We start from the raw sequence: 56704 nt of genomic DNA, 5'->3' as shown, positions 1-56704 counted from the left end.
TCCGGCTGCGGCAAGTCCACCGTGCTGCGCGCGGTCGCCGGACTGCTGCGGCCCGACGCGGGCCGGGTGCTCGCGGACGGCGCAGAGGTGACCGGCACCGACCGTGACCGCGCCGTCGTCTTCCAGGACAACGCGCTGCTGCCGTGGAAGACCGTGCGCGCCAATATCGAACTGGCGCTGCGGCTTCGGGGCAAACCCCGGGCCGGGCGACGCGCCCTGGCGGAGAAGTGGATCGAGGAGATCGGTCTCACCGGTTTCGCCGACTACCTGCCCAAGAGCCTGTCCGGCGGGATGCGCCAGCGCGTGCAGCTGGCGCGCGGTCTGGCCGGCGCGCCGCGCGCCGTCATGATGGACGAGCCGTTCGGCGCGCTGGACACCCAGACCCGGAACACCATGCAGCGCTTGCTCATCGACACCTGGCAGACCCATCCCACCACCGTCGTCTTCGTCACCCACGATGTGGACGAGGCCCTGCTGCTCGGCGACCGGGTCGCCGTGCTCGGCCGGGCCGGTGCACCCCTGCGCGCCCTGCTGGAGGTCCCCCGGCCGCGCGCCCTCGGCGTGGACCGCACCGCGGCGCGCGCCGAGATCATCACCGCCCTGGATCACTCGGGCGATCTCGCCGCGCTCTGACGGCATCCCCTGTCCCCCTGTCCTTCTCGATCGAATGTTGGTGTGCTGATGGAGATTCCGGATCTATCCGAAACCGCCCGGCTGGACTGCGACGTCCTGGTGATCGGCGGCGGCACCGCCGGCACCATGGCCGCGCTGTCCGCCGCAGAGCAGGGCGCGACCGTGATCCTCATGGAGAAGGCGCACGTGCGGCACTCCGGGGCGCTGGCCATGGGTATGGACGGCGTGAACAACGCCGTCATCCCCGGTAAGGCCGAACCGGAGGACTACGTCGCCGAGATCACCCGCGCCAATGACGGAATCGTCAACCAGCGCACCATCTATCAGACCGCGACGCGCGGCTTCGCCATGGTGCAGCGGCTGGAGCGGTACGGGGTGAAGTTCGAGAAGGACGCGTACGGCGAGTACGCGGTGCGCCGGGTGCACCGGTCGGGGTCGTACGTACTGCCCATGCCCGAGGGCAAGGATGTGAAGAAGGCGCTGTATCGCGTGCTGCGGCAGCGCACCATGCGGGAGAAGATCCGCATCGAGAACCGGTTGATGCCGGTGCGGGTGCTCACCGCCGGCGGGCGCGCGGTCGGCGCCGCCGCATTCAACACGCGCACCGGCGAATTCGTGGCCGTGGGCGCGAAGGCGGTGATCCTGGCGACCGGTCCGGCCGGACGCCTGGGCCTGCCCGCCTCCGGCTACCTGTACGGCACCTACGAGAACCCGACGAACGCCGGTGACGGGTACGCGATGGCGTATCACGCGGGCGCGGAGCTCTCGGGCATCGAATGCTTCCAGATCAACCCGCTCATCAAGGATTACAACGGCCCGGCCTGCGCCTACGTGGCGAATCCGTTCGGCGGCTACCAGGTGAACGCGTTCGGTGAACGCTTCGTGGACTCCGACTACTGGTCCGGCCAGATGATGTCGGAGGTGAAGCGCGAGATCGAATCCGCGCGCGGCCCCATCTATCTGAAGGTGTCGCACCTGCCGACGGAGACCGTCGACGCCCTCGAAGGCATCCTGCACACCACCGAGCGCCCGACCCGTGGCACCTTCCACGCGAATCGCGGCCACGACTACCGCACCCACGACATCGAGATGCACATCTCCGAAATCGGTTTGTGCGGTGGGCATTCCGCGTCGGGCGTGTGGGTGGACGAGAACGCCCGCACCACCGTCCCCGGCCTGTACGCCGCCGGTGACCTGGCCTGCGTGCCGCACAACTACATGATCGGCGCGTTCGTCTACGGCGACCTCGCGGGATCGCATGCCGCCGCCACCCTGGACGAGGTGGCGGCTCCCGCCGAACTGCCCGCCGACCAGTTGGCGTCCGCGCACGAACTCGTCTACCGCCCCCTGCGCAATCCGGACGGCCCGCCGCAGCAGCAGGTCGAATACAAGCTGCGCCGCTTCGTGAACGACTATGTGGCCCCGCCGAAGACGGCCACCAAGCTCTCCCTGGCCATCGAGACCTTCGACCGTATGGCCGAGGAGATCACCGGCATGGGCGCGGTCACCCCGCACGAACTCATGCGCTGCGCCGAGGTCTCCTTCATCCGCGACTGCGCCGAGATGGCCGCGCGTTCCTCTTTGACCCGCACCGAATCCCGCTGGGGCCTCTACCACGAGCGCGCCGACCTCCCCCGGCGCGACGACGTGGAATGGCGCTACCACCTCAACCTCCGCAAGAACGCGGACGGCGAGATGGAGTTCCTGAAGCGCCCGGTGGCACCGTATTTCGTGCCGGTCCCGGGCCTGGACGAGCTCCCGTCCGAGGATGCCGCGGTTATCCCGGTGACGCAGCCCCCGCTGATCGGCAGCCCGCCGAACCTGGGTTCCGAGGTGCACTCGCACACGGCTCCGGTGGCAGCGCCGCCGAAAGAGGTGGTGGCGCCGCGCATCGCACTGCTGCTGTCGCTCGACTCCCCCGCCCTCGACGAGTTGGATTCCTTCCTGACCGACCCCGATCCGCGCGTGCGCGCCACGGCGATCTCGGTCCTGACGGAAGGAACCCCGGACGGTTTCGGCGACCGGCTGATCGACGCCCTCGGCGACGCCGACGCCGATGTCCGCGCCAACGCCATCTCCGGTCTGCGGGAACTGGTCGAAATCCTGCCTGCCGCAGCTGGTCTCGCCGTCCACGCGGACTCTCCCGACCCCTCGGTGCGCGCCGTCGTGATCGACCTCCTGCGCGCCCTGCGCGCCGGTTCCGCCGAACTGTTCGCCAAGGCGGCCCTGGACTCCGACCACCGCGTCCGCATCGAGGCCGTGAACGCCCTTGTCTCCCTCGATGATTGGACGGCCATCACCACGGCCGCCCACGACGAGAACCGCGAGGTCCGCATCGTCGCCGCCAAGGGCCTGGCCACCGTGGGCCAGGGCGGCATCGAATCCGTGCGCGCCCTTCTCGACGACCGCGACCCCCTGGTCCGTGCCGCCGCCCTGACGGCGCTGGCCCGCCTCGGCGACTCCACCGACGCCGTACGCCTGACCGCCGCCCTGCGGGATTCGGCCTGGCAGGTCCGCGAAGGCGCGGCCCGCGGCCTCCCCGCCGTCGGCGTGGAACTGGCGACCGAGCCCCTGCGCACGGCCCTGTCCGACATCCACCCGGATATCCGCAAGGCAGCCGTCCTCACCCTGAGCTCCTGGCCCGAATCCGAAGCAGCCCGAGAGGCGCTGGATGTTGCGCTGGCCGACACGGATGCGGACGTCCGGGCCTATGCGAGAAGGGCACTCGCCGTCCACTCCGGCACCTAGCCGCCATCTCCTGAGGGCAGGGAAGGGGTGGGCCGGGGCTGAACGGTCCACAGGTTCAGCCCCGGCTCACGTCCCCGTCACCCGCGTGGAGTCCCCGTCCCTGCCGGGTGACGGGGAGTCTCAGGCGGCGCGGACGTGGGTGAGACCCCACTCCCGGGCGAGCAGCCGATGGGAATCCAGACGGTCCCGGTGGTCGTGGGTGACGCTGGTGATGACGAGTTCGTCCGCACCCGTGAGCTGTTGGAGGGCGGCCAGCCGCTCGGCCACCGAGCCCGGCGAGCCGACGAACTGGGTGGTGACGCGGTCGTCGACCAGGCGGCGCTGCTGATCCGTCAGCGGCGGCGCGGTGTCGGGGTCGAGGTATTCGGCCGCGCCCGCACCGCTGCGAATGCTGTACACCCAGTGGCCGTAGCTGGAGGCCAGATGCTGGGCGCGGGCGTCGTCCTCGGCGACCACGACATCGGCGGAGACCACCAGGTACGGCCGGGGGAGGCGCTGCGAGGGCCGGAAGGCCGCCTTGTACGCCTCGACGGTTTCCAGGATCGTGCCGGGCGACACGTGATAGTTCGCCGCGAACGGCAGCCCCAATTCTCCTGCGAGCTGGGCGCTTTCACCGCCGCTGCTGCCGAACAGCCACAGCTGCACATCCGCGCCCTCGCCCGGGACGGCGTGCAGTTCCACGCCATCACCCGCGGTGTAGGTGCCGTCGAGCAGTGCCTGAATCTCGCGCACCTGCTCGCCGTAGGGCAGCGACTGCGCACCCGGCAGCGTCAGGGTCGCCAATCCCGCTGCGAGACGGGAGGTGTCGAGCAGCCGGCCGGGTGTGAACACCGGCGGGATCACCACCCCGTCGCGCACCTCGGTACCGCGGTCGGGCGCGGGCGGCACCGGCGGCACACCGGCGGTCCGGAACTGGTCGCCGCGATGACCGGAGCGGCCCAGACCCAGATCCAGGCGACCCGGGTACAGCGCGTCGATGGTGCCGAAGGCTTCCACGACCGAGGCCGAGGTGTGGTGGCCGAGCTGCACGGCCGCCGTGCCGAGTCGGATGGATTCCGTTGCGGCGGCGAGCAATCCGAGCAGTGTGGTCGGGGCCGAGCTCGCGACCCGGACGAAGTGGTGTTCGGCCAGCCAGTAGCGCCGGTAGCCCCAGCGTTCGGCCTGCTGTGCGAGGTCCACCGTATTGCGCAGCGCGTCACGGGCGGTGGACCCCGCGCTGATCGGCGAGAGGTCGAGGATGGACAGCGGGATGGTCATGCCGAGTGCTCCTTACGTGGATCCTTTTCTCCTGCTACGACTGCGACGGGCAGCCGGTTCTCCGGCGGCGCCACCGGGCAGGTGGCGTAGTCGGTGAAGGCACACGGCAGGTTGAGGGCGCGGTTGAAGTCGAGGACGACGGTGCCGTCCGCGGCCGGGCGGGGCAGGTCGAGGCGGCGCGCGCCGCCGTAGGTGGTGTCGCCGCTGGTTCCGTCGGTGAACAGCACGTGCTGACCGAGCAGGTGGGAGCCGAAGACCAGCAGGGTGTACTCGGTGCCGTCGAAGGTGAAGGTGACGGTGCCCGCCGCGGAGTGGTGATGCTGCAGGCCGTCCACCACCGCGCCGGTGGTGACGACGCGAGCCACCTCGAAGGGGGTGTAGACCCCGGTCACGTTCCAGGCCGGATTCGGTTCGTAGGCGGGGATTTCCGTGAAGGCCGCCAGGGTCGGTGCGGCGGGATCGTGGATGCGCAGGGCGGCCTGTCCGCTGCGGCGGATCACCTCGATGAGCCGGTCGCCCACGCGCAGTTCGAGACCGGGCGCGCCCTCGACGGGGGCGAGCGTCACCGCGCCGGACAGTGCCGCACCCTCCTGGGTCACGACCTCGCCCGCGCCGGATTCGACAGCGGCCGAGCCGTTCCGGGCCGGGGAGCCGGAATCGATGGTGGCGTAGACGTTCTCGGCGTCGGCCCGCCACCGTCCGGGCAGCCCGTCGAACGATTCCGCCTCCTCGCCCAGCCAGTGCAGGCCGGTGAGGCTGAGCCAGCCCAGCGGCTGTCGCGCCCACCGGTCGCGTTCGGTGCGCCAGGTCCGCCACTGCTGCTCGAATTCGGTGATGGTTGCGGTCATGATGCGCGAACTCCTTCGGTGCGATGGTGGGGATGACGCAGGCCCAGGTGGTGACGCAGGGTCGGGCCGGGGTACTCGGTGCGGAAGCTGCCCAGCTCCTGCAGTTCGGGGATGACCTTGTCGACGAATTCGTCGAGGCCGGTCGGGGTGAGGTGCGGGACCAGGACGAAACCGTCGGCGGCGTCGCTCTGCACGTAGCGGTCGAGGTCGGCGGCCACCTGGCGGGGTGTGCCGACGAACTGCTGGCGGGCGGTGGTTTCGATGATCAGGTCGCGGATGGAGAGGCGTTCGGCCGCGGCGCGCGCCCGCCAGGCGTCGGCGACCGCACGCGGGTCCTTGGCGTGCCGGACGCGGCCGCGGGTGATGTTCACATCGTCGACGGGGTCGATATCGGGCAGCGGGCCGTCCGGGTCGTAGGCGGAAAGGTCTGTGCCCCAGACCTGTTCGAGGAAGGCGATGGCGGTCTGCGGCGTCACCTGCTGCCGGCGGATGTGCCGCGCGTTCTCCTGCGCCTGCTCCGGGGTGTCACCGAGGACGAATCCGGCGGCGGGCAGGATCTTCAGATCGTCGCGGGCGCGCCCGTACTTGGCGAGGCGGTCCTTCACGTCGAGGTAGAACCGCTGCCCATCCGCCAGTTCGCCGTGTGCGCTGAAGATGACATCGGCTGTGGCGGCGGCGAATTCGCGGCCTTCGTCGGAGTCGCCCGCCTGGATCTGCACGGGATGTCCCTGCGGGCTGCGCGGCAGCACGAACTGTCCGTCGATGTCGAACTGATCGGATGCGATGCGCACCGAGGGCGCGGGCCGCGCGAAGACGCCGCGTGCACGGTCCACGACCAGCGCGTCCTCGGGCCAGCTGTCCCACAGTGCGCGGGTGGCGTCCACGACCTCGCGGGCGCGGGTGTACCGCTCGGCGTGCTCCAGATAGCCGCCGCGCCGGAAGTTCTCGCCGGTGAACGCGTCCGAGGAGGTGACCGCGTTCCAGGCGGCCCGCCCGCCCGACAGGTGATCCAGCGTCGCGAATTGCTTTGCCAGCTCGAAGGGTTCGTTGTAGGTCGTGTTGATGGTGCCCGCCAGCCCCAGATGCGTGGTGACGGCGGCGAGTGCGTTCAGCACCGTGAAGGTGTCGGGCCGCCCCACCACGTCCAGGTCGTGGATGTGTCCGCGATGTTCGCGCAGCCGCAGGCCCTCGGCGAGGAAGAAGAAGTCGAACAGGCCGCGTTCGGCGGTGCGCGCCAGGTGGACGAAGGAGGCGAAGTCGATCTGACTGCCCGAGTTCGGGTCGGTCCACACGGTGTGGTGGTTGACGCCCGGGAAGTGGGCGGCGAGGTGAATCTGCTTGCGAATCCGGCGTTCCGGCATGGTTCTCCTCAGGTGGCGGCACAGGCGGGTGGCGGCGTGGTCATGCGGTGGCGTATCGGCTGGTGGGGCGCGGCAGGCCGAGCCGGGCGCGCAGAGTGGGGGTGAGCGCGGGCAGTTGGGGCAGCGCGGCGGCGAGGGCGAGGGGGCGCAGCACCACACCGTCTGCGGCGCAGTCGGTTTCGACCTGCCGCAGCAGGGTGCGCAGTTCGGCGGCGGTGCCGATGTGGAAGACCGTGTTCGGGGCGGTGGTGGGGGTCCACTCCTCCAGCTGTGCGACCTCGGCGGCGGCGTGGTCCGGGTCGGCGGCCAGGTGGATGTCCACATCCAGCAGTACCCGCACGCGGTTGGGGTCTCGTCCGGCGGCGGCTACCGCCGAACGAAGTTCGCTGCGGGTGGCGGCGGCCGCCGCCGAATCCGGTGCGGCGATGCGGATGAGGTCGGCGCGGTGCACGGCCACGCGGGCGCTGTGCGGTTCGGCGGCGCGCACCGCGACCAGCGGCTGTCCCTGCGGTGGGCGCGGGGTGATGGACGGCCCCTTCACCGAGAAGTTGTCGCCCGAGTAGTCGATGTAGTGCAGTTTGTCGCGGTCTATGAAGCGGCCGGTGGGCTGATCGCGGATCTCGGCGTCGTCCTCCCAGCTGTCCCACAGCCGTGACACCACGTCGATGGCCTCGTCCGCCTCGTGCCAGCGGGAACGCGCGTCCTGTTCCGGCTTGCGGCTGAACAGTTTCGCCTCGCCCTCGGACACGACGGGCTCCCAGCCGGCACGACCGGAACTGGCGAAATCCAGCGACGCGATGGCCTTGGAGACATGGAACGGTTCGGTGTGCGTGACCGGAGCCTGCGGAATCAGCCCGATACGCAGGGTGGCCGCCGCCGCGCGAGCCGCCACGGCCACCGCCTCCAGCCGCCCCACCGCACCCCGCTGCTGGAGCGCGAAGGAATCCGGCAGAAAAGCGAAGTCGAAGCCCGCGGTATCGGCGGCCTGCAGGGCGTCCACCCAATAGCGAGCGGTGAACAGCTCCTCGGCGCGCGAATCGGGCCGACGCCAGGAGGCGGGGTGTGTGCCGGTGCCCGACAGTTCCAGGCCCAGCAGTAACGGGGTGGGGTACGGCATCAGGCGGTCCTTTCCAGAGGAGCGGGTGTGGGAGCGTCCGATCCGGCGGGCACCACGACAGCGGCACCGCTGCGCGCCGCGGCGAACGCTCCGGGTACCGCCGCGAGAAGTTCACGGGTGTAGTCGGTGGCCGGACGCTCGAAAAGGTCTGCGGTCGGCGCTGTTTCGACGACCATGCCCTGCCGCATCACCGCGACGCGGTCGGCCAGCCTGCGCACCACGGCCAGGTCGTGTGAGATGAACAGGTAGGCGAGGTGCAGTTCGGACTGGAGGCGCTCCAGCAGATCCAGGATCTGCGCCTGCACCGAGACGTCCAGTGCGGAAACGGGTTCGTCGAGTATCAGCAGGTCCGGTTTCAGCGCCAGCGCGCGGGCGATCGCCACGCGCTGACGCTGACCGCCGGAGAGTTCGGCGGGGCGGCGGGCGGCGTAGGCGGCGGGGAGCGCCACCTGTTCGAGCAGCTCCGCCACGGCGTCGCGACGGCTCGACCGATCCCCGATCCCGAACGCCTGCAAGGGTTCCGAGACGATCTGCCCGATGGTGAGCTTCGGGTTCAGCGATACGTAGGGGTTCTGGTAGACGACCTGGATCCGCCGCCGCAGCTCCCGCAGCCCGCGGCCGCGCAGGGTTGTGATGTCGCGCCCGTCGAAGGTGACCGTGCCCGAATCGGCGTCGGTGAGGCGGGCCAGCATGCGGGCCGTGGTCGACTTGCCGGAACCGGATTCGCCTACGACAGCGAGGGTTTCGCCGCGCTCGACCTCCAGTGAGACATCGTTCACCGCGGTGAGGGTGACGCCGCGCGCGATGCGGAAGGTTTTGGACAGCCCGGCAGCGGACAACAGCACTTCGCCCGATGCGGCCCGTGCAGGGTGGGCGAGTGTCGGGTGGGGGTAGCCGAGTGTGGGAGCGGCGGCGAGCAGCTGCCGGGTGTATTCATGCTGCGGGTTGCCGAAAACCTCGGCGGCCGTGCCTGTTTCGACTACACGGCCATGCCGCATGACAACAATGCGGTCTGCGCGCTCGGCGGCGACTGCCAGATCGTGCGTGATGAGCAGGACGGCGGTGCCGGATTCCCTTGTGCGGGTTGCCAGATGGTCGAGGATGCGGCGCTGCACGGTGACATCGAGGGCGCTGGTCGGCTCGTCGGCGATGATCAGTTCCGGCCCGCAGGCCATGGCGATGCCGATCAGCACGCGCTGGCGCTGGCCGCCGGAGAGGTCCTGGGGATACTGCCGGGCACGCACTTCCGGACGATCCAGCCCCGCTGCCCCGAGAATCCGGACCGCCTCGGCGCGAGCGGTGCGGCGGTCGGCGCGGCCGTGGATGCGCAGCACCTCCGCCACCTGATCGCCGATGCGCAGCACCGGGTTCAGCGAGGTGCCCGGGTCCTGCGGCACCAGTCCGATGCGGGCCCCGCGAATCCCCTGCAGGGTCTTGTGCGAGGCGCGGTCGAGGCGATCGCCCGCGAAGACGATCTCACCGCCGGTGATCACGCCACCGTTGAGCAGCCCGATCACCGCATGCGCGAAAGTGGATTTGCCGGAACCGGATTCGCCGACCAGGGCCACGGTCTCGCCCCGCTGGACCGTGAGCGAGACGCCCGCGACGGCGGTCGTCGTGCCGGTGCTCCCCCGGTATTCGACCCGGAGCCCTTCGATACTCAGCAGCGCGTCACTCATCGGGCATTGTCCTTGTGGATGGCGCGGGCGATGCGCTGCGTGGCCAGCACCAGCGCGATGATCACCAGACCCGGCAGGGTGGTCAGCCACCAGGCGGTGGCGAGGAAGTTCCGGCCCTCGGAGATGAGCGATCCCCATTCGGGCGTGGGCGGCACCGCGCCGTACCCGAGGAAGCTCAGCGAGGCGACGGCCAGCACCGCGACCCCGAATTCGACGACGGCCAGGGCGGCGACCGGCGCGTAGGCATTGCGTAGCACATGCCGCAGCAACACGACGGGCCGGCGCACCCCGGAGGCGAAGGCCGCCTCCACGAACGGGGCCTGCCGCACCCGCAGCACCTCGGCCCGCATGACGCGGGTGAACCGCGCGATGAACGCGATCCCGACCGCGATGGCCACATTGCGCGTGCCCATCCCCAGGACGGCCACCAGCGCCAGTGACATCAGCAGCTCCGGAATCGACAGCAGCACATCCACGGTCCGGCTGATGGCGGTGTCGACAATCCCGCCCACCGCCCCCGCGAGCAGCCCGAGCACCGCCCCGGCCACCAATCCGAGCAGTACCGCGAGCACCGTAGCGCTCAGCGACAACCCCGCCGCGTGCACAACCCGCGTATAGAGATCGCGCCCCAGATGATCTGTCCCGAACCAATGTTCGGCGCTCGGCCCGCGCAACTTCTGTGCGGGTACGCCCGTCAGTGGATCGCCACTCGCGAAAACCGATGGCGCGGTGCCCCATCCGAGCACCAGCAGCACGATCAGCACCGCGACCGCGACACCGGCATTCGCGCGGAGGGTGTCGGCGTTCGCGCGCAGAGTTTTCCGGCTCGGCACCCCGCTCGTCCCGACGCCGTCCGCCGGCTGGGTTTCGCTCGGACGTCGCGGTAGCAGGTCCGGGCGGACACGGAGGTCAGACATCGGCGCCGTCGTCTTCCGGAATCCAGTACGCCACACCGGGATCCAGTAGCGGGTGGGTCAGCAACAGCAGGCGCTGCCGGGAGCGCGGGCCGGAGGTCGTCGCGCGCAGGCCGGTGCGCAGGGCGGCGAAGACGCGGTGGGGTAGGTCGCGGGCGTCAGGCATGGGCGCGCTCCTTCGAGCTGCTGTGGGCGACACGGGGATCGAGGAGGGGGTGGATCAGGTCGATGAGCAGGTTCACGGTCACGAAGACCAGGGCCGCGAAGACGACGATGCCCTGGACGATCGGAATGTCCTGGCGCAGTACCGCTTCGTGGGTGAGGCGGCCGATTCCGGCTCGCGCGTAGACGGTTTCGACCACCACGGAACCGGCCAGCACCGTGCCGACCCACAGGCCGGTGATCGTCATGGCGGGCGCGGCCGCCGGGCGGAGAACGTGGTGCAGCTGCACCCACCAGCGCGACGCGCCCTTGGCGAAGGCGACCTCCACGAACGGCTGCCGCCACGTGGTGACGAGACTGGAGTAGAGCACCTGCGCGATGACCGCGCCGACCGGGATGGCGAGGGTGATCGCGGGCAGGATGGTGCCGTTGAACCCGGTGCCGCCGAACGCGGGCACCAGCCGCAGCTGGAACGAGAACACCTGCAGCAGTAGCAGTCCCACCCAGAAGGTGGGCATGGACGCGCCCAGCGAGGGCAGCGAGGTGAGGAGTCCGCGCAGCCGGGGCCGCTGCGTATAGGCGGCCGCCAGCGCCAGCGCGGCGCCGCCGAGCACCGCGAACAGCAGCGCTGTCGCCGCCAGCGCCAGTGTCGAGGGCAGTGCCTCGCCGAGCGCGGCGGTCACGGTCTGGCCGGTACCGATGGAGCGTCCGAGGTCACCGCGCACCGCGTGGCTGAGCGCGGTCCAGTACTGTTCCCAAACCGGTTGGTCCAGGCCGTATCTGGCGCGCATCTCGGCGATGGCCGCGGCGTCCACGGGCGTGCCCCCGCCGGGGTCCGCGGCGATCTCCACCGGATCGGACGGCAGCAGGTACAGCACGACGAAGGACAGCGTGAACGCCGCCCACAGCACCAGCGCCGCCTGCAGGATCCGCCCGATCACGTACCGGCCCATGGGATTACCTCCGCACCCAGGTGTCGTGGAAGGACAGTCGCGCCGAGGCGTCGAAGGTCACCGCCTGTACGTTCGAGCCCGCGCCGATGGCCTGTGAGAGTTCGATGGTCGGCAGCCACAGTCCCTCGTCGAGGATGGCGTTCTGGGCGTCGGCCAGCAGTTCGGTGCGCGCGGTGGCGTCGGTGGCGGCCAGTTGCCGGGCCAGCAGGTCGTCCAGCCTGGTGGGGGCGTTGCGCACGTTGAGGTTTCGCCCGTTCAAGGCGAAGGCGCTGCGCAGGATGTCGCCGTCGGCGCGGCTGGAGTTGTAGTAGTAGGTGTCGAAGTCCTTGTTGTTCTGCCGGGCGGTGGCCTCGGCGACCGGCACCGGCTCCAGCTTCAGCTCGACGCCGACGGCGCGCAGCTGCTGCTGGGTGAGTTCCAGCACGGCCTGATTGCCCGCGAACACCGCGGAGTACACCACGTTGAAGGCCAGGCGCTCACCGTTCTTGGCGCGGATGCCGTCGCCACCGGCCACCCATCCCGCCTCGTCGAGGGCCTGCTTCGCCGCGGCCTGATCGAACCTCACCCGCGACGACAGGTCCGCGTAGCCGGGCGTGCGGGAGGCGAGCACGCTGGTGGCGGGCTTGAACTGCGGACCGAGCACGGTGTCCACCAGCTCCTGCCGGTTCAGCGCCGGGGTGAGCGCCGCGCGCACGGCGGCGTCGCGCAGCGGGCCGCGAGTCACGTTGAGCTGCAGGCCGAACGGGATGCCCGGGTTGGTGGTGAACTCCACGCGGCCGCCCGCGCCTTCGATCTGCGCGACATCCTGCGGGAGCGCGTCGCTGATGGCGTCCAGCTGCCCCGAGGAGAGGCTGCCGGTGCGCACCCCGGTCTCGGGGACGACCGTGAATACGATGCGGTCCAGGTAGGCGTCGCCCTTGTTGGCGAAAATCGCTGAGCCCCAGGTGTATCCGGTGCGCTTGAGCAGGGTGGCCGAGGCGTTCTGCTTCCATTCGCCGTAGCTGAACGGCCCGCTGCCGACATTGCCGCCCAGGCAGCGCTCGTCCGCCGACTTCGCGACGGTGGCATCGGATTGTATGCCCAGCTGCGCGGTCGAACTCGCCTGCAGGAACTGTGCGTTCGGGGAATCGAACTCCACCCGCACGGTGCGCGGGTCGACCACCGTGCTGCCGGTGTACCCGGCCAGGTAGGTCGCGCCGAGCGGAGCCTTCACCGCGCCCAGCGCCACGATCGAATCGAAGTTCTTGCGCACCGAGTCCGCGGTGAGTGGGGTGCCGTCGCTGAAGGTGATGCCGTCCTTCAGGTGGAAGGTGAAGGATTTGGCGTCCTGGCTGATGAACCAGCTGTCGGCCAGCCACGGGCGCAGCTCTCCGGTCGCCGGATCCTGATCGGTGAGCGAGTCCACGATCTGCCGGGTCACGTACAGCGTCTGATTGGTGGCCGACTGCGCCGGATCGGAGCAGGTCGGCGCGCCCGACAGGCCGTAGCGCAGGGTTCCGCCGGGCTGTGGCGGACCGGCATCGGCGGTACCGGTGGTGTCGCCGCCACCGCAGGCGGCGAGGGTGAGGGTCGCGGCGAGCACACCCATCAGGACGATGGGTCGCTTGGCGGCCGGCACGGCAGGGTTCTTCACTGGGGAACTCCGGAGGGGTAACGATCTGCGCCCAGGGGGCGGCTGGGGATGCGGGCGCGCAGTTCGGGCGCGACTTCGGCCTGGAACAGTTCGAGGCTTTCGCGATGCGTCTTCTCGGTGAGCCCGTCACCGTCGGCCCCGAGGTGGATGACCTCGTGACCGAACTGCTCGTGATAGCGGTGCACCTTGTCGAGCACCTGCTCGGGCGAGCCGATCAGCGCCGAGGAACGCGCGGCGAAATCCTCGACGGTGTCGAAGACGAGGGGGACGTGGAACTTCCGCGCCACCGCCTGCCGGGCCTCGAAGATGGGCCGGTAGGCGTCGAGCGCTTCCTGCGAGGTGCGGGTCACCAGGAATCCGGCGGTGCCCGCGCCGACCAGCGCGTCGGCGGGATCGCGGCCGTAGGTCTCCCAGCGTTCGCGGTAGTGGCGGATCAATTCCGCGTACGGCTCGATCGGATTGGTGACATTGGCGGAGAACAGCGGATCACCGTGCTGGGCAGCGTAATCCGCGGATTCGTAGCTGGTGGCGCTGCCGTGCCAGATGCGCAGGCGCGGCTGCAGCGGACGCGGCAGCGCCTTGGCGTCGGTGAGCGAGGGCCGGAAGCGGCCCTCCCACGTCACGCTCTCGCTCTCCCACAGCTGCCGGAAGAGTTCGTAGCCTTCGCGATTGCGGTCCCACTGGTCGTCGGTGGTGACGTGGAACAGCTGGGCCTGCGCCGCGCCGTTGCCCTTGCCGATGATGATCTCCAGGCGGCCGTCCGAGAGATTGTCGAGGGTCGAGTAGTCCTCGAAGGCGCGCACCGGATCCAGCAGGCTCAGGGTGGTCACACCCGTGAACAGGGCGATGCGCTCGGTGACGGCCGCGATATGGCTGAGCACCACCGGCGGCGCGGCCGAGATGAACGGATCCTCGTGCCGCTCCCCCACCGCGAAGCCGTCGTAGCCGAGATCCTCGGCCAGCGTCGCGCTGTGCACGACGCGGCGCAGGCGCTGCCGCGCGGTCTCGGTGTCCCCGGTGCTGGGGTCGGGGGTGTGCGTGATCAGGGTCAGCAGCAGGAATTTCACCGGGCTACCCCTTCTTCTTCGGCAGGCCCGGCGGGTTGACGCGGGACTCGGAGACGGCTTCGGTCTTCAGCCCCCAGCGGTCGATGACCTGCTGGTAGGTGCCGTCGGAAATGAGCTGCTGCAGCGCCTTGTGGATGGCGGTGACGAGCCCGTTGTCCTTCTTGGTGAGCACGGCGATCTCGGCCTGCAGGACGTCGCCCGCCCCGGAGAAGGTCTGGATGACCTTGGTCTGCTTCGCGGTGGCGGCGTGGTACTGCGCGGTGGGGTTGGGGCCGATATAGCCGTCCAGGCGGCCGGAGGACAGGCCGAGGTAGTAGTCGGTGACCTGCTGGAAGTACTGGATCTCGATCCTGGGCAGGCCCTCGGCGACGTTCTCCTCGTTCCACTTCACCAGCAGCTGCTCCTGATTGGTGCCGGAGCCGACGCCGATCTTCTTGCCCGCCAGCGACTTCCGGTCGGTGTAGGTCCAGGTGGCGGCCTCGGGGATCTCCAGGGCGATCCGGTCCTGCCGGTAGGTGGCGAAGTCGTACTTCTCCTTGCGCTCCTCGGTCACGGTGACGTTGGAGACGAACAGGTCCACCTCGCCGGAGTCGACCTTCACGAAGTTCTGCGCCCAATCGGCAACGCGCGCATCGAGTTTCAAGCCGAGCACGTCGGCGATCACGGCGGCGAAGTCGATCTCGGAGCCGACCACGGTCTTGTCGTCGGTGGCGTAGAAGCGCAGCGGCGGGGCCGCGCCGGCGGACCCGGTGACCACGAGCGTGCCGCGATCGCGGATGGCCTGCGGCACCAGGGCGGCGATCTCGTCCACCCGCTGCGCGTGCACCCGGCCCGGCTGTTCGGGCGACAGGTCGTAGCTGACGCCGTTGGCGGTGGCGACATCGCTGCCGCCCTCGGCGTTCCCGCACGCGCCCGCGAACAGGCTCAGCACGGCGAGTGCGGCGACAGCGGTGATCCGTCTGCGACGGCTGGACAGAGACATGGGTGCGGATTTCCTTACGTGATGGGGAGGCACATCAGAGCACGTGCGCGAGAAAGGCTTTGGTGCGCGGGTGCGCCGGAGCGTCCAGCACCTGGGCGGGCGGGCCCTGTTCGACGATCCGCCCGGCGTCCATGAGCACGACCGTGTCCGCCACCTCGCGGGCGAAACCGATCTCGTGCGTGACGATCACCAGGGTGGAGCCGTCGCGGGCCAGGTCACGGATGACATCGAGAACCTCGGCCACCAGTTCCGGATCGAGGGCGGAGGTGGGCTCGTCGAACAGCACCACCTCGGGCCGCAGCGCCAGCGCACGGGCGATGGCCACCCGCTGCTGCTGACCGCCGGACAGGCGACGCGGGTACTCGTTCGCCTTGTCCGCCAACCCGACTCGCTTCAGCAGGTCCAGCGCCTCCTCGTGCGCAACCGATTTGGGGCGGCGCTGCGAGGCGATGGGCGCGAGCGCCACATTCTCCCGCACGGTCAGATGCGGGAAGAGATGGAAGTTCTGGAATACGAAGCCGATTCGCGAACGCTGCCGCAGGATTTCGCGTTCCGGCAGTTCGTGCAGCCGGTTGCCCTTGCGCACGTAGCCGACCAGTTCACCGCCCACCCGCACGATGCCGGCGTCCACCTTCTCCAGGTGGTTGATGGTGCGCAGCAGGGTCGACTTGCCCGAGCCCGACGGGCCGAGGATCACCGTCACCTCGCCGGGGCGCACGGCCAGGTTCACTCCGGCCAGTACCTCGTTGTCGCCGAACGACTTTCGTACGCCGCGCAGTTCGATCGCGTACTTGCTCATCGCACGGCCCCCTTCGCGAAGTGCCGCTCGATGTAGTACTGCACGATGCTGAGCACCGTGGTCAGGATGATGTACCAGACCGTGGCCACCATGAGCAGCGGCACCACCCGGCCGTTGCGGCCGAAGATCACCTGCACCTGGTAGAAGAGTTCGGCGATGGCCATGGTGGACACGATCGAGGTGCCCTTGAACAGGCTGATCACCTCGTTCGCGGCATTCGGCAGGATGCCGCGCATGGCCTGCGGCGCGATGATGGTGAAGAACTGGCGACGCCACGGCAGGCCCAGCGCCTTCGCGGCCTCCCACTGCCCCTGATCCACCGAAATGATCCCGGCGCGAATGATTTCCGCCGAGTACGCGGCCTGATGCAGTGCCAGGCCGATGACCGCGGCGGTGAAACCGCTGATCACATTGTTGGTGTCGAAGTCCAGGAAGGACGGACCGAACGGGATGCCCAGCGACACCGTCTTGTACAGGTACGCCAGGTTGAACCAGAACAGCAGCTGCACGATCAGCGGAATCGAGCGGAACGCCCAGATGTAGGTCCACGAGATCGCCTGCAGCACAGGGTTCTTGGACAGCCGGCCGATGGCCAGCCAGATACCGATGAAGAAGCCGAGCAGAGTGCCCCAGAGCGTGAGCTCCAGGGTCACCTTCAGGGCCGACAGCACCGAGGCCGCGGTGAAGTAGTCGGCGAAAGTGGCCCAGTCCCAGCCCGGATTGGTGACCAGCCCGTGCGCGAACTGCGCCACCAGCACCAGCGCGATCCCGCCCGTCACCCAGCGCCACGGATGGCGCTTACGCGCGACGGGCAGGGCCTCGTCGTCGTCGGCATGCTCCGAGGATTCCGGAGGGGCCGCGAGGATACTCATGGTTCCGTACGGTAGAAATTCCCGCCGCCGGTGTCGCCGGTCACGATCAACGTGAATTCAATTGCGCGTCGACGGGGTGCGGATCAGGGCTGGAAACCGCGGAACAGCAGCACCGACAAACCCAGGCCGACCAGCAGATTCACCACCGTCGCCGCACCGAACACCACGATCGGGCGCGGGCCCGCGTCACGAATGCCCTTGGCGGAGAAGCCCAGACCGATGGAGACGAACGCGAAGATCAGGAACCAGGTGCGCAGATCGTTCACCGTCGCGATGGCGGGCTTCGGTTTGTCCGCGTACTGCACGTACAGGGTGCCGATCACCGAGGCGGCGATGAAACCCAGCACGAATTTCGGGAAGCGGGCCCAGAATTCGCCGATGGTCGGGCGCCGCGCGGTGCCGGTGCGATCCACCTTCAGGGCGAAGTACGCGGTCAGCGCGATGGCGACAATACCGATCAGAGCGTTCTGGGTGGTCTTCACGATGGTGGCGATCTGCAGGGCGTTCTCACCGGCCAGCGAACCGGAGGCGGCCACCGCCGCCGTGGTGTCGATATTGCCGCCGATCCACGCCCCGGCCACGGCGTCGGACAATCCGAGAACATCCACCAGCCAGGGCAGCACGAAAATCGACGGCAGCGCGAAAACGATCACCATGGAGGCCGCGTAGGCCAGCTGCTCCCGCTTGGCCTGCACCGCGCCCGCGGCGGCGATGGCGGCGCTCACGCCGCAGATGGAGACGGCCGACGCCAGCAGCGCGCGCAGCCGGTCGTCGATGCCGAGCACACCGCCGAACCACCAGGTGAAACCGAAGACGGCGGTGATCAGCAGCAGCGCCTGGATGATCGCCGGGCCAGCGGCCGTGGCGAGAATCTTCAGATTGATCGACGCGCCCAGCAGCACGACACCGGTCTTGATGAAGAACTCGGTGCGGAAACCGGCCGAAAGCCGTTCGCGCAGACCGAGTTTCCACAGCACGATATTGCCGATCAAACCGAGCGCGATGGCGTAGATGGGGAACTCGATGCTCTTGGCGATCTTGGCGAAATCGGTGCCCGCCGCCCACTCGGGGACGTTCACCTCCAGGTAGCGGGTGAGCGCGCCGAGCACGATCACCACGGCGATACCGGCGACGCCGAGAGCGATCGCGTTGTCGCGCTGGGATTCCCGCTTGGTGAGGCTCGTACTCATCACGGCACCAACCCATCCGGCAGGATGCCGGTCAGCACCAACGCGATCAGAGCCAGACCGGCGACGACCGCCAGCCAGTCCTCGGTCACCCACGACCACTTCCCGGGCGCGACCGCGCCCCGCCCCTCGGCCGATTCGTCCTGCGACATGACTGGTACTCCATTTTCTTGCCGGCAAACAGTGATGCCGGGTGATGCGACCCCGATCACCCGGCATTTCCACTTCAGCAGCAGGGAAATACCCCGCACAGGTTTGCACTCAGTGCGATCCCAACGCGGGCTGCGCCGCCGACCGGCGCGGCAGCAGCAGGGCCGGGAGCACGGCGAGCACCATCACCAGCACCGCCCAGCCGTAGGTGCCGCGGAAGGCGTCGGCCAGCCCGTCGGCCAGCGCTGCCCGCTGCTCGGCGGCGGCGCGCACCGAATCCAGGGTGGAGCCGTCCGCCTCGCGCACCATGGCCGTGCTCAACAGCACCGAGATGGCGGCCGCACCGGTCGCCGACGCCACCTGCTGCACGATGCTCAAGGCCGTGGAAGCGGCCGGGACCGACTCCGGCGGCAGGCCGCGGTTGGCGGTCGTGATGGTCGGCATGATGGTCGACCCGACGCCGATACCCATGACCACACCGGCCAGCGCGATCCGCCAGTACGCGGTGTCGGCCTGGATCTGGGTGGTCAGCAACAGGAATCCGGCTGCGGCGGTGACGATTCCGGCCAGCACGATCCGACGCGGCGGGAAACGGTCGACCAGCCGGCCCGCGATCTGCATGGTGATGCCGGTGGCCAGCACCTGCGGGATACCGTAGACGCCCGCCTCGGTGGCGGTCGCGCCACGCACCACCTGCCAGTACAGCGGAGCCAGCAGCATGGAGCCGAAGTAGGCGGAGTTGAACAGCGCCAGGGTGGCAACACCGGTGCGGAACTGACTGTGCGCGAACAGATTCAGATCCAGCAGTGGATTCCGGACGCGCAGGGCGCGGAGCACGAAGCCGATCACCAGGGCCGCACCCAGGACGGTCGGCACCAGCACGGACGGCGTCGAGAAGTCGGCACGCTCACCGCCGGTGGCGACGCCGTAGATCAGCGCGGCCAGGCCGGGCGACAGCATCAGCAGGCCCGGGACATCCAGAGTGCGTCCCGGCTGCGGGGTTTCGGCGGGCAGCACCCGGGCGATGCCGATCAGGGCGAACACCGCGATGGGCAGGTTGATCAGGAAGATCCACCGCCACGACGCCTGATCCACCAGCCAGCCGCCCAGCACCGGGCCCGCCAATGGACCGATCAGCACCGGAATTCCCATGAGCGCCATGGTGCGGCCCATCCGTTCCGGGGTGGAGGCGCGCATCATGACCGTCATGCCGATCGGCACGATCATGCCGCCGCCGAAACCCTGCAGCACCCGGAAAGCGATGAGCGACTGCGCGTTCCAGGCCAGACCGGCGAGCAGCGAGCCGACCGCGAACAGCACGATCGCCGTCAGGTACAGGTTCTTCGCGCCGAATCTGCCCATGGCCCAGGCGGTCACCGGGATCACGGCGGCCAGGGCGAGGGTGTAGCCGGTGGCGACCCAGGCGATGGTGGAGAGCGGGGCGTCGAAGGCGCCGGCCAGACTGTCCAGCGCCACATTGACGATGGTCAGATCCAGGACGGTCATGATCGACGCCAGCGTCACCACCGTGGCGATGGCGGCCAGCGGCGGAGCATCAGCGGCCCGAGCGGGGCGGGCCGGGGCGAGTGTCGCGTTCATGGTCATGACGCTAGAAATCCGGGCGCCCCGGTCGCCTCTGTCGGATTACCTGGTTTCCGACCGGCCCCGGGGTGAGACGGCAAACCAGGTCATTCGACAGAGGCGACCGGGCGGGGACGGGCCATACCGTCGAGGCATCAGGTCGAAACCTCCGGCCGCAGATCCCCCGAATCCCCTGGAGCGCAGACATGTCCACCGCCGCACTGCACATCGCCGTTCTCACCGGAAGCATCCGCGAAGGCCGCTTCGGCCCGACCGTGGCGAACTGGATCGCCGCCCGCGCCGCCGACCACGGTGAACTGACCGTCGACCTGATCGACCTGGCCGACCACCCCGTGCCCGCCGTCCTCGGCGATGCCGACAACCCCGGGATGGCCGGCCTCACAGCCCGGCTCACCGCCGCCGACGCCTTCGTGGTCGTCACCCCCGAGTACAACCACAGCTACCCGGCATCCCTGAAATCCGTGATCGACTGGCACTACACCCAGTGGCAGGCCAAACCGATCGGCTTCGTCTCCTACGGCGGCCTGGCCGGCGGCCTGCGCGCCGTCGAACACCTGCGGCCCGTCTTCTCCGAACTACACGCCACCACCATCCGCGACACCGTCAGCTTCCACAACTGCTGGGACAAGTTCGACGCCACCGGCAACGCCGTCGACCCCGCCGCCGACGTCGCCGCCAAGACCATGCTCGACCAGCTGACCTGGTGGGGCCACGCCCTCCGCGACGCCCGCAGCGTGCGGCCCTACGCGAGCTGACCACTCGCCCAGACGCCCGTCCAGTAGTGTGGAAAGTCGTGTTCTACGGGCGTGCGGCGGAGATCTCGGCTCTCGACGAGCTGCTGAACCGGGCGGCGGCGGGGCGCTCCGGGGCGCTCGTGCTGCGCGGCGAAGCGGGCATCGGAAAGACGGCGCTGCTGTCGCGAACCGCCGAAGCCGCGGCAGCCGCCGGGTTCCGGGTGCTGCGTGGCACCGGCACCGAAGCCGAGAGCACACTCCCCTACGCGGGTCTGCATCTGCTGCTCGGCCGGGAACGCGCCCGGCTCACCGCACTGCCCCCGGCGCAGGCCGACGCCCTGCACGCGGCCTTCTCCTCCGGTGCGGGCCAAGGTAATTCGTTCCTGGTGGGCGCGGCCACCCTCACCCTGCTCGCCGATCTGGCGGAGGAACAGCCGCTGCTGTGCCTGATCGATGACGCGCAATGGATCGACCCGGCCACCCTCGACGCGATTCTCTTCGCCGCCCGCCGACTGGACGCGGAACGCATCGCCCTCGTCTTCGCGGCCCGCGACGACGCGACCCCCGAACTGCGGCACCTCGACGCGCCCGAACTGCATCTCGCCGGCCTCTCCGAGCACGATGCGCGAACCCTGATGACGGCCGCCCACTCCGAACTCCCGCCCGCCGCGCAGAGCTGGGTGCTGCGCGAATCGCACGGCAACCCGCTCGCCCTGCAGGTGCTGCCGACCCTGGATCGACCGGAGCACACCTACTCCTCGCCCTATCGCCAGCCCGCCGCCGCCGTGCGAATCCAGCAGGCGTTCACCGCGCAGATCGCGCGACTCCCCCACACCGTCCGCAACGCACTGCTCATCGCCGCCACCGACGCCAGTGGCGAGACAACCGTAATCCGCACCGCCACAGCCAATCTCGAATCCGGGACCGTCGAGCACCCCAGCGTCACCGCCGCCGATCAGGCCGCGATCCGCGCGACCCCGGGCCCACCGGGGCGCGCCATCGACTCCACGACGACGGACGGCACTGCCGACTCCGCGGTGCGCGCTCGATGCGAAACGACCGGTGAGAACGACCGCGCCGATGCGTTACCGGACGGCGAATCACCCTGCGCCCGAATGGTTGTCGTGGTGCCGAGTGCCGACGCGCTGGCCCGGGCGGACGAGGCGGTGCTGGCGGCGGAGCAGGCGGGGCTGCTGGTGCTCGAAGGGGACCGGATCAGGTTCCGGCATCCGCTGATGCGCGCGGCGGCGCACGAGGCGGCCACTCCGGCGCAACGGCGGGCGGCGCACGCGGCGCTGGCCATGACGCTGGTGGAGTCGTTCGACGACCGGCGCGCATGGCATTTGGCGGCGGCGGCCACCGGACCCGACGAACGCGCCGCCGCCGCGCTGGAAGCGGCGGCGTTGTGCGCGCGGGCGCGCGGCGGGCTCGCGGAAACCACGGCGGCCTACCAGCGTGCCGCGGCCTTGAGCCCGGTCGCCTGGGACCGGCAGCGCCGGTACGCCGGAGCGGCCTACGCGGCCTCCGATGCCGGAGACTTCGATGCCGCACTGGAATTCGTGCAGCAGGCCATGGCACCCACCGCACCGGATGTCGCGATGGTGCTGCCGCCGATGCCGCAGCTCGGACAGCTCACCTCGCTGCAGGCACTGATCGAACGTGAGCTCGACCGGCCCCGCGACGCCTACCGCACACTCACCTACATCGGGCACCTCCTCGCGAAGACCGAACCGGACATGGCGGGACGGCTGCTGTTCCAGGCCGCCGAATCCGCGTGGAGTGCGGGCGATCTGGACTCGGTCCGGCAAACCGCCACGCAGACCGAACAACTCGGCCTCGCCGCCGCCCCACGGGTACGAGCCCTGGCCGAGATGATCGACGCCCTGAATCTGGAACCCGGCACCCAGCAACGCGGCGCCGCCGCCCTGCGCGAACTGACCGCGTGGATGGAATCGGAGCGCCTGCACAAGGCGCGACTCCCCGCCGCCACCGACACCGCCATGCGATCCGGTGCGGACTCCCAGCCGGGCGGGGCCGCCGCCGTACGATCCGGTGCGGACTCCCAGCCGAGCGGGGCCGCCGCCGTGCGACCCGATGCGGACTCCCAGCCGGGCGGGGCCGCCGCCGTACGACCCGATGCGGACTCCCAGCCGAGCGGGGCCGCCGCCGTGCGATCCGGTGCGGATCCCCAGCCGGGCGGGGCCGCCGCATCCCACGCCGGTTCGGCGCTGTCGCCCGACAATCGGTGGCGGGTGCCGGGTCACGCCAATGGCGTTGCACCGCACAACGACCCGATGATCGGGCGCGATGTGGATTGTCTGCGGGAGCGGGTGCAGCTGGTGCACTGGCATCTGCTCATGGGCGAGATGCCCGCCGCACGGGGGCTGGCGGCGACCTTGGAGGAGGACTGCCGCAGCATCGGGGCGCTCGGGGTGCTCGCGCCGGTCCTGTGGCTGCGATCGCGGGTGGAGATCATTCTCGGGCAGCTCGGGCGCGCGGACGTGGCGGCATCCGAAGCCATGCGGCTGGCCGCCGATACCGGGCAGCGGGTCGCGCACAGCAATGCGGCGGCGGCGCTGGCATTGCTCGCCGCCCTGCGCGGCGACGAAGACGCTTGCCGGGCACTGGTTTCCGAGCCCCTGGCGCGCGGAATCGCGCCGGCGAGCATTCACGCCGAGGCCGCACTGGGATTGCTCGAGCTCGCGACGGGGCGGCCCGAGGCGGCGTACGACCGGTTCACCACCATGCTCGCCGGACCGAACCGGCACGGGGGAACGGCCAGCGTGCCGGACCTCATCGAGGCCGCGCATCGGATCGGACGCACCGAAGCAGTCCGCGACCGGCTCGAGGTGTACGTCAACTGGACCCATCACAGCGGGCACAGCTGGGCTTTGGCCATCGGGCAGCGCTGCCGGGCGCTGCTCGCGGACGACGACGCGGCGGGGAAACACTTCGAAGCCGCGCTCGAATTCCATTACGCCAGTTCGGAATATCTTTTCGAGCGGGCACGAACCGAGGTGCTGTACGGCGAATGGCTGCGGCGACGACAGCAGCGTGCCGACGCCCGGCGCCATCTGCGCTCGGCGAGTGAGATCTTCGAACGGCTCGGCGCGCGACCGTGGGCGAAGCGGGCCGCCAACGAATTACGCGCGACCGGCGAAACCCGGACCACGGCGGCGGATACCGATCTGCTGACGCGGTTGACACCGCAGGAGCGCCAGACCGTGCAGCTGGCGGCGGAAGGGCTGTCCAACAAGGACATCGCGGCGAAACTGTTCCTCAGCCCGCGCACCGTCGGATACCACCTGTCGAACGCCTATCCCAAGCTGGGGATAACCTCGCGACGCGAATTGGCCGCGTTCCGAGGCTGATTCACCAACCTGCCGCCGGGCGCGAACCCACCGCGCCCGATTCAGCCTGCGGCAGCGCGCAGGTTCTCCCCCGCCGGGCGCTGCAGCGCGCGGAACCCGCTGCGGTGGAACACCAGAGGCTCGGAATCCGGCTGGGCCGACAGGCGGTGCACGCGCAGCAGCACCACCGCGTGATCCCCCGCCGGAACCTGTTCGTGCACCGAAACCTCCAGCCAGGCCGCCGCGCCCGCGACGAACGCCGCGTTCCCGTTGCCGGGACGCAGATCGATATCGCGGAAGCGGTCACCGTTCTTCGAAGCCAGGCCGCGGGCCGCCGCCTGCTGATCGGCGCCGAGCAGGCTCAGCCCGAGGCGGCTCGCCTTCTCCAGCCGGGGCCAGGTCTCCGACGAGTACTGAACGCACAGCGACACCAGCGGCGGATCCAGCGACACCGGCACGAAGGTGCTCACCACCAGCCCGTGCGGTGTGCCGCCGATGCGGGCGCACACCGCCACCACCCCGCTGGGGAAGTGCGCGAAGGTGCGGCGCAGATCGGCTCCGTCCAGCGCGGACAGTGCCGCCGGAGAGACCGCCGCGGTGCCGTGAATCGAAGTCAGCTCGCCCATACCTCCACTTCAGCATTGGTCGTTGCCCCGCAACAGGTTTCGGATCAAGAGGAACACAACGCTCGCGATCGACCGCGACGAGTACAGCTCCCGCCCGGTGTGTCCGGGCGGGAGCCGCTGTCCCTCAGCTGATTCCGGAGCTCTCCGGACGGATCTACTTCTTGCCCGGCGTCTGACCGGAGTTGACGGTGGTGAAGTACTGCACCGCGGCCAGGATGGCGACCGGAGCGGTCACGAAGATCTGACCGATCAGGGTGCCCAGGAAGCCGACCGCACCCGCACCGATCAAGCAGCCGACGGCCGCGGCGGGCAGAAAGCCGCCGAACAGGCCGACCAGGATGCCGGTAATGGCGGCGGCGGCCAAGCCGCCACCCAGGACGCAGCCGATGGCACCGCCGGCGAGACCGCCGACGAGGGTGCCGATGGTGGCGCCCATGGAGATGGTGGAGGTCAGACGCGACCAGGCGGCCTGCTCACGCTCGTAGTCGTTCTTCCACGGAGCCTGATCCTCGTAGGGCAGGGCGACCGGCTTGTAGACGGCGTGATCGAGGTTGAACTCGGGCGTCAGCGTCGCGGTGTTGCCGGCGATGTCGGCGGCGATGGGGAACTCGAAATCGTCCACCCGGAACTTCAGTTCAGTGCCACCGACGGTGGTGCCGTTGGCGGCCTTCACCTTGAAAACGCCGTCCTCGACCACGAGCGAACCGGCATCGGTCTTGATGGTGGCCGTGGTCTCGGTATTGGTCACGGCATAGTTGATGACACCCTCATCGACCGTCGCCGGGGACGCGCCCGCGGTACCGGCGGTACCCGCCGTCACGCCCATCGCCGTGATCAACAGTGCCGCGACCCCGGCGAATTTCCTCATCTTCATTGGTCTTGCTTTCCTCACCGCAGAACGAACTTGTGCGGCAAGCATCAAGCAAACCCTCGGCCGAAAGGAGGTTAAAAACCAGCTTGATTCGATCCGGGATCTACTTCGCCTTGGCGGCGGCTTTGGCCTGCTTCTTGAATTCTCGTACCTGCGTGAGGGATTCGGCATCGGTCACATCGGCGACCGACCTGCGGGAACCGTCCTCGCCGTACGCACCGGCCGCCTCTCGCCAGCCCTTCGCCGCGAGTCCGCGCTGTTTCCCCAACAGCGCCAAGAAAATTCGAGCCTTCTGATCGCCGAATCCCGGAAGCGCCTTCAACCGTTTCAGGACTTCTTTTCCGTCGAGATCGCCCTCCGTCCAGAGGTGGGATGTCTTCCCGTCGTAGTTGTCGACGATGTAGCGCGCCAGCTCCTGCACCCGGCGGCCCATGGAACGGCCGTACCGGTGAATGGCGGGCGGCGTGGCGGCGAGTTCCTCGAAAGCCTCCGGATCCGCGTCAGCGATTTTCCGGATATCGAAGCCGCCCATCCGATCGGCGATCTTCCACGGACCGCGGAACGCGTGCTCCATGGGGAACTGCTGATCCAGCGCCATTCCGACCAGAAGCGCGAAATCATCGGTCGAGAGCAGCTCGTCGGCGTCGGGCTCTTGCGCGATACACAGCATGCGGGTCGCCATGGCATCGATCATCCCATTCAACCTGGCTTGCGGTGACGCGGGTCACGACTAGGCTCGGCGCCATGCCGAACACCATGGCAACACGAGAAGTGGGAACTATGCCGCAACCTGGCATTGAATCCGGCTCACGACCGGACCGTTTCGACCGCGACGGCCAGGACCAACTGGTCGACGTCCACGACCTGCAGGCCGCACTCCCGGGCATCCGCAGGCTCCGGACCTGGGCGCACGACGCGCTCGCCACCCAGCCGGGCGAATACGCCGTCGACATCGGGTCGGGCACCGGCTCCGAGGTGCTGACCTTCGCCGGCCTGGTCGGCCCCACCGGCGACGCCGTCGGCGTGGAACCCGACCCGCATCTGCTCGCCTCGGCGCAACGCCGCGCCGAGCAGGCCGGATCCACCGCCCGATTCGTCTCCGGCGACGCCTACGGCCTGCCCTTCGGCACCGACACCTTCGATGTCGCGCTCTGTGAACGCGTCTTCCAGCACCTCACCGCGCCCGCGCGAGCGGCCGGGGAGATCGCGCGGGTCCTCAAGCCGGGCGGACGCGTGGTCGTCATGGACAGCGACTGGGGCACGGCCATCGTGCACCCGGGCGACCGGCACGTGGTGCACGAGGTCATCGACACCATGATCGCCGGAACCACCAACCCGTTCGCCGGACGGCGGCTGGCCGGGCAGCTCACCAAGGCCGGGCTCGTCGTGGACGACATCGGCTCGCACGCGCTGATCCAGGACGGCAGCGTCGGCGCGGGCGCGCTGGTGGCGCGGATCGCCGATATGGCGGTGGCGCGCGGATCCATCACCGAGCGGCAGCGTGAACAACTGCTCATCGACCTGGAAGACGGCGCGCGCAGCGGCGACATCCACCTGTCGGTGACCATCTTCGCGGTGCTCGCGCACAAGCCGAACTGACCTCCGAGAACAGAAGAGGCGCGCACCCCGCGGTGCGCGCCTCTGCCGGTGTGCTGCGGGCTACTGGTGCAGCAGCTTCTCGGTGGCCGCGAGCAGTACGCAGGTCGCCAGGCCGTCCATGGCCTTCTCCAGCTCACCCGTGGACGGGAAGCTGGGGGCGATGCGAATGTTCTTGTCCTCCGGGTCTTTTCCGTACGGGAAGGACGCACCGGCCGGAGTTAGGGCGATGCCGGCGTCCTTGGCCAGCGCCACCACCCGGCTCGCGGTGCCCTCCAGCACGTCGAGGCTGATGAAGTAGCCGCCCTTCGGCTCGGTCCAGGACGCCACCTTCGACGCACCCAGGCGATCCTCCAGAATGCGCAGCACCAGTTTGAACTTCGGCTCCAGGATGGCGCGATGCTTCTGCATGTGCGCGCGCACGCCCTCGGCGTCGGTGAAGAAGCGCAGGTGCCGCAGCTGGTTCACCTTGTCGGGGCCGATGCTCTTCTTGCCCGCGTGCTTCAGGTACCACTCCAGGTTCTCGGTGGAGGAGCCGAAGAAGCTGACGCCCGCGCCCGCGAAGGTGATCTTCGAGGTGGAGGCGAAAACGTAAGGGCGATTGGGGTTTCCGGCCTCGGCGGCCAGGGTCAGCACGTCGATCACCGGTTCGGCGGTGTCGGTGAGCGGATGCACCGCGTACGCGTTGTCCCAGAACAGGCGGAAGTCGGGAGCCGCCGTGGGCATCGAAACCAGTTCGCGCACAACCGCTTCGGAGAAGGTGATGCCGGTGGGGTTGGAGTAGTTCGGCACCGCCCACAGACCCTTGATGGTCGGATCAGCGGCCACCAGTTCGGCGATGGCGTGCACGTCCGGGCCGTCCTGGCCCATCGGGATCGGGATCATCTCGAAACCGAGCGACTGGGTGATGGCGAAATGCCGGTCGTAACCCGGTGCGGGGCACAGGAACTTGCGCACCGGCTCGGCCACCCACGACCGCTCCGAATCCGCGTTGCCGTGCAGCATGGAGAACACGATCACGTCGTGCATGATCTCCAGGCTGGCATTGTTGCCGGCCAGCAGATTCGACACCGGAATGTGCAGCAGCTCGCCGAAGATGGCGCGCAATTCCAGAAGACCGTGCAGGCCACCGTAATTGCGCACATCCGTGCCGTTGCCGTCGCGGTAGTCGTCGGCGCCCGGCAGGGACAGCAGCTCCGCGGAGAGGTCCAACTGCTCGGGCGCGGGCTTACCCCTCGTCAGATCCAGCGTGAGCTTCTCGGTCTTGAGCGTCGCGTAGTTCGCGGTCTGCGTTTCGTGTTCCGACACGAGTTCCGCATGGCTCATCAAACCGATCTGCGTTTGCCGAGGCATCCTGATTGCCTTTCCAGGGCGAGGGGTATCTGTCCTGGGTCCACCGGACCCAACCGCCCAGGTTACTAGGGACGCCGTCGGAAATGTCAGCTATATACAGCCTTCACGAAACGCTGTTCACGAAACCGGAAGTCCCCCAGAAATAAAGGGGACCCAGCGCACCCGGCAGAGCCCGTTGACCCTTGCTGCCTTCCGGCCCTGGGGGAGTTCACAGGATGCGCGCCGCGCTGGATCCGTCGGCCAGTGTAGCGGCTCACCGAGACTCGCGCCGCACCGGGTCGTTACGATCGGTCCGACATCGCGGAAGACCGCTCAGTACCGGAGGGGAAACAAGTAATGACGAGCTCGAACCCTGGGCCGGGCGCACCGCAGGATCCCGCCGCCCCGCAGGAAACCGCACAGTGGTGGGCCACGCCGACCGGCACCAATCCGGGTCAACCCGTACAGGGCGCCGACCCGACCATGCTGAACTACAACACCGCCGGAGCCATGGGCTACACGCCGCCCGCACAGCCGATTCCGGGCCAGCCGTATCAGCAGCCGGGACAGCCGTACCAGGATCCGAACCAGGGCTACCAGCAGTACCAGCAGCCGCAGCCCGCCTACAACCAGTTCGCCCAGCCGCAGCCGCAACCCGGATACGGCTACCCGACACCGCCGAACGGTGGCGGCGGCTCCAAGGCCGGCTGGATCATCGGCGGCGTGATCGGCCTCATCGTCATCGTCGGCGTCGGCATCGGGGCCATCGCCCTCACCAGCGGCGGCAAGGGTGACAACCCGCTCGGCGGCGGCAGCAGCGACGACGGCAAATACACGATGGCCAACATCACCAACGGGTGCAACGCCATCGATGTGACGGTCCTCACCAAGTGGGCCTCCACTTCCAAGGGCTCCCCCGAGCACAAGGAGACCCAGCCCACCGAATACTCGGGCGGCGACTTCGACTGCCAGGCCGGCTACGAACAGCAGAGCCCGCCCGACAAGTACGGCAGCACCGACACCGACACCGCCGACATCAGCCTCGAGGTCGACTTCCTCAGCGGCAACTCCAGCGCCTACAACCGCCCCGCCTACGAGATGTGGAAGCAGTTCGACGTGGGCACCACCGGCACCGGCCGCGCCTCCGGCGACATCAGCGGCCTCGGCGAGGAGGCCTACTGGTTCTCCAAGACCGACGACTGGACCTACTGGAACGACTACGAGTACACCGTGGCGACCAAGGACGACAACGTCTCGGTCAAGGTCACCATCAAGGTCCGCCGCAGCACCGAGTCCTCCCAGATCAGCAAGGACGAGGTAGCCACCGCCGCCAAGGCCCAGGTTCAGAAGGCCCTCGACTCGGTCCGCAAGAAGTAGTCAACCGACCACAAGAACCCGCTCCGACCACCCCATTTGGTTTTTCCAGGGGGTCACCCGGTATATTGCTCTGCGGAGGATTCGCCTAGTGGCCTATGGCGCTCGCCTGGAACGCGGGTTGGGTTAACAGCCCTCAGGGGTTCAAATCCCCTATCCTCCGCTCACGAAGGCCCCCGCCGGATCAGCTCCGGCGGGGGCCTTCGTCGTCGTTCAGGGCGGTGGCTACCTCCGTGCGGGCGGTGGCCAGCAAATCGGTGTAGGCGTCGATGTCGAGGACGGCGGGGTCGGCGTGGATCGAGATCGTCACTGTCTCGCCGAGGCCGTGGATGCCGTGGGTCAGATGCATGACGGAGCCGAGGGCGGGGAAGCCCGCGGTGAAGCGGACGGGGGCGTTGCCGAGGGTGAGGTCGGCTGGGCCGCGGTGGACGCTGGAGATGACGGTGTGGCCCGAAACCTGGTCCGGGAGTTGGTCGATCGGGTAGTGAGTGACGTCACGGTGGAGCAGCGGGGCGGGGAGAGAATCCGTTACCGCTGCTTGGGCTCGGTGCAGGGGATGTGCCGCGCGGGTGCGGCGGGTGGCCAGATCGGCGGCTGTGCGGGCGGCTCGGCGGCGCAGGCAGGGGTCGTCCGGGTGGAGGTCGACCGAGAGGTCTCGGTAGCTGTTGCGGGTTGTGCCGTCGGTGGCTACCGCCATGGGGATCTGGGCTCGGAGGGTGTCGGCGGGGAGGTCGCGAGCGGTCAGGTAGCGCTGCATGGCGAGGGAGATGGCGGTGGCGGCTACGACTGTCACTGTGAATCCGGGGGCTCGCAGGTCTGCCGCGTTCAGTACGAGCATGCGGGCGGCGTGGGATTCGGGGGTGGCTCCGCCGCCGTTGAAGTAGTTGGGTGATGCTCCCGGTGAGGGTGGGGGAATCGCGCCCGCCGCAGTCAGTTCGGCGAGTTCTCGCTGAGCGCGGGCGGCGGCCAATCCTCGAATCACAGTGCGCGCCATGCTGATCGGGATCCGAGGAAGCGCCATGGCCGCCGCCGGCCAGCCCGTCATTCCGGCATGCTTTCGGGATGACGAGAGCGGAGCGTCCCCCTCGGTGAACAGGGCGCGGGCTATCTCGGCGGCGCGGCGGCCGTCGGCGAGCGCGTGGGAGAGCTGGAGCACTGCGACCAAAGCGGTTTCATCAGGCGCGAAGCCGGGGGCGTCCGCGACTTCGCGGAAGAGGTGCAGGCGCCAGGGGCGGTGTTGCGCTCGCACTCCGGTGTTCAGGAGGTCGCCGAGGGCGGTGGTGAGGTTGGACCAGGTTGCTGCAGGGAGGGGGTGGACGACGAATTGGTCGTCAATGAATTCACAAGGCTCCCAAATCGGATACGCAATGTTTGCAGGGGTGTCCAGCACGTGCACCAGCAAATCTGGAATGCGAATGATTCGGCGCGCCAGGGTTTCCCGCAGTTCGGCGGTGGGTAATCCCGCGTCCGCGAAGCAGTAGAGCAGGAACAGGTCGTTGCGGGTGCGGGTGGACAGCCAGTACATGGTGGCGTCGCGGGGCGCCAGGGAATTCACTCCGGGAGCCTATCGAAAGCGGGTACAGCGCAGGGTCTCTGGGTGCTACCGTTTGTAGTAGAAGCCTTCAGTACTCTCCCGGGGGCGGGGTGACCGTAATGGCAACTCGAAATCGGACCGCCGCAACTCTCGCGCGTCAGGCCGATGAAGCGGATCAGCGGTATCAGGCGGCCGCATTCCTGAAACGCTCCATCAACAAGGTCTTTCCGACGCACTGGTCCTTCCTGCTGGGTGAAATCGCGCTCTACAGCTTCATCGTGCTGCTGCTGTCCGGCGTGTATTTGACCCTGTTCTTCGACCCCTCCATGTCCGAGGTGGTCTACAACGGGACCTATCAGCCACTGCGCGGCGTCACCATGTCGCGCGCCTACGAAACCGCGCTCGAGATCTCCTTCGACGTGCGCGGCGGACTGTTCGTCCGGCAGGTACACCATTGGGCCGCACTGCTTTTCACCGCAGCCATGATCATCCACCTGTGCCGGGTGTTCTTCACCGGAGCCTTCCGCAAACCCCGCGAGGCGAACTGGGTGATCGGCGCGATCCTGCTGATCATCGCCATGTTCGAGGGGTTCTTCGGCTACTCGCTGCCCGACGACCTGCTCTCCGGCACCGGGCTGCGGGCCGCGTTCGCCGGCATCACCCTGAGCACGCCGGTCATCGGGAGCTGGCTGCACTGGCTGCTGTTCGCGGGCGACTTCCCCGGCACCATCATCATTCCGCGGCTCTACATCGCGCACGTACTGCTCTTCCCGGGCATCATGCTGGCGCTGATCGTGGTGCACATCGCGCTGGTCTGGTACCAGAAGCACACCCAGTATCCGGGGCCCGGACGCAGTGAACGCAATGTGATCGGCACCCGCATCGTGCCGGTGTTCTCGCTCGATCAGGGCGCGTACTTCGCGTTCACACTGGGCGTGCTGTCCATCATGGGCGGGGTGCTGCAGATCAATCCGATCTGGAATCTGGGGCCCTACAACCCCTCTCAGGTGTCGGCGGGCACACAGCCGGACTTCTACATGATGTGGACCGACGGCTTCCTGCGCCTGTTCCCGGCCTGGGAGCTCTACATCTTCGGGCACACCGTGCCCGGCGCGTTCTCGGTGGCCCTCATGATGCCGCTGATCTTCGGGCTGCTCATCGGCTACCCGTGGATCGAGAAGCGGCTCACCGGGGATCGCGTGGTGCGGCACAACCTGCTGCAGCGGCCGCGAGATGTGCCCGTGCGCACCGCGATCGGGGCCATGGCGCTGACGTTCTACCTGATCCTCACCCTGGCCTGCGTCAACGACATCATCGCGCTGCAGTTCCACATCTCGCTCAACGCGACCACCTGGGCCTTCCGCATCGCGCTGCTGCTCGCGCCGCCGCTGGCCTACTTCGCCGCCTACCGGCTGTGCATCGGCCTGCAGCGCAGCGACCGCGCGATTCTCGAGCACGGCATCGAAACCGGTGTGGTGCGGCGACTTCCGCACGGCGAGTACATCGAGCTGCATCAACCGCTCGGGCCGGTGGACGCGCACGGACATCCGATTCCGCTCGAATACCAGGGCGCGCGCGTGCCCCGGAAGATGAACGAACTGGGTGTGGCCGGGCGACCGGGCAGCGGCACGTTCTTCCGGGCGGATCCGCCGGCCGAGCGCGACCAGAACGCGGCGGCCGCCCACGAGGCCGAGCATGCGCAGCTGGCCGTGCTGCGGCACGCACAGCGGAACGGTTCGGGCAATGGGCACCGGGCCGCCGAAAGCGCCTCCCCCTCAGGGGAATCCGCGCCGCCTGCCGGTTCGGGGGCATAGCCCCGAGGTTCCGCACAGCGAAAAGCCCCGAGCCCAAGTGGCTCGGGGCTTCTTTCTCCGGGTAGCCGGCCTCAGGCCCGCTTGAATTCCCCATCGGAAACGCCCGCGACGAAGGCGTCCCACTCACCGGGGGTGAACGCCAGAATCGGGCCGCGGCCGTGTTCCTTGCTGTCGCGAACCGCCACGTTTCCGTCCTTCAGAAACGCGACCTCCACGCAGTTGCCATTGGGGCCACTGTGTTTGCTCTTGCGCCATTCGGCGCCTGCCAAATCCACCTTCACGGTACTAGCTCCTTCGCTGCGTCAAGCACGAGATCTTGCTGGCATCGATCTTGTTTTCGCTGAGATTCCGCGGATCCGCGGATCCTTCGGTACGCCCGGGGCTGCACGCAAACCCGCCGTGCGACCCACTCTCTGCACTTCACGATGGGAATGCACCCCCGATGGCCCTTCCCGCGCTAAACACTAGCAGGGTTCTCCAATAGGAGATCGCATTCTTTCGTTTTCAATCAGCAAATAATCGGCAAGGTTAGCCAGCTACTAAATAGCAGAAAAATAGCCCAAGTTCGAAAGTCGCGAATTATCGTTACTCGCAATTTTGTTGCCGGTGCGATAGCGGATCCCTCGGCAAACTCCGCGGTGACCGCCCGTGCGCGGCGTCCGGGATCATGGTGGTCATGGCCGAGCATGCGCAGGACGACAGCGAGCGGGATCGCGACGAGGACGGGCGCGCCCGGAATGCCCGACCCCGTGACCGGTTTGGGCGACCCCTCCCATTCGGGAGCGCGGGCATCCCGCGCATCCCGGACGATCTGGATCTACCACCCGCCGAAACCCTCGACTACGCCCAACGTCTGCTCGACGACGGATTGGCCTTCAACGCGCACGAAGTCCTGGAGGCCGCGTGGAAGAACGGCCCGTTCGCCGAAAGGATGCTGTGGCAAGGTCTCGCGCAATATGCCGTTGGACTCACCCACATTCAACGTGGCAACCCCAAGGGCGCGCGCACCCTGCTGGAGCGTGCGAAGCACCGGCTCGCGGCCACCGACCCGGTCCCCTACGACATCGACGCCGCCGGATTGATCGCCAACGCGGACCGGCTCCTGGCCGCTCTGGACGCGGAAAAGCCGATCTCGGCGGCCGAACTTTGCCCCAGCCTGCGCATTCACTGAATTCGCATATTCACTGTCGACCCACACCCCGTGTGTGCACCCGCAATATTGCAAAAGACCAGCGGCGGTGCGAAGTATGCGAACGTCCGCGCCCCGCCTAGCATGGGCGGACGTGCCCACCGACGCCTCGCATCCGCAGCATCCGGTCCCGGCCACCCCGCCGACCGGTTACGGCCGATTCGCGCCCAGCCCGTCGGGGGACTTCCACCTGGGCAATCTGCGCACCGCCCTGCTCGCCTGGCTGTTCGCCCGCAGCACCGGCCGCGGCTTCCTCATGCGCATCGAAGACCTCGACCGGGTGAAAGCCGGTGCGGCCGAACGACAATTGGACGACCTCGCGGCCATCGGACTCGACTGGGATCCGCCGGTGGTGAAGCAATCCGAGCGCCTACCCCACTACGAGCAGGCCACCGACCGGCTCACCACGGCGGGCCTCACCTACGAATGCTTCTGCACGCGAAAAGAAATCCAGCAGGCCGCCACCGCGCCACACGGACCCATGGGCGCCTACCCGGGCACCTGCCGCGACCTCACCGACGCCGAACGGGCACAGCGCCGCGCCGCGGGACGACCCGCCGCGCTGCGATTGCGCGCCGCGGTCACCGATTTCGAGATCACCGACGAACTGCACGGACGCTATCGCGGCGCGGTCGACGACCTGGTGCTGCGGCGCGGGGACGGCACACCCGCCTACAACCTCGCCGTCGTGGTCGATGACGCCGACCAGGGCGTCGACCAGGTGGTGCGCGGCGACGACCTGCTCTCCTCCACACCCCGGCAGGCGTACCTGGCCACCCTGCTCGGCCTGCCCGTGCCGCAGTACGCACATGTGCCACTGGTGCTCAATACTTCAGGGCAGCGCCTGGCGAAACGCGACGGCGCGGTCACCCTGCGGGACCGGTTGGCACTGGGCGAAACGCCCGAATACGTGCTCGGCCTGCTGACGACGTCACTCGGACTTCCGGAGGTCACCGACCCGGCACAGTTGACAGGGCACTTCCACCCGGAAAACCTGCCACGCGAACCGTGGACACTCGATCCCGACGGGTTGTCGCAGACCAGGTGATATCCGTAACGTACGCACTCGACCCGAGACACCGAACGAACTCGAACGAGGACGGCAAACAATGACAAGCGGTGGGTACGACCCCAACCAGTATCCGCAGGGCGGCGGCCAGCCGTACCCGCCGAACCAGCCCTACGGTCAGCAGCCCTACGGGCAGCAGTCCGACCCCTACGGTCAGCAGCAGCCGCAGCAGCCCTACGGTCAGCAGCCGTACGGCCAGCAGTCCGACCCCTACGGCCAGCAGCAGCCGGGCTACCCGCAGCAGCAGCCGCAGCAGCCGGGCTACGGTCAGCAGCCGGGTTACGGTCAGCCGCAGCAGGATCCGTACGGCCAGCCCCCGCAGTACGGGCAGCAGCCGCAGCAGCAGTACGGCCAGCAGCCGTACCAGCCCTACGGCCAGCAGGGTTACGGCGCACCGGGATTCGGTGGCGGCATGCCCGCCGATGTGTGGATCCGCCTCGGCGCCCGCGTCATCGACGGCATCATCGCCGGTGTCGTCATCGGCATCATCAACTTCGCCATCACGGCGGCGATCGGCTCCGGGCTCGTCGCGACCTTCATCACCTCGCTGCTCGGATTCGGCCTGTGGATCGGCTACTTCGTGCTGCTCGACTCGTCGCAGGGCGCGACCCTCGGCAAGAAGCTGCTCGGCCTGCGCGTCGTCGCGCCCGGCGGCGGCAACCCCGATCCCAAGACCTCGTTCATGCGTAACGCGTGGCTGCTGGCGAGCATCATCCCGTGCGTCGGCTCCCTGGTGACCATCGGTCTGGCGATCTACATCGCCGTCACCATCGAGCAGGACCCGAACAAGCAGGGCTGGCACGACAAGCTGGCCGGCGGCACCCAGGTCGTCAAGGGCTGATTACACCGACGAGAAAGCGGGTGCGCATCCTTCCGGATGCGCACCCGCTTTTTTCGTGCCCGCGATGGTGGCCGTGCCCGCTAGTAGCTCGACGACGCCACACCGATCGCGATCAGCACCCAGAAACCGATCGAGATCACGATGCCCGCCACGCCGACCCAGATCCCGGCCAGCGCCATCCCCTTGCCGTCCTGCCCGGACGTCTTCACCTGGTTGAACCCGATCACACCCAGAATCAGACCCACCACCGGGATGATCGGGATGAACGCGCAGAAGAACACCGAGAGCAGACCGATCAGCGACGTCACCAGCGCCGCGATCGCCAGACCGTTGGTACCCGTCCCCTGCTGCGGATAGCCGTAGGGCTGGTAACCGGGCATACCCGGATAACCCGACGCGGGCTGCTGCGGATACCCGCCCGAACCCGGCTGCTGGTAACCACCCGACGAATACCCGTACCCCGGCGCCGGAGCGGGCGCGGGCGGCGGATAGGCCGCCGGATTCGACGGCGAGGACTGCTGCCCGTACGGCTGCTGCGCGAACGGATCGGACTGCTGCCCGTACGGACCCGACTGCTGGCCATACGGCTGCTGCGGCTGTGACGGCGGATTCGACTGCGGCTTCTGAAGATTCGGGCCTGAGGAATAGCCGGCGGGTGGCGGCGCGGCCTGCTGGGGCTGCGAACCGGAGGCTGGCGAATCCGGCGACACGCCTTCACCGCTGTACTGCTTCCACCACTCGTCGGAATCACCGGGATTCGTCATTTGCCCAGCCTATTCCACCGGACAGGGGTACCGGTATCCTGTTCACTTCGTGAGTGATGCACTATCTCCGGCGGAGACCGCCGGCACTGGACGCCCCGCCACCGAACACGCGGCATTCGCGAAGGCGGCGGGGGGCTTTTACACACCGGTCGTGACACTGTTCACGGCAGTTCTGATCATTTCGAACATCTGCGCCACCAAAGGCATTCAATTCTTCGGCTCCTTCGCCGAGAACCCCGTGAAACTGGGCCCCGTCGAGATCCTGCCCCTCACCCTCGACGGCGCGTTCTTCCTGTTCCCGCTCGCCTACATCATCGGCGACGTGCTCAGCGAGGTGTACGGGTTCAAGGCCGCGCGACGAGCCATCTACTTCGGGTTCGGCGTGCTGGTCCTCATGCTGGGCTGCTTCTGGATCGCCAGGCACCTGCCCGGCGGACTGGATCCGGCGCGCGACGCGGCCTTCGACAACGTCCTGGGCACCACACCCCAGCTGGTGCTGGCCGGACTCTGCGGATACTTCGTCGGCGAGATGCTGAACTCGGCCACGCTGGTCGCCATCAAGGAGAGGACCAAGGAGAAGCACCTGTGGGCGCGACTGCTCGGCTCCACGGTGGTCGGCGAGTTCGGTGACACGCTGATCTTCTGCGCCATCGCGGCCACCGCCATCGGCATCAACTCGTGGGGGACGTTCTTCAACTACCTCATCGTGGGCTTCGTCTGGAAAACCCTCGCCGAGGTATTGGTACTGCCCATCACCTACCGGGTGATCGCCTTCCTGAAGAAGAACGAACCCAGTTATGCGCCAGTGGAAGTGGAAGCGCTACGGAGCTGAAACTGTTGGGGGACTTCACGTCCCCCAACCAGCAGCTCGAAATCAGTTGGCGGGGGCCTTGATCCGGCCCTTCCAACCACCCATGAAATCGCGCTTGTAATCGTCGAAGTACCCGCCGTCGATGCTCTCCCGGATGCGGTCCACCAGGCGCACGGTGAAACGCTCGTTGTGGATCGTGCACAGGGTGGCCGCGAGCATCTCCTTCGCCTTGAACAGGTGATGGAGGTAGGCGCGGGTGTAATGCTTGCAGGTATAGCAGTCGCAGGTGTCGTCGATCGGCGTGAAATCACGCTTGAAACGGGACGTGTTGATGTTGAAACGGCCCTCGTCGACATAGATGGCGGCATTGCGGGCCACCCGCGACGGGTTCACGCAGTCGAAGGTGTCCGCCCCGTTCTCCACGGCCACGAAAACATCCTCGGGCTCGGAGATTCCGAGCATGTGCCGCGGCTTGTGCTCGGGCAGCTCGTCACAGCACCAGCCGACAATGGTGCCGAGATTGTGCTTCTCCAGCGCGCCGCCGATACCGTAACCGTCGAATTCGCTTCCGCCGCAACCCCGTAGCGCTTCGAGATCCTGGCAGGCCTTGCGGCGCAGGTCTTCGTACTGCGCGCCCTGGATGACGCCGAACAGGGCCTGATACGGGCGATGCGTGCGCGCGGCGGTGAGGCGCTCGTGCTCGTCGAGGCAGCGCTGCGCCCACCGGCGGGTGCGCTCCAGCGACTCCTCCTGGTAGCCGCGGGTATTCATCAGCGTGGTCAGCTCGTCGAAAGCGAACATGACATCCGCGCCCAGCTGATGCTGAATGCCCATGGACACCTCGGGGGTGAAGCGGTGCTTCGACCCGTCCAGATGCGAGCGGAAGGTGACGCCGTCGTCGTCGACGTGGGCCAGGCGCTCCTTGCCCTTGGCGATCACATCATCGGACCGCACGCCCACGGCCTCCATGGCCAGCACCTTCTTGAAGCCGACACCCAGCGACATGACCTGGAAGCCGCCGCTGTCGGTGAAGGTGGGGCCGTGCCAGTTCATGAACTGCGCCAGGCCGCCACCCTCGTCCACGATGTCCGGGCCGGGCTGCAGATACAGGTGGTAGGCGTTCGCCAGCAGCGCCTGCGAACCCAGCTCCTTCATGGTCTCCGGCAGCACCGCCTTCACGGTGGCCTTCGTACCCACGGGAATGAAGGCCGGGGTCGCGATATCGCCGTGCGGCGTGCTGATCACCCCGCTGCGACCGTGCCGACCCTCCAGCCGGGTACCGACCTTGAACGAGAACTCGGAAGCAGCAGACACCGGACCATCCTCTCAGCCCGTGTGCCTGCCGCTGTGAGGGGCTATCCCTTGCCCAGGGACACCGCGTCGGGCTCCGGGTCGTCTATGTTCTCGCCTTCGCCGTCGGTGATGGCGGCGGCGAACTGGGCGTTGTAGAGGTTGTAGTACGCGCCCTTGGCGAGGAGCAGTTGGTCGTGGGTGCCCTGCTCGACGATCTTGCCCTTCTCCATGACCACGATGGTGTCGGCGTCGCGTATCGTCGAAAGACGGTGCGCGATCACGAAACTCGTGCGGTCGCGGCGCAGGGCTGCCATGGCGTGCTGCACCAGGAGTTCGGTGCGGGTGTCGACCGAACTGGTGGCCTCGTCCAGGATCAGGATGGACGGCTTGGCCAGGAACGCGCGGGCGATGGTGATGAGCTGCTTCTCACCCGTGCTGACGCCCGAACCCTCCTCGTCGATGACGGTGTCGTAGCCGTGCGGCAGGGCGTGCACGAAACGGTCCACGTAGGCGGCGCGAGCGGCCTCGAGGATGTCCTCCTCGGTGGCGTTCGTATTGCCGTAGGCGATGTTCTCGCGGATGGTGCCGCCGAACAGCCAGGTGTCCTGCAGCACCATGCCCATGCGCGAGCGCAGATGGTCGCGGGTGATGCGGGTGATGTTCACGCCGTCGATGGTGATCGCGCCGTCGTCCACCTCGTAGAAGCGCATGAGCAGGTTGACCAGTGTGGTCTTGCCCGCGCCCGTCGGGCCGACGATGGCGACCACGTGCCCGGGTTCGGCCACCAGCGACAGCTTCTCGATGACCGGGGTCTCGGGCTCGTAGCGGAAGGACACGTCCTCGAAGGCGACGCGGCCGCGGCTGAGCGGGCGGTCGTCCTCCACCTCCGGATCCGGGATCTGCTCGTCGGCGTCGAGGATCTCGAAGATGCGCTCGGCCGAGGCCACACCCGACTGCAGCAGGTTGACCATCGAGCCGATCTGCGTGAGCGGCTGGGTGAAACCGCGCGAGTACTGGATGAACGCCTGCACCTCACCCAGCGACAGCTGACCGCTGGCCACGCGCAGACCGCCGACCACGGCGATGAGCACGTAGTTCAGGTTCCCGAGGAACATGATGGCGGGCATGATCAGGCCGGAGATGAACTGCGACTTGAACGACGCCTGGTACAGCTTCTCGTTGGTCTCGTCGAACTTCTCGCCGACCTCGCGCACGCGACCGAAGGCGGTCACCACCTCGTGGCCGGTGAAAGCCTCCTCCACCTGGGCGTTGACCGCGCCGGTGTACTTCCACTGATCCACGAAATGCGGTTTGGAGCGTTTCGCGATCTGCACGGTCACGATGATCGACAGCGGCACCGTGAGCAGGGCGATCAGGGCCAGCAGCCAGGAGATCCAGAACATCATGGCCAGGGTGCCGATCACCGTCAGCACCGAGATGAGCAGCTGGCTCATGGTCTGCGACAGCGACTGCGCCACATTGTCGACGTCGTTGGTGACGCGGGAGAGCACGTCGCCGCGCGCCTGCGAATCGAAGTAGCTCAGCGGCAGGCGGTGGATCTTGTCCTCGATCTCGGCGCGCAGGCGTTTGACCGTGCGCTGGATGACCGAGTTCAGCAGGTAGGCCTCCAGCCAGCCGAACACCGACGCACCGATGTAGAGCGCCAGCACCATGGCCAGCACCCGGCCCACAGCCGAGAAGTCGACGCCCACACCGGGAATCACGTGCATCGAGGCCAGCATGTCGGCGAAGGTGTCGTTGCCGGACTGCCGCGCGGCCTCGACCACCTCCTCCTTGCTGGGCGGCGGGACGCCCGGCGGCAGATCCTGGCCGAGCTGCTTGCCGACCACACCGTCGAAGATGATGTTGGTGGCCTTGCCCAGCACCTGCGGGCCCAGCGTGTTCAGCACCACCGAGACCACGGCGAGCACGAAAATGACCGAGAGATAAGCCTTCTCGGGCGCCAGTCGGCGTAGCAGGCGTTTCAGCGACGGGCCGAAGGACTTGGCCTTCGTATCCGGTGCGCCGGGATTCGCTGCCCCGGGCCTCATCGAACCTCCTCCGCGCTGAGCTGCGACTCGACGATCTCCCGGTATTCCGAGCAGTCGCGCACGAGCTGGTCGTGCGTACCCAGGCCGACGATCGCACCGTCCTCCAGCACGATGATCTGATCCGCGTCGCGGACGGTCGAAATACGTTGTGCCACAGTGATCACCGCGGCGTCGCGGATCTCGGGGCGGAGCGCGTCCCGCACCCGGGCGTCGGTGGCGACGTCCAGAGCGGAGAAGCAGTCGTCGAACAGGTAGATGCGCGGCTTGCGCACCAGCGCGCGGGCGATGGCCAGACGCTGGCGCTGACCGCCGGAAACCGTTGTACCGCCTTGTGCGACAGGGGTTTCCAAGCCCTGCGGCATATCCCGCACGAAATCCGCGGCCTGGGCGATCTCCAGCGCGTGCCAGAGTTCCTCGTCGGTGGCGTCCGGCTTGCCGTAGCGCAGGTTCGAGGCCACCGTGCCGGAGAACAGGTACGCCTTCTGCGGCACCAGGCCGATCAGGTCACGCAGCAGTTCCAGGTCGATGTGGCGAACATCGGTGCCGCCCACGGTGATCGAGCCGTCGGTGACGTCGATGAGGCGCGGGATCAGGTTGATCAGAGTGGTCTTGCCCGCACCGGTCGCACCCACGATCGCGGTGGTGGTGCCGGGTTCCGCGCGGAACCGGATTCCGCGCAGCACAGGCTTTTCCGCGCCCGGGAACTTGAATTCCGCGAACTGGAAATCGACCACGCCGGGATCGCCCTGCAGCGGCTGCGGCAGCCGCGGCGGCCGCACCGAGGATTCGGTGTCCAGCACCGCGCCGATGCGCTCGGCCGAGACCGCGGCACGCGGGGCCATCATGGCCAGGAAGGAGGCCATCATGACGGCCATCAGGATCTGCATGATGTAGGACAGCAGCGCGGTCAGCGCGCCGATCTGCATCTCACCGCGGTCGATGGCGTGGCCGCCGAACCAGATCACGGCCACCGTGGTGACATTCGAGATCAGCATGACCGCGGGGAACATGAGCGCCATGTAGCGGCCCACATACAGCGACGCCTCGGTCAGCTCCTTGTTGGCGACGCCGAAACGCCAGGTCTCCTGCCGCTCGCGAACGAACGCGCGGACCACGCGGATACCGGTGATCTGTTCGCGCAGAACACGATTCACCGCGTCGATGCGGGTCTGCATGCGGCGGAAGCCGGGCACCATGCGGCTGATGATCAGGGTCATGGTGAGGGCCAGCGCGGGCACGGCCACCAGCAGCACCCAGGACAGTCCGAAGTTCTCGCGGACCGCCATGATGATGCCGCCGATGCACATGATCGGGGCCATAACCAGGATGGTGGCGCTCATGACCATGAGCAGCTGCACCTGGTTGATGTCGTTGGTGCTGCGGGTGATCAGCGACGGCGCGCCGAACAGGCCCACCTCACGATCGGAGAAGGTGCCCACCCGGTGCAGCAGGGCCGCGCGCATATCGCGGCCCGCGCTCATGGCGGCCTGCGCGCCCAGGTACACCGACGCGCCCTGGGCGACGATCTGCACGACCGTCACCAGCAGCATCCAGAGGCCGGCCGTCCAGATGTAGCCGATATCGCCCTTGGTGACGCCGTTGTCGATGATGTCGGCGTTGAGGCTCGGCAGGTAGAGCATGGCGATGACGGAGACCAGCTGTAGCACGAGAACTCCGGCCAGCTGGGCTCGGTAGGGAGCCAGGAAGGTGCGCAGCAGTCTGATCAACATGGTGCTCGCAGGCTACCGCCCGAGGGTTACCGCCCGTACGCCGAATTTGAAGCTTTCCTTTTCAGATGTCGGGTTGGTCCAGGTCCAGCCATTGCGTGGCGGCCTGCGAGCCCGCCGGGCGGGGGCGGCGTGTCCAGGCGTCCGGATCGTGCAGCAATTCGTCCAGGAAGGACGGGAGCAGATCGTGGGCGATATCGGCGACGGAGACGCGTTCCAGTACCGAGCGGATGTTCACGCGCAGGCCGATCCACACCCGCTGCAGGGGTTCGGCCGCGCCCGCGTAGTGCACGTCCTCGGGGCGCTGGCCGCGGACCGAGGCGAGCGGGCCCTCCACGGCGCGGATCACGTCGGCGATGCTGATGTCGGTGGCCGGGCGGGCCAGGCGGTAGCCGCCGTCGGGGCCGCGGCGGCTGGTGACCAGGCCGCCCTTACGCAGATCCGCGACAACCGATTCGAGAACTTTGGGCGGAATGTCCTGTGCCACGACGATGGCGTCGGCCTTCACCGAATCCGGTTGCGCCTTGGCGATCTCGACCAGGGTGCGCACCGCGTAATCGATCTTCGCGGTGATGTGCACTGGAAACTCCTGATCTCGGCGGCCGTGAAACGAAACCTTATCGCGACAGCACGCCCAGCGCGGCATCCAGCAGAACCGCCTCGACCAGGTTCTCGTCCGTATCCGGCATGTGCTCCTGCGAGGTGAGCGCGACGCTCAGAATCTGCATGGCGGCGGCCGCGCGCAAATAGCCCTCGTCGTCCGCGCCGGGGCCGGCCAGCCACTCGACCATGCGGCGGTGCATATCCAGCATGTCCGGATAGCGGTTGTTGCCCAGGGCATTCACGATGGCGACGGTGTCGCGCATGCACAGCACGCCGGCCGCGCGATGATGCAGGCCCGCGCGCAGGTGCGTGGTCAGAACCTCGCGCACGCTCTCCGGGGTGTGCGGACGGCCGTCGAGGCTGTCCACGATGTCGCGCATGTCATCGAAGATCGGCTCGATGATGGCCACCAGCAGGTCGAGCTTCGAGGCGTAGTGATAGTAGAGCGAGGCTTTTGTGATTCCCACCGCATCCGCGACCTCGCGCAAACTGCTCTGCTCGAATCCCTTGGCGGAAAACAGCTGGATCGCAGCTTCACGAATCGCGTCTTTTGTGCTTCTACCTGCGACAACTGTTCCTGGGGCGGCTCGGCCGGTCATTGGGTCATCCTCTCACCACACTGTGGGGAAGCGATCAACACCACTTAAATCGAGGTTGTTCCTCCACTTCTAGCCTCGGTAGTCTACCTACCGCACGGTAGGCAGAAAATCGTGGAGGCGGGGAGCGTTGCAGGACTGACTCCCGCGGCAGGGCTGTCTACGCGTTCAACACCCGCACAGAACAATCCATCGCCAGGAGAACCCCTCGTGTCCGTATACCTCTACCGGTGGGGCAAATTCGCGTTCCGCCGCAAATGGATCGTGCTTCCCGTCTGGCTCCTGCTGTTCCTGCTGCTCGGCGGCCTGGGGACACAGCTGAAGGAGCCGATGAGCAATGACTTCAGCATGCCCGAACTGCCCTCGGCGCGGGCCAACGAAATCCTCGACAAGCATTTCCCGGGCGCCTCGGAAGCCTTCAAATTCGAGGCCGTCACCGGCACCTACGTCATTCAGGCGCCCGCCGGTCAGAAGCTGACCGACAAGGCGAACACCGCCGCGATCGACGCGTTCATCGGCAAGCTCGACCAGCTCGGCATTGTGGATCATGCGAAGCCGCTGCAGAATCCGGTCACCGCCACCGGTGAGATGGGCTGCCTCAGCGGGGAACGCGATGTCTCCAAGTGCACCTCGGCGCCGCTGAACGTGCTCAACAAGACCGCGCCCGACACCGTCGCCGTGCTCAGCGTGCCCTTCAACATCGCCTCGTTCAACGACGTCACCGAGGAGAACCGGACCGCCGCCTACGACGCGGCGCAGGTCGCGCGGGACAGCGGACTGACCGTCGAGATGAGCGGTTCCATCGCGCAGAAGCAGGAACAGCCCAGCGGCAAGTCCGAGATGATCGGCATGGCGGTGGCGCTGGTGGTCATGATGGTCGCCTTCGGCGCGATCGTCGCCTCCTTCGTCCCGATCTTCACCGCGATCATCGGCCTGGGCGCGGCCACCTCGCTGATCTTCGTCGGCACCTCGGTGCTCGAGGTGCCGAGCTTCACCACCTTCCTCGCGTCCATGATCGGCATCGCGCTGTCCATCGACTACGCGCTGTTCATCGTGTCCCGCTACAAATCCGAACTGAGCGTTCAGGATTCACCCGAGGAAGCCGCGGGCGTCGCCCTCGGCACCGCGGGTTCGGCGGTCGTGTTCGCCGGCCTGACCGTGATCATCGCGCTGGGCGCGCTCAGCGTGGTCGGCGTCGAGTTCATGACCTTCATGGGCCTCGGCGGCGCCATCGCGGCCGCGTTCGCGGTGCTCACCGCCATCACGCTGATGCCCGCCCTGATGGGCGCGTTCGGTCGCTTCCTGTTCAAGCCGAAACTGCCGCTGGTCGCCAAGCACGATCCCGAGGACGACACCGCCACGACCCTCGGCACCCGCTTCGCGCGCGTGATCGCCAAGGCGCCCGCGCTCACCCTGGGTCTCAGCGTGGTCGTGCTCGGCCTGCTCGCCGCCCCCGCCGCCGGTCTGCAACTGGGCCTGCCCGGCGAGGACAGCCTGCCGACGCACACCACGGTCCGCAAGGCGTACGACATCCGCACCGAAGGCTTCGGTGAGGGCAGCAACGGCGTGCTCATGGTGGTCGCCGATCTGGCCGACGTCGCCCCGGACCAGCGGGAGAACGCCGCCAACGCGCTGCGTACGAAGCTGGAGTCCTACTCCGGTATGGACTACGTGACCGCACCCCAGTTCAGCCAGGACGGCGCGGGCGCGATGCTCAACGCCGTACCGAAGTTCGGACCCAACAACCAGGACACCAAGGACCTGGTCAGTGAGGCGCGCGACGCCGAATCCGGCCTGGCCTCGGAATACCCGGGCATGGCGTACGGCATCACCGGCACCACCGCCATCTACGCCGACGTGGACCACGTCCTGCTCAGCAAGATCGTTCCCTACCTGGCCCTGGTGGCCGGTGCGGCCTTCCTGCTGCTGATCCTGGTCTTCCGCTCGATCCTGGTCCCGCTGACCGCCGCCCTCGGCTTCCTGCTCTCCATGGCGGCCACCTTCGGCGCGACGGTCCTGATCTTCCAGGAAGGCGCACTCGGCCTGATCGCCGACCCGCACCCCCTGGTCAGCTTCCTCCCGATCATGTTGATCGGCTTGGTATTCGGCCTCGCCATGGACTACCAGGTCTTCCTGGTCACGCGTATGCGTGAGGAATTCGTGCACGGCAAGTCCCCCAAGGAAGCCATGATCACCGGCTACCACCACGGCGCCCGCGTCGTGACCTCCGCCGCGATCATCATGATCTCCGTCTTCGGCTCCTTCATCCTCGAATCCGACGCCACCGCAAAGTCCTTCGGCTTCGCCCTGGCAGCCGGCGTCCTCTTCGACGCCTTCATCGTCCGCATGGTCCTCATCCCCTCCCTCCTCGTCCTCATGGGCAAGTGGGCCTGGTGGATGCCGGCCTGGCTCGACCGCATCCTCCCCGACATCGACGTCGAGGGCGCGAAACTCCGCGAACTCCAGCAGAAGCCCGCGGTGGAACTGGAGAAGGAACCCGTCGGCGTCTGACCCCGCCGAACCCCTTCCCGCACAACCGAACCCCTCGGCCCCCACTCGATTCGAGTGGGGGCCGAGGGGTTTCATGAGGTAGGCGAACCCGCCCCCGGCAACTGCCAGGGCTGATCCCCAGGCGGCAGTTCACCGCTCCGAACACCGAGATCCGCCCGAGCCGCTTCGTAGAACGCATTGCGCCTGCGCCCTGTCTCTGCATACAGCCGGGTGTAATCCGCATGCTCGACCGCGTGCCCCTTCGCAGCCCAGCCGAGCTCCCACGCGGCCCTGTTCCATTCCCGAGCCGCCGACACCGCCTGTGGAGAACCCAGCAGAAGCACAGCCTCCCACTTGATGGTCTTCGTAGTCTCGGCGTCGGCCAACGCCTGCAATCCAGTATCGATATCGATCGGCAGGGCAACCGCAGGATAGCCCCGGGCCGCCGCCAAACGAAATGCGAGATCCATGCACTCCTTCAGCGCAGTCGCGTACTCGCTGTACACCGCCAACCGCTTGTCATCCCACCGAGCGTCCTGACTCCGCCGCCACTTCGCCCGCTCCGTCAAAGCAGTCGCGGTGAACGTCCCACCAGCCCCCAAGACCACCGCCGCTTCCAGGCGGTCCAAGGTTTCACCGCCGATGCGCATGAAACCCGGGTGGATTCAATCGCCCTCCGGGTCTCCACCGAGCGTGACCCTCTCCACGTGACTAGCCAAGGTATGGCTGTGTGCGCTGTTCGAGATGGTGCTGAAGCCTGAGCCGGACTGTGGGATGCACTGGTAGTTCCGACAGCTCGCCCATGCTGATGAATCGAACAGCAGTGGACTCATCACTTACTTCGATCTCACCGCCGATCACCCGGCCGTAGTAGGTGATGGCGAATTCCTGCCGTATCTCACCATCGGCGTATTCGATGACATGTGCTGGGTCCGTGTAGATTCCGAGCAGTCGAGTAATTTCGATATCGAGCCCGGTCTCTTCCTTGGTCTCACGGATAACGCACTGCTCGAGCGTCTCCCCGATCTCCATGATTCCCCCAGGCAGAGACCAGTTGCCGGAATCTCCCCGGCGCTGCATCAGAACTCGGCCGACATCGTCCACCACCAACGCTGAGCCACCAGGCTTCAGCGAGTTCGCCTTGGGTGCGTCTGGGTCTTCGTAGTAGTCACGCCGTGAGCCCATTGTGGAATCCTTGCGTTGTCGGGTACGGGGTTACGGTTCCCCATATCTGTTCGAACTGGTCGGCGAAAGACTCGAATATTCCGTGCGGAGACAAGCGCCGCAGATGCATCGCGGTGTGCTGGTAGCCGCGCGCCCTGAACAGGTACGGGGTGACGATCATCTCCGAGTCGAACCGGAACACCGAGTTGTACAGGTGCGCTGTGTGCAGTCCGATAGAGCACCCTGGGGTGTCGGCCAACGGTCCCAGCATGGACAGGGCGTTGCGTATGCGGCCGGGGAGGGTGCCGCCCATCTGCTCCAGGGAGTCTCGTTCCCGACGTGAGGGCAATCAGGGTCTGCGAATCCCAGCCTGACCACGCACCCGGCCTGAGTCTTGGCCGCGATCACCTCCGAAGCGTTGGGCAGCAATTCGAACACGAACGGATACGCGTAGCCGAGGATGTCTATTCGCTCAGTTGCCCTGTGCAGCAACGAAGTCCACAGATCGTTGGGTATATCCGCTCGGTGCGCGTAGGCACCCAAAACCTCAGGGGTCGCCGGTGTCCCTGCTTGAATGTCCGGCCGCGAAGACGGCCACAACGATTCTTCGGTTTCGCCGAGAGTCAGGGCCACCTCGAGCCGTGTACGCCGATGGGGTACCCGTCCGGCAAGCCAGCGATTCACGGTCTTCACATCCACTTTGACCGCAGTAGCCAACCGAGCCGAGTCGAATCCTGCTCGGAGCATCGCGGACTCCAGGCGCTGCTGAGTCATACCGGAACCCTACGGCGCATTTCGCAGACATGCGTGACGTTTGAATTGTCCACGGAAGCGTCCTTGACACAGTTCTAGCGTCCCGGCGCTGTCCCTACCTTCAGGTGTGGCCTTCGGGGTCGGTGCAGTCGTCCCGATCCCGGACAACTTCACCAAGGACGAGGGGCTGATATGACCGAGCGAACAAGGATCTATAGCTTCCCCGGCGGCTGGCTGGAAACCAACGACTACGGCGACGGCAACCCAGGCAGCGTCTACATCGAATCCCGGTTGCCCGTGCCGCTCGAATCTCCTCCGCAGCCCCCTGTCTCCTCGCAGTTCCCGAACCACGACTCCGACGAACAGCTGGGGGCGTAATGCGTTACAAGGCAACGTGTGTGGGTTACGCACGGGTTGATGTGTCCGGGTTGGGGTTGCTGTGGGACCAGGCCCAGATCCGGAAGGTTGCCGCCGAGCTCGGCTTGGACTTCGCCGACATGGTGATCTACGATCCTCGGTTCCAGCGGCCACCGTTGGCCCGCCTGAAGGCACAGGTAACCCGCCTGGACGCCGAGGCGGTAATCGTGCCGAGCGCAGCGCATTTCGAGGGCGGAGAGATCCCTGTCGATCTGATTCGACGGATGGACGTGGTGACCGTGACGCCGGAAGAGTCCTACGCCCGGCGCAATACGCCACCATGGCCGGACTCACCGCCCACGCAGGCGGGCAGGGCGTGATGCGCGGTGCGCACCAACACGGGCGCTTGCCTCTACACCGCGTACTACTCGTGCCCGACGTTCGGCCATTCGATCGGGATCGCCTTCCTGACCGATACGCCCGACACCTCGACCACGCAGGCCGGTGACGTGCTCGCAACAGTCGCGACGAATCCCGAAGACTCGCGTCTCGATTACGTCGAGCTCGCAATAGGTTGCAGCACAGCATATTAGCCACTTTCGATGCTCGGGAACCGCAGGGAGGAGGTACACCGATGATCGGACCGTAAGCAGCGGAACCCGTTGCCCTTCTGCATTTCAGGACGACCCCCGGAACAACCGTTCATCGCGCCCGCAGGATGATGCAGTTGGCCTGCGTCGTCAGTGCAACGTCTTTGCGGCGCAGAAGGTTCACCGCAGCGTTCGCCGATTGCTACGCCTGTGGTCGTCGCCCGCTTCCTCACGTTCCACTGGCGCTATGGCCTTGGACCGATTCGCCTGCGCGGCTTGGGTGCTGAGGGCTGCGTGCACGCCAGCGCGGGTCGCGGTGCTGACCATCACCCGCCCCGCCAATGCCCAAATCTTCATCACTGACCACGCTGCGCCCGCCCAGGATCATCAACGCGCTCGCAATCTTCAGCCTGCACAGCAGAGCAAAGAAATAGCCCTCCACCTGTGTGGACAGGTGGAGGGCTTTGGCGGTGGCGGAGGGATTTGAACTCTTCTAGCGACCCTGATCAGGGGCCTAAACACGGGTCTACCTGCGAAAATACATCACTGTGATTCATGCTGAATCACAGTGTTTCTCGGTCGATTGTGGGCAAAATGTGGGCACGGTGGGCAGGTTTCACGGCCTACCCTTGTCCAGCTCAGGTAGTTCGCCCGTGGAGTAGCGGGCGAACGTCTCCTCGGTGTCAACGGTGACCACGTCCGCCACCTGGACGATTTCGCCCGGTACTTCCCCGCCGTCGAAGTGATTGGCGCTGGGCACGAACACCGCTTCAGCATGAGTCCGGGACACAGCGACCCTGATTCGATGCAAAGGCCGATCGGTCTCCGGCCCGAAAGCGAGCGTCTTGCACAGGTCGTACCCGAATCGTGCTGCGAGAGAACGTATTCGGTTCTCATCCCACTGCTGATGTATGCCGGAAACGTCACGCCGCAGATATCCGATTGCCGCTGGTTTCGTCACTGTGATGCCCCTTTTCATCGTGGGAGAGGCACCCACCGCCGGGGAACCAGGTAAGGGGTACCGGTGATCGACCCGGCGGCGGGGCTCTCACGGGTCAGCTTGTCTCGCGAGGGGCCTGCGAAGTATCACAGCTTGTGGCACCGTTGAGGCATGGATGACATGGGGGTCGGCGCGCGCATCGGCAGGGCGCGCAGACTCGCTCGCCTCACTCAGGTGCAGCTGGCGCAGAAAGCCAACGTGTCGCTGTCGTTGCTGCGCAAGGTCGAGCAAGGCGACCGACCGGCGACGCCTGCGCTGACGGCCGCCGTCGCCCGCGTGCTGGGCGTGAGCGTGGGCGACCTGAACGGACAACCGTACGAGCCCGAGCCGAGCGACGGCGCAGCACACGCGACCATTCCCGAACTGCGCCGCGCGATCGTGGCATACGACGACGAACCGCCTACCGGGCCTGCCACGTTCGACGATCTGACGGCCGCGCTCGACCGCGTACGCGAGGGTATGCGCCGCGCTCGATACAGCGATATGACGGTGGAACTGCCGGACTTGATTCGCGGCCTGCACCAACTCGCAGACTCCGAGGCACCCGGCCGTCACCTCGAGGAAATCCATTCATCGCTCGCCTACGCCTACAGCAAGGCAATGCTGTTCGCCTACCAGTATGGATACCTAGATCTCGCGGGCATGGCTGCGGAACGGTGCGGATGGGCTGCCAGCCGCAGCGGCGACCCGCTGTGGCCGATCACGGCCGAATACAACCGGGCGCTGATCCTGCTCTACTCCGGTGCCTACGTAGGGGGGCTGCGGACGATAGACCGCGCATATGCGGCGAGCGAGCAACTTCCGACCACGCCGGACCTGTTGGCCGTTCGGGGCGCGCTGCACCTGCGCGGGTCGATACTGTCGGCCCGTGCGCTCGATAGCGGCACCGCCGAGGCACACATTGCGGAGGCGCGCGGCGTGGCCGAGGCGATACGAGACAGCCGATACCGCAACTACGGCACGGGATTCCGACCGTCGAACGTCGATATCCATTCCGTCGCCGTGCCTGTCGAGTTGTCGGACGGAACTACCGCCCTGTCTCGGGCCGAACACATCCGCCTAGCTGAGTCGGTCGCACCGTCACGCGCCGGTCACTACTACCTCGATGTGTCGCGCGCGTGGCTGTTGCACGGCAACAAGGACCGAGCGTTTCAAACCCTTGAGCAGGCGCGCAAAGTCGCACCGGAGATGATCCGCAACCACCCCCAGGTACACGAAACCCTGCGTGTACTCGCACACACCCGGCGCGGGACTGACAAGCTGGCGCACTTCGCCAAGTGGGCTAACGTCAAGATCTGACCAGGCGAAACGGGCGGCTCGGGCCAGAGGGCCGAGCCGCCCGTGTACGCCAGGGATTACGCCGCAGCGGTGGCGATCTTCACCACGCCGAGGGGCTGTGTCACGTCGACCTCGAATCGGCCTTCGACGCGCGCCCGGAGCTGGTTCTTGGAGAAGTCGTCACTCACGTTCTCCGACCACTTCGTTTCCACGCCCGCGGAATCAGTGGACAACCCCACCGCGGACAGATCCAGCAGCAGCCCCGTGGAAGCAGGCAGGCCGAGCGACAGCACGACCGGCACACCCCACAGCTTGCGGGCCGCACGGTCGATCGGGCCACCGAGTTCGAGCTGTCCGGCGGTGTCGGTGCGGGCGAGTTCGAGCTTTTCCCAATCGGCCGGCGCGAGCACGAACACGCCCGCCTCATGGCCGGCGGTCTCGGCCTTGGTGATCGCGCCGCGCGTGGTGGTCAGCAGATCAGTTGCGAACGCCTGCGTTTGGATACCGGACACGCTCACGATGCCCGACAGGTTCTCGCCGGTGCTGTCGCCCTTGATCACCTGCGCCTCAAGTGCCTGCCGTAGGCCGTAGAGAAGTTCGTCGCCGATGAACTGCTCGAGGGCGGTCGTGTCCTCAAGCCAGTATTTCGGGATCGGCTCGGAGATATGGGCGATCACGTGCAGCTCGGCGTCGACCTCGGTCAGCCCGAGCACTGAGGTCGGTTTGGTCGCGCCGAGCGCGACCGGGGCGGCGTTGTTGGTGCGGGTGATCTGGCGCAGGTAGGTGTATTTCGGGGCGCGTGCGGTCGCGCCGAGCACCTCCAGCAGCGACAGCGCGGGCCGCCCGAGCGCGATCGGCGATTCGGCCAGCATCGGCACCGTGGTCACGGTCGAACCGGCGGGGAGCAGCGCCTTGCGGCCGTGTTCGTCGACCGGGGCCATGCGGGTAGCGATCGCGCGCGCCATGGCCTTGACGGCCGGACCGGTCAGCGCGACGTGCCCGTCACCGTTGACGGGGCTGCGGTCGCCGTTCATGAGCGGCTCACCGATCTCCGCCGCGAGACCCTTCGCCTGCTCGATAATCTCGAGGTCACGCTGTCCGGTCTTGATCTGGTCCAGCAGATTCCGGGCCTTGGTCATCTCGGCGTCGTAGTCGCCTCGTGTCTTGGCGTCCCAGCGGTTCGGGTCGCCGTGCTGCTCGGCGATCTCGCGGGCCGCAGTGGTCGCAGCGAGCGCGCTGGTCTTCAGCTCGGCGAGCTTGGATTTGGTCATCATCGGGGTCATACCTCCGTGTGCGAGCCTCACCCGTGCGCCAGCATGTTCGGCGCACAGTGAAGCGGAAACGATTGTTCGGAATCGCTTGGCAGACGGGCGGATTGGGTTGGCCACACCGAGCGCCGCATGATCAGCGCGACCTCGGGGACGGACCCGTGTACCGATGGTCTCGGTCCAAGTCTTCCCCGCTGGGGCGGGGCGGCGAGCCGTACCGCTGGCCGATCCGGCATCCGGTTGATCAGACCGGACCCGGGGGCGGACGGATTGTCACTCGCCACACACACGCCCAGGAGGGGCGCTCTCAGTCTACGGGCTTGCCCGCCAAACCTGTTCGTCCCATTGGTCGGCTGTGTCCGCGTCCACGTGCGCCCACTGATTCGGCTCGGGCGGCCACCCTCGGCCACCACGGCGCAGCAGCACCCGACGCAGACGGCGCGCGGGTGGTGGCTCGGTCGACTCGTCCCCGCGCGGCTCACTCATCCGAACCGCCTTGCGCCAGTTGCGCGTCCAGAATGGTCCGCTGAGCCACTGCGCGCGCGTTGTCCTCACCCATGGTGCGAATGATCAATTCGGTTGCTGTACGGGCCAATGAGGCGATCATCAGGTGTACCGCCTGCTCGTCGTTGGCCTCCCGTAGCGAGCGGTTCACCATCTCGAGATCGTCATCGAGCACACCGAGCAGCACGCGCGCCGCGCGGGCCTGGTCGATCGGGCGGATTGTGTTGGTCATGTCCATCATTCGAGATTCCTTCCGTCGTGGGGGTATGGGGGTTGCGAACCCTGTGGCAGGCGGGGCGGACAACGGACGGTCAGCGAAAATCTCGTGCGCTCAGATTCCGCAGAAATTTTCGGCTTGGCCGGTACCCCCCTTGTGCCTGTAGTTGAGCGGAGAAAAGGAGGGCTACCGCGGCGTGGTCCCTCCCCCAGGGGCCAGCGATGGCGACCCCCTACCCTCTATATGCCCAGGTCAGAGGGGTACCGAGCGGCGGCGGCCTCGGCGCTGGTCTTGGCCTCGTGGCAGGGGTGGCACAGGGATTGCAGGTTGTCCCAGTCGTATCGGTCGCCGCCCGCGCCCACGGGTTCGATGTGGTCGACCTCGACGGCCAGGGCAACACAGCCGGGACGCTCGCATATCGGGTCGGTCGCGAGCTTGGCCTCGCGCAGGGTGCGCCATCTGCGCGTGCTGCCGCTGCCGGTGTACCCGTTGCGGCCCGACCATGCAGGCGTACAAGGGCAGCGCCGTCCCGATGGGGCGGGCTTGCGACAGCGGTTGCATACGCGGGGCGGTTTGCTGGGCATCGGTCATGTTCCCTTCTCTCATAGTTGCTTTCACGCGTCATGCCGCGCCTCGTCTCGGTCGGCCGGGCGATTCGGGCAGGTTCCGACCGCGCCCGGCCCACACGCCAACCGCTTTGCGCCCCAGCTCAACAGCCACGGTGTTGCACTCGGCGAGCACGGGGCAGCTCTGGCATATACGCCCGGCGGCGGCGAGCCGATACCGGCGGTCGTCGTCGTCCTCGCCCGACACCTCGGCGTCGAACAGCGGTGTCCGGCCCGAGCACGCCGCGCCGGTCAGTCGCTCATCGACCAGGGCACGTAGTTTCGACCCGGGGGTCACGCTGCACCGCCGTTTACCGACCGAAACCCGGGTGTGCGCGAAACATCCGAAACCGACGAAACTCTGTCGTATTCGAGCAGGTCAGCCGCATATTCGCCTGTTTCGCTCGGCTTCCCGGTTTCGCTCACGAACGAAACACGTTTCGCTTGCGAAACGCTGTGACCTGCAAGGTTTCCCGTGTTTCCCCCGTTTCGCACATATCCGGACAGGTAGCGCAGCCACGCCTGTTCTAGACCTTCCTCGGTCGCGATGGTGTAGCCCTTCGCGGTCGCGTTCCCCCGGCGAACCTGCCGGGACGACACCCCGTATTTCTTCAGCTCCCGCGCGAGCCATCGTTGGTTGATCGGCTTGCCGAACATGTCGGCCCACTCCGATTCCTCATCGGCCACGAGCCCGGCGACCACATCGACGGAGAACATTGCATCGGGTCGGCCGTTGCTCTCGAATACCGCGTGAACATCGGCGAGCAGCCGGATACCGCGCGACAGCTCCCCGGGGTCGGATCCCATCACGAAGTGCGTGCACGCCACACGCGCCAGCTCCGGCCACCGCCCGCCCGCCTCGTCGGCGATCGCAATCAACGCTTCCCACACTTCGGCAGGACGATCGACCACGCCCTCGGGCATTGGCGGCCGTGCTGCCTCGAGCGCCGCGATGTGCTCGTGAGCCCATTCCGCGATCCGCTCGCGCAGCTTGGCAACTTCGGCGTCGGCGTCACGTTCCCGGAACGGGGCAACCGTTTCCCCGGGCGCGCGTCGGCGCATGTGGATCGTGACCGAGCGTGTGGTGATCGTGGCGGGCATATTGCCCGCGATCCCCGCCAGGGCGACCGGCGCGAAGACAGGGAACTCCACCACCTTCATGTTCTTGGAGTCGCCCTCGCAGCGATCCACAGTCGCGCCCCGCTTGTATCCCGCGTTGAACAACGCGCGCAGGTCCTCGGCCTGCGGGTTGTTGCTGCGCCCGAACACCGCGTCGGCCTCGTCCTGCAACACTGTCGGCGGCAATCCCCCGGCGGCGGCAATCCTGCGGTACAGCGCCGCCGTCGTCGTGGACAGCGTGAGCTTGGCCGACCGGCACACCAGCGCCAGCAGCTCAAGCACGCGCGTCTTACCCGAGCCCGGCTCGGGAGAGTCCAGCACCAGGCGCGGCGTCACATAGAACGCCGGAACCGCCCAGGTGTGGACCACCCACAGCGCCAGCACCACCGAGCAATGCTCGGACGGGAACCGAACGTACTTGTCGAACCACACACGCAGGTCCTCGAGGATGCGCGCACCCTCGAGGGCTTCCACCTCGAGCGCGGTCGGTGACCGGAACGGCTTCACGCGATATCCCTCCTCTCGACCGGAACCAACGCGCATCCCAGGACGACGGCGGCGGCCCGCTCGATCCGGGCGCGCACATCGGCTAACGAATCGCCCCGGTCAATCGCCCATGCGACACCGGCGGCGAAATTCCGAATCCGTTCCAGTGCAACAGTTTCCGCGTCGATATCGGCGAGCATCCGCGTCGCCGCCGCCGGGTAGTACTCCCCTGGGGCGTATACGCGGCCGTCGCCGAAATCGTCGGCCAGGAGCTGATCCAGTTCGCGGGCGGCTCGGCGCCGTTCGCGTCGGCTCGCGATCTCGATTCGCTGCTCACGAGTACGGGCTTGCATGGCCGTTACCGGCTGCTCGGCGGTGGGTACGCTGTGCATCGTTGGGATTTCTTCCTGGTGGTTGGGGTTCTGACCGGCCCGGCGAGCGGTGGCAGCCGCTCCCGGGCCTATCTCGTGGGAGTCTTGGGTGATAGGCATTCATGCCGCCCCGGTCCGGTCGGCGGTGCTCTGCTGCAACCGATCGTTAACCCACTGCTCGATGTCCTCCCAGCGGTAACGGACCTGGCGACCGGTCACCTTGACGAACTTCGGACCACGCCCCGTGTAGCGCAACTGGGCACTCTGCCCGCGCGTCAGCCCTGCGTATTCGCAGAACTCCGAGTCGGTAGCGAGCTTCCGATCTCCCGCACCTCTTGTCATTCCAAGCTCCCTTCGGCTTCA

The 56704-nt window shown here is 67.6% G+C and carries 55 protein-coding genes, 1 tRNA gene and 1 other RNA gene (1 of these 57 cut by a window edge); 17 read left to right on the top strand and 40 right to left on the bottom strand.

Annotated elements, in window-relative coordinates; all coding sequences use genetic code 11:
- Together JK358_RS03690 and JK358_RS03685 are read left to right on the top strand one after the other, a co-directional pair.
- Window positions 1-633, top strand: partial view of an ABC transporter ATP-binding protein gene (locus JK358_RS03690; RefSeq protein ID WP_201943461.1) — the 3' portion only. The gene continues 159 nt to the left of window position 1, outside the view; 633 of the gene's 792 nt are visible here — the last part of the coding sequence; its start codon lies off the left edge, out of view; it ends in the stop codon at window positions 631-633.
- A gap of 48 nt (window positions 634-681) precedes the next feature.
- A complete protein-coding gene (locus JK358_RS03685) occupies window positions 682-3381 on the top strand; it encodes a fumarate reductase/succinate dehydrogenase flavoprotein subunit (protein ID WP_201943832.1) in 2700 nt (899 codons plus the stop codon).
- A gap of 120 nt (window positions 3382-3501) precedes the next feature.
- Here the strand turns inward: JK358_RS03685 and JK358_RS03680 are convergent, their stop codons facing one another.
- The 16 genes from JK358_RS03680 to JK358_RS03605 all read right to left on the bottom strand — a co-directional run bounded on the left by JK358_RS03680 (window position 3502) and on the right by JK358_RS03605 (window position 19961).
- Window positions 3502-4638, bottom strand: coding sequence for an LLM class flavin-dependent oxidoreductase (locus tag JK358_RS03680; RefSeq protein WP_201943459.1), 1137 nt, complete (start codon window positions 4636-4638; stop codon window positions 3502-3504).
- Complete coding sequence (locus JK358_RS03675) at window positions 4635-5486, bottom strand: DUF1684 domain-containing protein (protein WP_201943458.1); 852 nt, start codon at window positions 5484-5486, stop codon at window positions 4635-4637. The genes JK358_RS03680 and JK358_RS03675 overlap by 4 nt, the downstream gene beginning before the upstream one ends.
- Window positions 5483-6847 (bottom strand): NtaA/DmoA family FMN-dependent monooxygenase, encoded by a 1365-nt coding sequence (locus tag JK358_RS03670; protein ID WP_201943455.1) that lies wholly within the window; start codon window positions 6845-6847, stop codon window positions 5483-5485. Before JK358_RS03670 ends, JK358_RS03675 begins: the two co-directional genes overlap by 4 nt.
- Before the next feature lie 40 nt (window positions 6848-6887).
- The gene (locus JK358_RS03665; RefSeq protein WP_201943453.1) at window positions 6888-7964 is read right to left on the bottom strand and encodes an LLM class flavin-dependent oxidoreductase; all 1077 of its coding nucleotides are present in this window, start codon (window positions 7962-7964) and stop codon (window positions 6888-6890) included.
- A complete protein-coding gene (locus JK358_RS03660; protein ID WP_201943451.1) occupies window positions 7964-9643 on the bottom strand; it encodes a dipeptide ABC transporter ATP-binding protein in 1680 nt (559 codons plus the stop codon). The genes JK358_RS03665 and JK358_RS03660 overlap by 1 nt, the downstream gene beginning before the upstream one ends.
- Entirely contained in the window at window positions 9640-10560 is a 921-nt protein-coding gene (locus JK358_RS03655; RefSeq protein WP_201943449.1) for an ABC transporter permease, read from the bottom strand. The genes JK358_RS03660 and JK358_RS03655 overlap by 4 nt, the downstream gene beginning before the upstream one ends.
- On the bottom strand, window positions 10553-10723 hold the full coding sequence (locus tag JK358_RS03650) for a hypothetical protein (protein ID WP_201943447.1): 171 nt from the start codon (window positions 10721-10723) through the stop codon (window positions 10553-10555). The genes JK358_RS03655 and JK358_RS03650 overlap by 8 nt, the downstream gene beginning before the upstream one ends.
- Window positions 10716-11672, bottom strand: coding sequence for an ABC transporter permease (locus tag JK358_RS03645; protein ID WP_201943445.1), 957 nt, complete (start codon window positions 11670-11672; stop codon window positions 10716-10718). The genes JK358_RS03650 and JK358_RS03645 overlap by 8 nt, the downstream gene beginning before the upstream one ends.
- Before the next feature lie 4 nt (window positions 11673-11676).
- Window positions 11677-13260, bottom strand: a complete 1584-nt coding sequence (locus JK358_RS03640) for an ABC transporter substrate-binding protein (protein ID WP_201943831.1) — start codon at window positions 13258-13260, stop codon at window positions 11677-11679.
- 41 nt (window positions 13261-13301) lie between these two features.
- Window positions 13302-14372: an LLM class flavin-dependent oxidoreductase gene (locus JK358_RS03635; RefSeq protein ID WP_201943443.1), complete on the bottom strand. Its 1071-nt coding sequence runs from the start codon at window positions 14370-14372 to the stop codon at window positions 13302-13304.
- A gap of 4 nt (window positions 14373-14376) precedes the next feature.
- A complete protein-coding gene (locus JK358_RS03630; RefSeq protein ID WP_201943441.1) occupies window positions 14377-15354 on the bottom strand; it encodes an ABC transporter substrate-binding protein in 978 nt (325 codons plus the stop codon).
- 34 nt (window positions 15355-15388) lie between these two features.
- Window positions 15389-16153, bottom strand: a complete 765-nt coding sequence (locus JK358_RS03625; protein ID WP_201943439.1) for an amino acid ABC transporter ATP-binding protein — start codon at window positions 16151-16153, stop codon at window positions 15389-15391.
- A complete protein-coding gene (locus JK358_RS03620) occupies window positions 16150-17025 on the bottom strand; it encodes an amino acid ABC transporter permease (RefSeq protein ID WP_201943437.1) in 876 nt (291 codons plus the stop codon). The genes JK358_RS03625 and JK358_RS03620 overlap by 4 nt, the downstream gene beginning before the upstream one ends.
- Window positions 17026-17108: 83 nt before the next feature.
- On the bottom strand, window positions 17109-18215 hold the full coding sequence (locus tag JK358_RS03615; RefSeq protein ID WP_201943435.1) for a YeiH family protein: 1107 nt from the start codon (window positions 18213-18215) through the stop codon (window positions 17109-17111).
- The gene (locus JK358_RS03610) at window positions 18215-18364 is read right to left on the bottom strand and encodes a hypothetical protein (RefSeq protein ID WP_201943433.1); all 150 of its coding nucleotides are present in this window, start codon (window positions 18362-18364) and stop codon (window positions 18215-18217) included. The genes JK358_RS03615 and JK358_RS03610 overlap by 1 nt, the downstream gene beginning before the upstream one ends.
- A gap of 109 nt (window positions 18365-18473) precedes the next feature.
- The gene (locus JK358_RS03605) at window positions 18474-19961 is read right to left on the bottom strand and encodes a DHA2 family efflux MFS transporter permease subunit (protein ID WP_201943431.1); all 1488 of its coding nucleotides are present in this window, start codon (window positions 19959-19961) and stop codon (window positions 18474-18476) included.
- Window positions 19962-20149: 188 nt separating this feature from the next.
- On the opposite strand from JK358_RS03605, the gene JK358_RS03600 reads away from it, so the two are divergent.
- Both JK358_RS03600 and JK358_RS39835 read left to right on the top strand, forming a co-directional pair.
- The gene (locus JK358_RS03600) at window positions 20150-20719 is read left to right on the top strand and encodes an NADPH-dependent FMN reductase (RefSeq protein WP_201943429.1); all 570 of its coding nucleotides are present in this window, start codon (window positions 20150-20152) and stop codon (window positions 20717-20719) included.
- 38 nt (window positions 20720-20757) lie between these two features.
- Complete coding sequence (locus tag JK358_RS39835; protein ID WP_201943427.1) at window positions 20758-24069, top strand: helix-turn-helix transcriptional regulator; 3312 nt, start codon at window positions 20758-20760, stop codon at window positions 24067-24069.
- A 41-nt stretch (window positions 24070-24110) separates the two neighbouring features.
- Here JK358_RS39835 and JK358_RS03590 read toward each other — a convergent pair whose 3' ends face one another.
- From JK358_RS03590 to JK358_RS03580, 3 genes are all read right to left on the bottom strand, one after another.
- Window positions 24111-24674, bottom strand: a complete 564-nt coding sequence (locus tag JK358_RS03590) for a flavin reductase family protein (RefSeq protein WP_201943425.1) — start codon at window positions 24672-24674, stop codon at window positions 24111-24113.
- A gap of 154 nt (window positions 24675-24828) precedes the next feature.
- The gene (locus JK358_RS03585; protein ID WP_201943423.1) at window positions 24829-25548 is read right to left on the bottom strand and encodes a DUF8020 domain-containing protein; all 720 of its coding nucleotides are present in this window, start codon (window positions 25546-25548) and stop codon (window positions 24829-24831) included.
- 100 nt (window positions 25549-25648) lie between these two features.
- A complete protein-coding gene (locus JK358_RS03580) occupies window positions 25649-26239 on the bottom strand; it encodes an HhH-GPD-type base excision DNA repair protein (protein WP_372440596.1) in 591 nt (196 codons plus the stop codon).
- A gap of 86 nt (window positions 26240-26325) precedes the next feature.
- Here JK358_RS03580 and JK358_RS03575 point away from each other — a divergent pair, with 86 nt between their 5' ends.
- Complete coding sequence (locus JK358_RS03575; RefSeq protein ID WP_201943829.1) at window positions 26326-27144, top strand: methyltransferase domain-containing protein; 819 nt, start codon at window positions 26326-26328, stop codon at window positions 27142-27144.
- A 60-nt stretch (window positions 27145-27204) separates the two neighbouring features.
- Here JK358_RS03575 and JK358_RS03570 read toward each other — a convergent pair whose 3' ends face one another.
- Window positions 27205-28494, bottom strand: coding sequence for an aspartate aminotransferase type Ic (locus JK358_RS03570; RefSeq protein ID WP_201943421.1), 1290 nt, complete (start codon window positions 28492-28494; stop codon window positions 27205-27207).
- Window positions 28495-28637: 143 nt separating this feature from the next.
- Window positions 28638-28732: signal recognition particle sRNA small type (ffs, locus tag JK358_RS03565), an RNA gene on the bottom strand.
- A 98-nt stretch (window positions 28733-28830) separates the two neighbouring features.
- Between ffs and JK358_RS03560 the strand changes: the two genes are divergently transcribed.
- Together JK358_RS03560 and JK358_RS03555 are read left to right on the top strand one after the other, a co-directional pair.
- Complete coding sequence (locus JK358_RS03560) at window positions 28831-29850, top strand: hypothetical protein (protein ID WP_201943419.1); 1020 nt, start codon at window positions 28831-28833, stop codon at window positions 29848-29850.
- A 74-nt stretch (window positions 29851-29924) separates the two neighbouring features.
- Window positions 29925-30010 (top strand) — tRNA-Ser (locus JK358_RS03555).
- Between the two features lie 21 nt (window positions 30011-30031).
- On the opposite strand, the gene JK358_RS03550 is transcribed toward JK358_RS03555, so the two are convergent.
- Window positions 30032-31402 (bottom strand): wax ester/triacylglycerol synthase domain-containing protein, encoded by a 1371-nt coding sequence (locus JK358_RS03550; RefSeq protein WP_201943417.1) that lies wholly within the window; start codon window positions 31400-31402, stop codon window positions 30032-30034.
- A 98-nt stretch (window positions 31403-31500) separates the two neighbouring features.
- On the opposite strand from JK358_RS03550, the gene qcrB reads away from it, so the two are divergent.
- Window positions 31501-33195, top strand: a complete 1695-nt coding sequence (gene qcrB / locus JK358_RS03545; protein ID WP_201943415.1) for a cytochrome bc1 complex cytochrome b subunit — start codon at window positions 31501-31503, stop codon at window positions 33193-33195.
- A gap of 71 nt (window positions 33196-33266) precedes the next feature.
- Here the strand turns inward: qcrB and JK358_RS03540 are convergent, their stop codons facing one another.
- Entirely contained in the window at window positions 33267-33476 is a 210-nt protein-coding gene (locus tag JK358_RS03540) for a DUF397 domain-containing protein (protein WP_201943413.1), read from the bottom strand.
- Between the two features lie 395 nt (window positions 33477-33871).
- On the opposite strand from JK358_RS03540, the gene JK358_RS03535 reads away from it, so the two are divergent.
- The 3 genes from JK358_RS03535 (at window position 33872) to JK358_RS03525 (ending at window position 36294) form a co-directional block, all read left to right on the top strand.
- On the top strand, window positions 33872-34366 hold the full coding sequence (locus JK358_RS03535; RefSeq protein WP_201943411.1) for a DUF309 domain-containing protein: 495 nt from the start codon (window positions 33872-33874) through the stop codon (window positions 34364-34366).
- Between the two features lie 112 nt (window positions 34367-34478).
- The gene (gene gluQRS / locus JK358_RS03530; protein ID WP_307817270.1) at window positions 34479-35432 is read left to right on the top strand and encodes a tRNA glutamyl-Q(34) synthetase GluQRS; all 954 of its coding nucleotides are present in this window, start codon (window positions 34479-34481) and stop codon (window positions 35430-35432) included.
- A 61-nt stretch (window positions 35433-35493) separates the two neighbouring features.
- The gene (locus tag JK358_RS03525) at window positions 35494-36294 is read left to right on the top strand and encodes an RDD family protein (protein ID WP_201943409.1); all 801 of its coding nucleotides are present in this window, start codon (window positions 35494-35496) and stop codon (window positions 36292-36294) included.
- A gap of 80 nt (window positions 36295-36374) precedes the next feature.
- Here the strand turns inward: JK358_RS03525 and JK358_RS03520 are convergent, their stop codons facing one another.
- Window positions 36375-37058, bottom strand: a complete 684-nt coding sequence (locus JK358_RS03520; protein WP_201943408.1) for a DUF4190 domain-containing protein — start codon at window positions 37056-37058, stop codon at window positions 36375-36377.
- A gap of 49 nt (window positions 37059-37107) precedes the next feature.
- Here JK358_RS03520 and JK358_RS03515 point away from each other — a divergent pair, with 49 nt between their 5' ends.
- Window positions 37108-37890: a queuosine precursor transporter gene (locus JK358_RS03515; RefSeq protein WP_201943407.1), complete on the top strand. Its 783-nt coding sequence runs from the start codon at window positions 37108-37110 to the stop codon at window positions 37888-37890.
- A gap of 42 nt (window positions 37891-37932) precedes the next feature.
- On the opposite strand, the gene tgt is transcribed toward JK358_RS03515, so the two are convergent.
- The 5 genes from tgt to JK358_RS03490 form a co-directional block, all read right to left on the bottom strand.
- A complete protein-coding gene (tgt, locus tag JK358_RS03510) occupies window positions 37933-39183 on the bottom strand; it encodes a tRNA guanosine(34) transglycosylase Tgt (protein ID WP_201943406.1) in 1251 nt (416 codons plus the stop codon).
- Window positions 39184-39224: 41 nt separating this feature from the next.
- Window positions 39225-41213: an ABC transporter ATP-binding protein gene (locus JK358_RS03505; protein ID WP_201943405.1), complete on the bottom strand. Its 1989-nt coding sequence runs from the start codon at window positions 41211-41213 to the stop codon at window positions 39225-39227.
- Window positions 41210-42943, bottom strand: a complete 1734-nt coding sequence (locus JK358_RS03500; protein WP_201943403.1) for an ABC transporter ATP-binding protein — start codon at window positions 42941-42943, stop codon at window positions 41210-41212. The genes JK358_RS03505 and JK358_RS03500 overlap by 4 nt, the downstream gene beginning before the upstream one ends.
- 61 nt (window positions 42944-43004) lie before the next feature.
- On the bottom strand, window positions 43005-43520 hold the full coding sequence (locus JK358_RS03495) for an RrF2 family transcriptional regulator (RefSeq protein ID WP_201943401.1): 516 nt from the start codon (window positions 43518-43520) through the stop codon (window positions 43005-43007).
- Window positions 43521-43557: 37 nt separating this feature from the next.
- The gene (locus JK358_RS03490) at window positions 43558-44142 is read right to left on the bottom strand and encodes a TetR/AcrR family transcriptional regulator (protein WP_201943400.1); all 585 of its coding nucleotides are present in this window, start codon (window positions 44140-44142) and stop codon (window positions 43558-43560) included.
- A 207-nt stretch (window positions 44143-44349) separates the two neighbouring features.
- On the opposite strand from JK358_RS03490, the gene JK358_RS03485 reads away from it, so the two are divergent.
- Window positions 44350-46650, top strand: a complete 2301-nt coding sequence (locus JK358_RS03485; RefSeq protein WP_201943399.1) for an MMPL family transporter — start codon at window positions 44350-44352, stop codon at window positions 46648-46650.
- 71 nt (window positions 46651-46721) lie between these two features.
- Here JK358_RS03485 and JK358_RS03480 read toward each other — a convergent pair whose 3' ends face one another.
- The 3 genes from JK358_RS03480 to JK358_RS03470 all read right to left on the bottom strand — a co-directional run bounded on the left by JK358_RS03480 (window position 46722) and on the right by JK358_RS03470 (window position 48106).
- Window positions 46722-47279 carry a hypothetical protein gene (locus JK358_RS03480; RefSeq protein ID WP_232850593.1) on the bottom strand — a complete coding sequence of 186 codons (558 nt, stop codon included), beginning with the start codon at window positions 47277-47279 and terminating at the stop codon, window positions 46722-46724.
- Window positions 47280-47340: 61 nt separating this feature from the next.
- A complete protein-coding gene (locus JK358_RS03475) occupies window positions 47341-47814 on the bottom strand; it encodes an NUDIX domain-containing protein (protein ID WP_201943398.1) in 474 nt (157 codons plus the stop codon).
- Complete coding sequence (locus JK358_RS03470; protein ID WP_201943397.1) at window positions 47798-48106, bottom strand: hypothetical protein; 309 nt, start codon at window positions 48104-48106, stop codon at window positions 47798-47800. Before JK358_RS03470 ends, JK358_RS03475 begins: the two co-directional genes overlap by 17 nt.
- Window positions 48107-48738: 632 nt before the next feature.
- Between JK358_RS03470 and JK358_RS03465 the strand changes: the two genes are divergently transcribed.
- The 3 genes from JK358_RS03465 to JK358_RS03455 are packed head-to-tail and all read left to right on the top strand — an operon-like array spanning window position 48739 to window position 49496.
- Window positions 48739-48924 (top strand): hypothetical protein, encoded by a 186-nt coding sequence (locus JK358_RS03465; protein WP_201943396.1) that lies wholly within the window; start codon window positions 48739-48741, stop codon window positions 48922-48924.
- Window positions 48925-48944: 20 nt separating this feature from the next.
- Window positions 48945-49283, top strand: a complete 339-nt coding sequence (locus JK358_RS03460; protein ID WP_201943394.1) for a hypothetical protein — start codon at window positions 48945-48947, stop codon at window positions 49281-49283.
- Between the two features lie 6 nt (window positions 49284-49289).
- Entirely contained in the window at window positions 49290-49496 is a 207-nt protein-coding gene (locus JK358_RS03455) for a hypothetical protein (protein ID WP_201943392.1), read from the top strand.
- Window positions 49497-50109: 613 nt separating this feature from the next.
- Here the strand turns inward: JK358_RS03455 and JK358_RS38925 are convergent.
- Window positions 50110-50259 (bottom strand): hypothetical protein, encoded by a 150-nt coding sequence (locus tag JK358_RS38925; RefSeq protein ID WP_232850592.1) that lies wholly within the window; start codon window positions 50257-50259, stop codon window positions 50110-50112.
- Window positions 50260-50604: 345 nt separating this feature from the next.
- Here JK358_RS38925 and JK358_RS03445 point away from each other — a divergent pair, with 345 nt between their 5' ends.
- A complete protein-coding gene (locus JK358_RS03445) occupies window positions 50605-51792 on the top strand; it encodes a helix-turn-helix domain-containing protein (protein ID WP_201943382.1) in 1188 nt (395 codons plus the stop codon).
- 56 nt (window positions 51793-51848) lie between these two features.
- On the opposite strand, the gene JK358_RS03440 is transcribed toward JK358_RS03445, so the two are convergent.
- The 7 genes from JK358_RS03440 to JK358_RS03410 all read right to left on the bottom strand — a co-directional run bounded on the left by JK358_RS03440 (window position 51849) and on the right by JK358_RS03410 (window position 56683).
- Window positions 51849-53054, bottom strand: coding sequence for a phage major capsid protein (locus JK358_RS03440; RefSeq protein WP_201943380.1), 1206 nt, complete (start codon window positions 53052-53054; stop codon window positions 51849-51851).
- Window positions 53055-53517: 463 nt separating this feature from the next.
- Entirely contained in the window at window positions 53518-53784 is a 267-nt protein-coding gene (locus tag JK358_RS03435) for a hypothetical protein (RefSeq protein ID WP_201943378.1), read from the bottom strand.
- Between the two features lie 215 nt (window positions 53785-53999).
- Window positions 54000-54344, bottom strand: a complete 345-nt coding sequence (locus JK358_RS03430; RefSeq protein ID WP_201943376.1) for an HNH endonuclease — start codon at window positions 54342-54344, stop codon at window positions 54000-54002.
- Window positions 54345-54381: 37 nt separating this feature from the next.
- Window positions 54382-54663, bottom strand: a complete 282-nt coding sequence (locus tag JK358_RS03425) for a WhiB family transcriptional regulator (protein WP_307817269.1) — start codon at window positions 54661-54663, stop codon at window positions 54382-54384.
- Complete coding sequence (locus JK358_RS40255) at window positions 54660-55991, bottom strand: DUF3631 domain-containing protein (RefSeq protein ID WP_307817268.1); 1332 nt, start codon at window positions 55989-55991, stop codon at window positions 54660-54662. Before JK358_RS40255 ends, JK358_RS03425 begins: the two co-directional genes overlap by 4 nt.
- Window positions 55988-56362 (bottom strand): hypothetical protein, encoded by a 375-nt coding sequence (locus tag JK358_RS03415; RefSeq protein ID WP_201943372.1) that lies wholly within the window; start codon window positions 56360-56362, stop codon window positions 55988-55990. The genes JK358_RS40255 and JK358_RS03415 overlap by 4 nt, the downstream gene beginning before the upstream one ends.
- Before the next feature lie 99 nt (window positions 56363-56461).
- Entirely contained in the window at window positions 56462-56683 is a 222-nt protein-coding gene (locus JK358_RS03410; protein WP_201943370.1) for a helix-turn-helix transcriptional regulator, read from the bottom strand.
- Window positions 56684-56704 lie beyond the last annotated feature (21 nt).

The organism is Nocardia acididurans, from assembly GCF_016741815.1.
Taxonomy (GTDB): Bacteria; Actinomycetota; Actinomycetes; order Mycobacteriales; family Mycobacteriaceae; genus Nocardia; species Nocardia acididurans.
This window is presented reverse-complemented; position numbering and strand designations above follow the sequence as displayed.

Bases quoted from the DNA above. Each gene is read 5' to 3' on its own strand.
- JK358_RS03410 (WP_201943370.1), bottom strand. From the start codon at position 56,683: ATGACAAGAGGTGCGGGAGATCGGAAGCTCGCTACCGACTCGGAGTTC.
- JK358_RS03660 (WP_201943451.1), bottom strand. From the start codon at position 9,643: ATGAGTGACGCGCTGCTGAGTATCGAAGGGCTCCGGGTCGAATACCGG.
- JK358_RS03655 (WP_201943449.1), bottom strand. From the start codon at position 10,560: ATGTCTGACCTCCGTGTCCGCCCGGACCTGCTACCGCGACGTCCGAGC.
- JK358_RS03505 (WP_201943405.1), bottom strand. From the start codon at position 41,213: ATGAGGCCCGGGGCAGCGAATCCCGGCGCACCGGATACGAAGGCCAAG.
- JK358_RS03440 (WP_201943380.1), bottom strand. From the start codon at position 53,054: ATGACCCCGATGATGACCAAATCCAAGCTCGCCGAGCTGAAGACCAGC.
- JK358_RS03585 (WP_201943423.1), bottom strand. From the start codon at position 25,548: ATGAAGATGAGGAAATTCGCCGGGGTCGCGGCACTGTTGATCACGGCG.
- JK358_RS03605 (WP_201943431.1), bottom strand. From the start codon at position 19,961: ATGAACGCGACACTCGCCCCGGCCCGCCCCGCTCGGGCCGCTGATGCT.
- JK358_RS03670 (WP_201943455.1), bottom strand. From the start codon at position 6,847: ATGCCGGAACGCCGGATTCGCAAGCAGATTCACCTCGCCGCCCACTTC.
- JK358_RS03645 (WP_201943445.1), bottom strand. From the start codon at position 11,672: ATGGGCCGGTACGTGATCGGGCGGATCCTGCAGGCGGCGCTGGTGCTG.
- JK358_RS03480 (WP_232850593.1), bottom strand. From the start codon at position 47,279: ATGCGCATCGGCGGTGAAACCTTGGACCGCCTGGAAGCGGCGGTGGTC.
- JK358_RS03525 (WP_201943409.1), top strand. From the start codon at position 35,494: ATGACAAGCGGTGGGTACGACCCCAACCAGTATCCGCAGGGCGGCGGC.
- JK358_RS03610 (WP_201943433.1), bottom strand. From the start codon at position 18,364: ATGTCGCAGGACGAATCGGCCGAGGGGCGGGGCGCGGTCGCGCCCGGG.
- JK358_RS03535 (WP_201943411.1), top strand. From the start codon at position 33,872: ATGGCCGAGCATGCGCAGGACGACAGCGAGCGGGATCGCGACGAGGAC.
- JK358_RS03560 (WP_201943419.1), top strand. From the start codon at position 28,831: ATGACGAGCTCGAACCCTGGGCCGGGCGCACCGCAGGATCCCGCCGCC.
- JK358_RS03640 (WP_201943831.1), bottom strand. From the start codon at position 13,260: ATGGGTGTGCTCGCCGCGACCCTCACCCTCGCCGCCTGCGGTGGCGGC.
- JK358_RS03665 (WP_201943453.1), bottom strand. From the start codon at position 7,964: ATGCCGTACCCCACCCCGTTACTGCTGGGCCTGGAACTGTCGGGCACC.
- JK358_RS03445 (WP_201943382.1), top strand. From the start codon at position 50,605: ATGGATGACATGGGGGTCGGCGCGCGCATCGGCAGGGCGCGCAGACTC.
- JK358_RS03685 (WP_201943832.1), top strand. From the start codon at position 682: ATGGAGATTCCGGATCTATCCGAAACCGCCCGGCTGGACTGCGACGTC.
- JK358_RS03470 (WP_201943397.1), bottom strand. From the start codon at position 48,106: ATGGGCGGCACCCTCCCCGGCCGCATACGCAACGCCCTGTCCATGCTG.
- JK358_RS03465 (WP_201943396.1), top strand. From the start codon at position 48,739: ATGACCGAGCGAACAAGGATCTATAGCTTCCCCGGCGGCTGGCTGGAA.
- JK358_RS03575 (WP_201943829.1), top strand. From the start codon at position 26,326: ATGCCGCAACCTGGCATTGAATCCGGCTCACGACCGGACCGTTTCGAC.
- JK358_RS03490 (WP_201943400.1), bottom strand. From the start codon at position 44,142: ATGACCGGCCGAGCCGCCCCAGGAACAGTTGTCGCAGGTAGAAGCACA.
- JK358_RS03625 (WP_201943439.1), bottom strand. From the start codon at position 16,153: ATGAGCAAGTACGCGATCGAACTGCGCGGCGTACGAAAGTCGTTCGGC.
- JK358_RS03570 (WP_201943421.1), bottom strand. From the start codon at position 28,494: ATGCCTCGGCAAACGCAGATCGGTTTGATGAGCCATGCGGAACTCGTG.
- JK358_RS03600 (WP_201943429.1), top strand. From the start codon at position 20,150: ATGTCCACCGCCGCACTGCACATCGCCGTTCTCACCGGAAGCATCCGC.
- JK358_RS03680 (WP_201943459.1), bottom strand. From the start codon at position 4,638: ATGACCATCCCGCTGTCCATCCTCGACCTCTCGCCGATCAGCGCGGGG.
- qcrB (WP_201943415.1), top strand. From the start codon at position 31,501: ATGGCAACTCGAAATCGGACCGCCGCAACTCTCGCGCGTCAGGCCGAT.
- JK358_RS03520 (WP_201943408.1), bottom strand. From the start codon at position 37,058: ATGACGAATCCCGGTGATTCCGACGAGTGGTGGAAGCAGTACAGCGGT.
- JK358_RS03430 (WP_201943376.1), bottom strand. From the start codon at position 54,344: ATGCCCAGCAAACCGCCCCGCGTATGCAACCGCTGTCGCAAGCCCGCC.
- JK358_RS03580 (WP_372440596.1), bottom strand. From the start codon at position 26,239: ATGATCGATGCCATGGCGACCCGCATGCTGTGTATCGCGCAAGAGCCC.
- JK358_RS03630 (WP_201943441.1), bottom strand. From the start codon at position 15,354: ATGTCTCTGTCCAGCCGTCGCAGACGGATCACCGCTGTCGCCGCACTC.
- JK358_RS03590 (WP_201943425.1), bottom strand. From the start codon at position 24,674: ATGGGCGAGCTGACTTCGATTCACGGCACCGCGGCGGTCTCTCCGGCG.
- JK358_RS03435 (WP_201943378.1), bottom strand. From the start codon at position 53,784: ATGATGGACATGACCAACACAATCCGCCCGATCGACCAGGCCCGCGCG.
- JK358_RS03475 (WP_201943398.1), bottom strand. From the start codon at position 47,814: ATGGGCTCACGGCGTGACTACTACGAAGACCCAGACGCACCCAAGGCG.
- JK358_RS03615 (WP_201943435.1), bottom strand. From the start codon at position 18,215: ATGAGTACGAGCCTCACCAAGCGGGAATCCCAGCGCGACAACGCGATC.
- JK358_RS03415 (WP_201943372.1), bottom strand. From the start codon at position 56,362: ATGCACAGCGTACCCACCGCCGAGCAGCCGGTAACGGCCATGCAAGCC.
- JK358_RS03675 (WP_201943458.1), bottom strand. From the start codon at position 5,486: ATGACCGCAACCATCACCGAATTCGAGCAGCAGTGGCGGACCTGGCGC.
- JK358_RS03650 (WP_201943447.1), bottom strand. From the start codon at position 10,723: ATGCCTGACGCCCGCGACCTACCCCACCGCGTCTTCGCCGCCCTGCGC.
- JK358_RS03620 (WP_201943437.1), bottom strand. From the start codon at position 17,025: ATGAGTATCCTCGCGGCCCCTCCGGAATCCTCGGAGCATGCCGACGAC.
- JK358_RS03500 (WP_201943403.1), bottom strand. From the start codon at position 42,943: ATGTTGATCAGACTGCTGCGCACCTTCCTGGCTCCCTACCGAGCCCAG.